This window comes from Marinobacter xiaoshiensis, from assembly GCF_031631795.1.
Classification (GTDB): Bacteria; Pseudomonadota; Gammaproteobacteria; order Pseudomonadales; family Oleiphilaceae; genus Marinobacter; species Marinobacter xiaoshiensis.
In genome coordinates this window covers 115,343-173,013 of sequence record NZ_JAVMBO010000018.1, presented here as the reverse complement: position 1 = coordinate 173,013, position 57,671 = coordinate 115,343, and the positions used below count along the sequence as shown (strand labels likewise).

The window sequence follows — 57,671 nt, the reverse complement described above, 5'->3', positions numbered from 1 at the left end:
TCGACCAGCTTGGCAATCTGGTCACCCGCAACAACCAACTGGTGGCGGCAGGATCGCTGGATACAGGCAATGGTCGTATGACCCTGAAAGTGCCCGGTGTTATCGAGAATATTGAAGATGTTATGTCCATGCCTCTGAAGGTAGATGGCGATACGGTGGTGACCTTTGGAGACGTCGCCATGTTGCAGCGCACCTTCAAAGACCCGACCGGGTTTGCGCGCATCAATGGTGAGCCTGCACTTGTGCTGGAAGTATCCAAGCGCAGTGGCGCTAACATTATTGAAACCGTGGCCCAGGTACGTGAGCTGATTACCCGGGCACAGCCGCTGCTGCCGGAAGCCCTGGAAGTGCGTTACATCATGGATCAGTCTGATGAAGTGCGCGACCTGCTGAGCGATCTGCTCAACAACGTACTGACTGCCATCGTGCTGGTTATTATTGTGATCATTGCCGCTATGGGGCCGCGTTCAGCCTTGCTGGTAGGGTTGACCATTCCCGGCGCCTTCCTGACAGGCATTCTCGTTATCTGGTCCATGGGGCTTACCCTCAATATCGTGGTGCTGTTCAGCCTCATTCTGGTTGCCGGCATGCTGGTAGACGGAGCGATCGTAGTATCTGAACTGGCAGACCGAAACCTGTCTGACGGGCATACCGTAAAAAGTGCTTGGGCGGAGGCTGCAAGCCGCATGGCCTGGCCGATAATTGCCTCAACGGCAACTACCCTGGCGGTGTTTGTTCCGCTTTTGTTCTGGCCAGGTGTTGTGGGCGAATTCATGAAGTTTCTGCCCATTACCGTGATTATTTGCCTGGTTGCTTCTCTTGCCATGGCGTTGGTGTTTTTGCCGGTTCTGGGGGGCGTGAGTGGTGGTCGCCGTGCTCGCACGGTCAGTGAAAGCGGACGAATGATGCATGGCTATCGCAGGTTGCTGTCCACACTCCTGTCCCACCCAGGCCTTACTCTGGTGGGCGTGCTTGGCGTGGTTGTGGTGATCTATATCGCCTATGGCAAGTTCAATTATGGCATTGAATTTTTCCCCAGCGTGGAACCGGATTCTGCTCAGGTGCAGGTGCGAGCCCGGGGCGACCTGTCTGTTCTGGAACGGGATGCCATAGTCCGACAGGTTGAAGGCCGGTTACAGGGCATGCCGGAAGTAAAAGCGGTGTACGCGCGCTCAATGCTGAACGCCAGCACTCAGATGGCTCCGGATGTGGTTGGAGTGCTTCAGTTCCAATTTACTGACTGGTTTACCCGCCGCCCCGCTAGTGCCATTCTGGATGATTTCCTTGCGCGCACCCAGGATATTCCGGGTATCGAGCTGGAATTTCGCAAGCAGGAAAATGGCCCGGCTGGGGGCAAACCGATAGAGCTTCTGATCAGTAGTCGAGATAGCAGCAAGCTCAACGGATACGTGGATCAGATCGAGGATCAAATGCGCGCCCTGGGTGGCTTTGTGGACATTGAAGATGACCGCAGCCTGCCTGGTATTGAATGGCGTCTTGAAGTAGATCGCGAAGCCGCCGCCCGTTTTGGAACCGACGTGCTGAGCATTGGCAGTGCTGTTCGCCTGGTTACCAATGGCCTGGTGCTGGCCACCTACCGGCCCGAAGATGTTCGTGATGAGGTGGATATTGTTGTGCGGGTTCCCGGCAACTGGCGCGAACTCGACCATTTGCAACGCCAGACCATCAATACGGCGCGGGGGCAGGTTCCTCTATCGCAGTTTCTTGATCTGCAACCCGGAAACAAGACAGGCAGCATTTCCCGGGTAGATGGCCAGCGAACGGTTACCATCAAATCGGATATTGGCCCAGGGGAACAAGTAGACAGCTTGCTAAAAGCTTTACAGGCCAAGCTTCCTGAAACGCCCGACGGCGTATCGGTTAAGTTTGCCGGGGAAAATGAAGATCAGCAGCAGGCATCCAACTTCCTGATAAGCGCATTTTTGATTGCAATTGCCATGATGCTGCTCATTCTGGTGACTCAGTTCAACTCGTTGTACCAGAGCTTCCTGATTCTTTCTGCGATTGTACTTTCAACGGCCGGCGTTCTTCTCGGGTTGCTGTTGAACGGCCAGTCGTTTGGCATCGTAATGGTGGGCATGGGTATTATCGCGCTGGCGGGCATTGTGGTGAATAACAACATCATTCTGATCGACACCTATAATCAAATGAAGAAAGATGGCATGGCGGCATACGAGGCGGCATTGGAAACCAGCTGTCTGCGTTTGCGCCCTGTGCTGCTTACCGCAATTACTACCGTGCTGGGCTTGATGCCGATGGTTTTGAGCGTGAATGTCGATCTGCTTACACCGTCGCTTGGGCTGGGGGCGCCATCAACACAGTGGTGGGCGCAGCTGTCTAGCGCCATCGCTGGCGGCCTGGCATTTGCCACCATTCTCACCTTGCTGCTTACACCGGCCATGCTGGTGCTGGGTGATCGGGTGGGGGAAGCTGTGCGGAGGAAAACCGGGCGTATGTGGCCTGCGGATTAAAGTGCCGGGGCGATTTATGAGCAATATTGTACAAAGCTGTACAGATTTGTAGCGTTTCTTGTCGATTTGCGCCTTATGGTAGGAAGTGCAGGCAAATGCATGATCCTGAGGCCATACTGGGTAAGAAGCCGACAGCGGCGCACAAGCCCGTGTGTGATTGGAGCCAGCTTTGAAACGAGACTTCCGGTTACCTTGCCTGCTACTTTTGCTGCTGACGTCCATCTCGGCGTTTTCTGCGGAACAGACAGCTGTATGGAGTGAATATTCCAAGCGAGTAGAACTTTCTCGTTACGTGGATTATTGGCAAGAGCCAGATGAGGCCACCGATATTTCGCACGTTGCAGGGTTAAGCGCGGATGCCTGGACGCGCAACGGCAGTGATAGCGTTAACCTGGGTTATGGCCCACAGGTATTCTGGTTTCGCGTGGCCCTGGAAAACGCCACTGCGAGTGAAGCCAACACCTTTCTTGAGATTGGCTATCCGGTTCTTGATCACATCGAGGTTTACTTCAAACCGGATGACCAGAGCCAAAATGTACTGGTATTGGGCGACAAACAACCGTTTTACGACCGTCCCATTCTGCACCGCAATTTTGTTGTACCTTTAACACTCGCGCCCTTTGAGAAAGCTGAGGTTTACCTGCGTGTAAAAACCACCAGTTCCATGCAGATTCCTTTAACGCTTTGGAATCAGGATGCGTTCTATTCGGTGGAGCAGTCCCGAAGCATGTTTGAGGGGCTATACTACGGCATTGTGTTGGTCATGATTTTATACCACGTATTTGTTTTTCTCGCCGTTGGCGAGAGGAGCTTTCTGCACTATGTGGTATTCATGGCGGCGATGCCGTTGTTCCTGGCTAGCCTTCATGGTGTGGCTTTTCAGTATTTATGGCCGGAAGCAATATGGTGGAATGATCAGGCTATCATCGTTTTTTTGAGTCTGACTGTTCTATTTGGCTCATCCTTTACTCTTGCATTTATCAACGTTACCCGGAAAAACCATCCCCTGCTGAACCGGTGGACGCTCTGCATTGCCGGGGCCGCAGGGTTGATGGCGGTGGCTGGCTTGTTGGTGCCGTACCAGTATCTGATTTTGCCGACAATATTGTTGGCGGTTATCGGTTGCTCAACCCTGTTAATACTCAGCATTGTCCGGTGGGTGAAAAAGGATCCAGCGGCACGGTATTACACTTTTGCATGGGTGTTCATGTTGTTTGGCGGCATTGTTCTGGCCATGAGCAAGTTCACCATGTTGCCCCGTAACCTACTGACAGAAAATGCAACGCAGATTGGCTCCGCCCTTGGCGTAACGTTACTGTCAATTGCACTGGCAGACCGGCTGAATAAAGACAAGAAGCGAATTTTTGAGGCCCAGCAGGGAGCGTTGCGAGAGGAGCGTAAGGCCCGGATTGCACAGGCTAAAACCCTGGAAATACAACGCGAAGCTAATGTGCTGCTTGAAGAAAGAGTACGGGAGCGTACCCGGGATCTTGAGCGCCTGAACGAGCAGTTGCTTGAATTAAGTTCCACGGATGCACTCACAGAGCTAAAAAACCGCGGCCACTTTGATCGGGCATTCCAGGCGGAGGTGGTGCACGCCTACCGATATCAGGAGCCACTGTCGCTTCTGCTTTTGGATATCGACCACTTCAAACAGTTTAACGATAGCCATGGCCACCTGGTGGGTGATGATTGCTTGAAGATGGTGGCCCGGTGTGTACGCCAGTTAGTTACCCGGCCACAGGATATGGCTGCTCGTTATGGTGGTGAGGAGTTTGTTGTTCTGCTTCCAAACACACCGCACAAAGGCGCCCTCGATGTTGCCGAGCGAATTCGTAAGGCAGTTGCAGCTATGGCGTTTGAGCTATCCGGCCAAACACTTCACCTGACCGTCAGTATCGGAGTGTGCACGGAACTGCCAGATAATGCAGGTGCCACGGAGGTACTTTTCAGCAGGGCGGATGAAGCCTTGTATCAGGCGAAGGCCAATGGCCGTAATTGTGTTGTGGCTTGGGCCACGCCCAGTGAGGACGCGACACCGGCCACTACTCAGGCGTGACTGTATTCAGCAGTAGCCCAGGGTGAAAACTCGGACTCCAGCGCGAATGCAAGCTCCAGCAGCGTTCGCTCATCCCCGAACTTGCTCATGAGCTGCACTGAAACAGGCAGGTTCTCTGGTGTCATAGCCATGGGTATTGATATGGCAGGCGTGCCAGTAACGTTTGCCAGTGGGGTGAAATTGGCATACTGCGTGAGGCGCTCAAACAGTGTGTCAAAGGGCACTTTTGAGCTCAGGTGGCCCAGCTTTGGAGTGGTGTGGCCCAGAACCGGTGTCAGTACCGCATCATAGGCCGACATGGCCTCAGCAAACTCGAACCTGGCGCGGCGCAAGCGCCACAGCACTGCTGGCATCTTCAGGAAACCTCGCTTGAACATTCTGTCCAAACCCTGAGTCAAACCGTCTACCTGCCGTTTGTCGAACCCCGGGTGCGTTATTTTGCGGCCGTTGAGTTTCATGCCAAAGGCCAGCAATCCCCAGTACATTGCAAAATCATCGGGGAAGCTCGAGTTTGCAGGTGTGTCTACAGGCTCAAGATGGTGGCCTTGGGCTTCCAGTTTTCGGGCAGTGGCTTCGACAACGCGCCGTGTCGTGTCATCAGTTTTGTGACCGTTAATAGAGTCAATAACCAAGCCAATCCGCATCGGCTTGCCAGATGGGCCTTCCACTTTTCCAATGGATGGTAATTTCGGGTTGCGGTAATACCGCTCTGCTTCATAGATGAAATTGGCTGTATCTCGAACGGTGCGAGTAACTACACCATCACTGAGAATATCAATGGGGAGTGACTTTGAAGCGTCGTTCTCGATCACACGCCCACGGGACGGCTTGAGCCCTATGAGCCCGCAAACAGCCGCCGGAATCCGTATGGAGCCGCCACCGTCGTTGGCATGGGCAATCGGAACGGCGCCGCTTGCCACGAGTGCTGCCGCGCCACCTGATGAGGCTCCGCTGGAGTATGCCAGGTTCCAGGGGTTGCGGGTGGGGGCATCATGCACCGGCTCGGTTGAAGCATTAAATCCGAACTCCGGCATGGTGGTCTTTCCCATGCAAAGATAGCCTTGGGCCAGCATCTGTTCCGCAAAAGGGCTCGTGTGCTTTACGAGGTGTCCGGCAGGCACCGCGGCTGATCCCTGGCGTGTTGGCATTCCCGCTACGTTCGTATTGTCTTTTATAAAGGTAGGGACGCCGGTGAAAAACGGCGCCTCTGCCAGGTCAGATTTACTATCCAGTTTGGCAGCGGTTTCCAGCATCTGTTGATAGCGTTCCGCAACAACACCGTGAACCAGTGGTTCGGCTTTATGCAACCGGGCAATAGCAGCCTGGGTCACTTCGGAAATTGATACGTCCCTACGGCGGATACGCTCTGCCAAAGCGGTCGCGTCGTCGTTCCCAAGAGCGTCATTGGTAAAGGTGTTGGCGGTTTTCGGGGCGTCAGAAGCGGACATTCGAGGCATCTCCATCATAATTTGCAGCAGTTCTCCGGGGAGCTGCTTTCCTGGAGGCATACTCTACTCGAACGCAAAATATGACGACATGTCATTTCAGGTATGAGTGCAAAAGCCCGTTACGTTTAACGGGCTTTTGCGAGGGGGTTGACGGAATCAGGTACTGGCTTTTCGGGATTCCTTGATAACGTCGTAGGCATGGGTGATTTCTTGTGTGCGCTCTTCTGCCATTTCGCGCATGCTCTCCGGCAGGCCGCGTCCGGCAATCTTGTCGGGATGGTTTTCACTCATGAGTTTGCGGTATACCTTTTTAAGTTCCGCGTCGCTGATGGATGGTGAAACACCCAAAACCTTGTAGGCATCGTCGGTTTGCTGAGCCGTAGATCGCTGGCTGCCGGTCTGGCCAGCGTGCGCGCCGCGCAACATGGCTTCCAGTTGATCTACCTGGCTTTCGGGCAGGCCAAGCCCGCGTGCTATGCGGACCAGCATTTCGTGTTCTGCCGGGTGGACTACACCATCCGCAGCGACAGCAGACACTTGTACCTGGAGGAACATCTGCAATATAGCGGGTTGGCGACCGCTGATAGCCAGGAAGTGTCTTAGCTCTGCATCCAGATCAAAATTTTCGGCTTTGCCCCGGCTGAATGCGGCTTTTGCAGCTTCTCTTTGGGCCTCATTAAGGCGGAAGCGCACAAACATGGCTTCGGCCATCTGTATTTCGTCTTTTGAAACAACTCCGTCGGCCTTGCACAGTGCACCCATGACCGCAAACACAGATTCAATGAAACCGGATTGAATGCCTTGAAGTTTGCCAATCAGGCGGCTTTTAGCGCGGTTAAGCAGAAAAGCGCCCAGAGCAGCCCCCACTAAAAATCCGGGGAACTTGCCAAAGCTGTAACCAATCAAACCACCAATGATCATCGCAAACAGCATTAAAACGTCCTTAGGGGATAATGGATCAGACCACAGAATATACGTGTTTTTTTGCGAATCTTCATGAACAGGCTTTCATCCAGCCGCTCTATTTTCTCGGAAAAACGAGTTGGTAGTGGTTTGCTTACTGTAGCCAGGCCACCAAAAGCCCCGCTGCCAGTGACAGCAGCATAGGCCCTGCCACATAAAGCCCTATTTGCCGGTTGCCGATCACCCAGGCCATGCCCGATTTGATCAGGTTGTTGGTGGCCGCCGCAATAACGATGCCGAGTACCGCAGCATCCATTGCCAGGCCATTGTTGGACATGCGAGTGAGGGACAGGGTAATCGCATCCACATCTGCAATGCCCGAAGTGGCGGCCAGCATATAGATGCCGGTATCGCCCAGCCAATCTTTCAGAAAGTCCCCGAGCAGCAGGATGGCTGTCAGCAGCATGCCGAAAACTACAGCCGATTTCAGATCCAGCGGGTTTTGGTTAAGTGTTGGCTGGCTGACCTCGCCCGTTTCGGAATTCCTGTGCCAGATGATGAACGCTGGCACGTAAAGCAGCACTGTCATAACGGCCACGGGCCAGACCAGGCTGGGCAGCAAGTCTCGGTTAATGACGAAGCAGTACACAAGGATACGTGGGAACATGGTGCCACACGCAATCAGAATGCCGGTGGCAAACTGTGCGTTCAGGGCAGGGTGTTTGTCCGCCTGGCGGGCGAAGTGCAGGGTCAGGGCGGTGGATGAGCTCAAACCTGCAAACAGGCTGGTAAACAGAATGCCTTTGCTGGTGCCCGCCACTCGCATGGCGAAATAACCCACGAAGGAGATGGACGCAATCATCACGACCATCCACCAGATTTCCCGAGGGTTGAGAACGCCACCAGGCCCCATGGCCTCATCTGGTAGCAGAGGTAGCATCACCACTGATATGACGAGCAGCTTGAGTGCCGCATCCAGTTCGTGGGCTTTAAGTTTGTGTACCCATCCGTGAATTTCGTCCTTGTTGTCCAGAATAATGGCGGTAATCACTGCAGCAGTCGTCGCTATCACCGGGTCGACGGCCACCGCTATGGCGCCGAAGCAGAAGGTGAGCACCATGCTGACCATGCCGGTAATGCTGAAGTTCCGGATATGATCGAGCCGTTCGCTATAGGCCACAATCGCCATGGCGACCACACTCAGCAGGAGTACAGGAAACGCCCAGACGGTGATTTCCTCTGCCAGGACTGTAGAAATACCGCCCAGAAGACCGACAAGTGAAAAGGTGCGAATGCCGGCTATGCGCTCGCCGGACTTCTGCTCGCGGGAGCCCCAGCCCCGCTCCAGGCCTATGATGGCGCCCAACAGAAGTGCTACCGCAAGGTTCAAAGTGGTCTGATTTGTGGCCAGAAACTGAGAAGCAACATCATCCATGAACGCAGTTAGCTCATTTTTGTGGTGGGTGTTATTGGGATAATAGCAGCCCGTGAGGCCGTGAGAATAGGCGCCCTTACGCCGGAAGCGGTATTTTGGTAGAATTCGCGCCCTTTATTTTGCGCAACCTTCCGGGTAACCAAAGCTATGGTAAATACAATGAAAGCCGAATGGTTTTCCAACATTAAGGGCGATTTACTCGCCGGGATCGTGGTTGCCCTTGCGTTAATTCCGGAAGCGATTGCTTTCTCGATCATCGCAGGAGTAGATCCCAAAGTAGGGCTATACGCTTCATTTTGTATTGCGGTAATCATTGCGTTTGTGGGTGGCCGCCCCGGCATGATCTCGGCAGCAACCGGCGCCATGGCGCTACTGATGATAACTCTGGTGAAAGAGCATGGCCTGGAGTACCTGATGGCCGCCACGCTGCTAACCGGTGTGCTCCAGATACTGGCTGGCTGGCTGAAACTGGGTAGCTTGATGAGGTTTGTGTCCCGCTCAGTCGTAACCGGCTTCGTGAATGCTCTGGCTATCCTGATTTTTATGGCCCAACTTCCGGAACTCACGAACGTAACCTGGCATGTTTATGCCATGACTGCAGCAGGCCTGGGCATTATCTATCTGTTCCCCTATGTGCCGGTACTAGGCAGGCTTTTGCCCTCGCCACTGATATGCATCGTGGCGCTGACCATCGTCGCAGTCCTGTTCAATATTGATATACGCACGGTGGGCGATATGGGCGAATTGCCCGACACCCTGCCAATCTTTCTCTGGCCAGACGTGCCACTGAACCTCGAAACTCTGATGATTATCCTGCCCTATTCGATTCCACTGGCCGTTGTGGGTTTGCTGGAATCCATGATGACCGCCACTATTGTTGACGATCTGACGGATACCGAAAGCGATCGTAACCGCGAGTGCCGGGGGCAGGGCATTGCCAACATCGGGTCTGGTCTGTTTGGTGGTATGGCCGGCTGCGCGATGATTGGGCAATCCGTAATCAACGTCAAATCCGGTGGTCGCGGTCGGCTTTCCACGTTTACCGCAGGCGTATTCCTGATGGTAATGATTGTGGTGCTGGATGACATACTGGTTCAGATCCCGATGGCTGCTCTGGTGGCCGTAATGATTATGGTATCTATCGGCACTTTCTCCTGGGAGTCCATTCGCAACCTGAAAACCCACCCTGTATCGACCAACATAGTGATGCTGGTAACCGTGTGTGTTGTGGTTGTAACCCATAACCTGGCGCTGGGTGTGTTTGCCGGTGTGTTGCTCGCGGCACTGTTTTTTGCCAACAAGATTGGCCACTTTATGGAAGTTAAGTCCACTCTTGATGAAGCCACGGGCACGCGTACCTACAAGGTAACGGGCCAGGTGTTTTTCAGTTCTTCGGAAAAGTTTGTTGCATCGTTTGATTTCCGTGAAGTGGTCGATAAAGTGGTGATAGATGTTAGCCGTGCGCATTTCTGGGACATTACCGCCGTGGGTGCGCTCGACAAAGTGGTTATCAAGTTCCGCCGCGATGGCGCAGAGGTGGAAGTGATTGGCATGAACGAGGCCAGTGCCACCATCGTTGACCGCTTTGGTGTGCACGACAAGCCGGAAGGCATTGATCAGTTGATGGGCCATTAATATGCAAAATACAACAGAAAACATTCAGGACCGCTTGCAGGTAGTGGCCTGCATTGATGGCTCACCCGCAGCGCCAGCGGTATGCGACTATGCAGCCTGGGCTAGCAAACATATGGATTCGCCACTGACCCTCCTGCATGTGCTGGATCAGGAGCGGTATCCTTCAGAGCCGGACCTGGCCGGAAACATTGGGCTGGGTAGTCGGGAGCAACTTCTGGATGAGTTGGCTCAGCTTGACCGTAAGCGAGCCAAACTGGCTCTTGAGCACGGTGATCACATGCTGGACGAGGCAGCCCGCAGGCTTGAGAACGCGGGTGTCGGCGAAATCAAAAAGCGCCAGCGCCATGGTGATTTGACCGAATCCTTGTTGGCGCTGGAAGATGAAACCCGTCTGATAGTGATGGGCTTGCAGGGAGAAAGCAGCTCTGATCGGGGCTCCCGCATAGGAAGCCAGCTGGAAACGATTATCCGCAGTGTGCATCGCCCGATCCTGCTTGTACCTGAAACCTACTCAACGCCCAGTACAGCCATGTTAGCATTTGATGGCAGTGCCACTGCGTTTAAAGGCGTTGAGTTGCTGGCGGGTAGCCCGGTACTGAAAGGCGTGCCATTGCACCTTGTAATGGTTGGGGCAGACACTGCTGAGCACAGAGGCCAGCTGGAGAAAGCAAAGCAGATGCTGGAAGTGCTTGATACTGAAATCACCCTGATCATTTTGTCTGGTGACGTGGAGCAGGCGCTGCACAAGTATCAGGAAGAGCAAAATATAGACATCATGGTTATGGGTGCCTACGGCCACTCCCGCATACGGCAGTTTTTTGTTGGCAGTACCACAACCAACATGCTGAGAACCGCAGAAAAGCCATTGGTCATTCTGCGCTAATCGCCAGTCATTAGCTGTCCTGCTTCACCACCCGTGCCCATTCAGAGAGCTACGGGTAGTGGCTAAGGCTTTTTGCGAGATCTGGGCGGCAGCTCAGAGCCCCAGTTTTTCTGCTACGAAATCCACATCTTTATCGCCACGGCCAGACAGGTTAACCAGAATCGAGTGTTCCTCTGACAGGTCAGGTGCAGTTTTAATTGCCCAAGCTACAGCGTGAGCGCTTTCAAGGGCAGGAATAATGCCCTCTACCCGCGATAGCATCATAAACGCGTCTAGGCATTCAGCATCGTCTGCACAGGCATACTCCACACGGCCCAAATCTTTCAGATAGCTGTGTTGCGGGCCGCTACCCGGGTAATCCAGGCCGGAAGCAATAGAGTGAACCGGCATTGCGTTGCCTTCGTCATCCTCCAGCACATAGCAGGCCATTCCGTGTATCTGGCCAGGCTTGCCCAGCGTCATGGTTGCGGCATGGCGGTCGGTATTCAGGCCTTCACCGGCCGGCTCCACACCGACCAGTTTTACGCTTTCGTCATTGAGAAATGCGGTAAATATGCCCATGGCATTGGAGCCGCCCCCGACGCAAGCAGCTATGTAATCCGGAAGCTTCTTGTAGCGCTCCATGAACTGCTCGCGAGCCTCGCGGCCTACAACCGATTGAAAGTCACGGACCATGCCCGGGAAAGGGTGGGGGCCAACAACCGAGCCAATGGCGTAAATATAGTTTTGCGGGTCTTTCAGGTACTCGTCAAAAGCGCTGTCGACGGCATCTTTAAGAGTGGCGGTGCCGCGGGTTACTGGCACCAGAGTAGCGCCCAGGATTTTCATTTTGGTGACGTTAGGGTGTTCTTTGGCAATATCCACAGTGCCCATGTGGATCTCGCAAGGGATGCCCACAAGAGCGCAGGCGGTCGCAAGAGCTACACCGTGCTGGCCGGCGCCCGTCTCCGCTATCACCTTGGTTTTGCCCATGAATTTGGCTAGCAGGGCTTCACCCAGACAGTGATTGATCTTGTGCGCACCCGTGTGATTAAGATCTTCCCGCTTCAGATAGATACGCGCCCCGCCAAGCTTTTCGGATAAGCGACGAGCGTAGAAAATCGGGCTGGGGCGGCCTACATAGTCTGATAGCAGATAAGCCAGCTCATCCTTAAAATCTTTGCGCTGGCGGATTTCCTGATAGGCAGCACTGATTTCGTCCATTACCTGTTTCAATTCCGGCGGCACAAACTGCCCGCCAAATTCGCCAAAAAAGCCTTGTGCGTCGGGGAGGTTATCGTACGGGGAAGGTGCGCTCATAAACGATGTCTCATATGAAATTATGGATCAATAATAACGCTCAGCCTGAGGGCACTCAATGCTGATGGGATGGAGTGAGCTAACTGTAAACCCCAATCAGGCAGCGCTTCCGGCTGCCACTCCTGAAGCCCACGCCCATTGAAAATTATGCCCGCCCAAATGCCCCGTTACGTCTACAACTTCACCGATAAAATACAGGTTCGGATGCTCAAGCGCCGCCATTGTTTTTGATGAGAGTTGGCGGGTGTCCACACCGCCCAGGGTCACTTCCGCTGTTCGATAGCCTTCTGTTCCCGCCGGCTTCACTGTCCATTGCCCTAGCGTCTCAGACACCTGTTCAAGGTCACTGTTTTTGTAGCCCTGAAGAGGGCCGCTCCAGCCATGAATTTCGTTGAAGGCTTGTGCAAAGCGCTTGGGGAGGTGCAGAGCCAGGTATTGGGCAATGGTGGATTGAGGCCTCTGTTTGCGCAGGGCCAGAAGATCTTCAAGGATATTGCGATCTGGTAGCAGGTTGATGGTCAGAGGGTCGCCAGGTTGCCAGAAGCTGGAAATTTGCAACATGGATGGGCCGCTCAAACCTCGATGCGTGACCAGCATGGGCTCGCGGAAGTTATGGTTATTGCAGGCCGCATCAACAGGGCAGCTTACGCCGGATAGAGGGGCCAACTGCTGTTTCAGTTCCGGGTGCAGGGTGAAAGGCACCAGCCCGGCCCGGGTGGGGAGGACATCCAGGCCGAACTGCCGGGCAACCTCGTAGCCGAATCCTGTGGCGCCCATGGTGGGGATGGATAAGCCTCCGCAGGCGATGATCAGAGATGTGCAGGCCAGGGTGCCTGAACTGGTATTAACCCGGTAGCTGCCATAGCTTTGTGCAATGCTCTTCACGTTGGTTTTCATGCGAATTTCTGCACCGGCCCATTCGCATTCCGTGAGCAACATGGCGACTATGTCTTTCGCGCTGTCTTTGCAGAATAGCTGACCGGCGGCTTTCTCTTCGTGCTCAATGCCATGGCGTTCAACAAGATCCAGAAAGTGCTGGGGGGTGTAGCGCTTCAGGGCAGAAATACAGAACCGTGGATTGTCCGACAGGAAGTTTGCGGCCGTGCTGTTGAGGTTGGTGAAGTTGCAGCGCCCGCCGCCGGACATGAGGATCTTTTTTCCCGGCTTATTGGCGTGATCGATTACCAGCACTTTGCGCCCGCGATAGCCGGCAGTGGCGGCGCACATCAGGCCGGCGGCGCCGGCACCGATAATCACTACATCGTACTGGTTACTGGAACTTGCCGTCATTACTGCCTGCCGATTGGTTTATGTGGCGCGCAGTATACCAGCCTCGGAGCTGCCGTATGGCTCATTCCAGATGAACAGTGCCTTCCATATAAAAGGCCACCTGCCCGGCAATCGCAACGCGATCGCCTTTCAGTTCACAGCGTAATAGACCGCCCCGTGCAGACAGTTGCCGCGCCTCCAGCTTTGTTTTGCCGAGTTTTTCTGCCCAGTAGGGCACCAGAACACTGTGGATAGAGCCGGTAACCGGATCCTCATCAATTCCGGAGCCAGGCGCAAAGTACCGGCTGACAAAGTCGGCGGTGTCACCGGGTGCAGTGATGATCACGCCTTGATTGCCCAGTTGTTTGAGCTTTCGCATATCCGGCTGCGCCGCTTTCACAGCTGCCTCGTTTTCCAGGACAACCATGTAATTGGTGTCGTTCGGCACGTAAAAAGCCGTTGCCGGCGTGCTATCCAGAGCTTGGCTGATGATTGGCGGTGTGTTCTGTTCTTCAGTTTTCAGGTTCGGGAAGTCCAGAACCAGCCAGTTATCCGGGGTTTGGTGAACGCCTAAAATACCGCTGCGAGAGCCAAAGCGTATCTCATCTGACTGCCACCCCAGTTTATTGAAAATAACCCAGGCGCTGGCGAGAGTGGCGTGGCCGCAAAGGGGTACTTCAACACTGGGAGTGAACCAGCGTATATGAAAGTCTGCGCCATTGGTGCCGGATTCCCGTACGAAGAATGCGGTTTCTGCCAAGTTGTTCTCGGCGGCCAGTGCCTGCATGGTGTCGTCCGGAAGCCACGCCTCCAGAGGCATGACCGCGGCAGGGTTCCCTTTGAAGATCTCGCTGGCAAAAGCGTCTACCTGGTAGATGGGGTAATTCATGTTCTGTTCTCTGGAAGCAAGTGTTTAGCGTAGTGGTGGCCTTTGTAGCTGGCAAACTGCGCCAGCTCATTCTCGCTGTAAAAGTGCAGCTCGGGCAATGGATTGGTGTGTGTTACTACCCAGTGCTTATGGCCGGACTGGCGTATAGAAAACCCGAGGTCTTCCAGCCATTGGCGGTTGGTGTTCAGGTCTTCACCGTACAGTGCGGGCGCGCTGGGGTTGAGGCCAAAAAGATTGCTTCGGGTAGCGGTCAGAGCCTGACTGTTTGCGATGCCCATGATGAAACTCCTTCTTCTGATTTTCGATGTTGTTATTGTCTTCCTGAACTGACAGCCATAACAGATTCAGATAATCTATTTTTGAACCGGTACAGAGCTAAATATTGCCGCTCTGTACTGATGTGTTTTCCGGGTATCTGTACCGTTTCGGTTTGGTGCGGATCTGTTGCAATGGGCGTGCTGGCTGTCCGAATGGGCAAATGATTTCTTGATTGGGTGAGGTGGGCAGTATGGGGGCTCTATACAACCAGGTGGCAGACAGGCTTCAGTCGCTGATTCAGGACGGTGTCTACCGGGATGGCGACCGCCTGCCGGGCGTGCGGGTGTTGAGTAAACAGTACGAAGTGAGTATTTCAACTGTGTTGCAGGCGCACCAAACACTTGAAGCTCGCGGCTATCTTCAGGCCCGGGAGCGCAGTGGCTACTTTGTTCGCTTGCCTGCAGTCGATGCCCCGGAGCCAGTCATGGGCAGGCTCAGGATTCGCCCGGCGCCGGTAACGGCCCGCGAGATGACTCTGGAATTGTGCGCTGATGAGCAAAACCGCATGGTGCCGCTCGCTACTGCCATTCCCCATCCGGAGTTCTTGCCGTTGCGACAGATTCAACAAAGTACGATTTGGGCGGCCCGGCGGGGCCTTGAAACACTGGATTACGCTTTTCCCGGAAAAGCGTCATTCCGCAGGCAGATTGCGCAAAGGATGGCGACGATTGGTGTTCCGGTTACGCCGGATGATGTGCTGGTTACCAACGGCGCTCAGGAAGCCATCATTCTGGGTTTGCGCTCCGTCACTCAACCGGGGGATATAGTGGCGGTTGAGTCGCCCTCGTTCCCGGGTATTCTTCAGGCTTTGGAAGTGGTTGGGTTAAGGGCGATGGAAATACCGACCCACCCATCCGACGGGCTCAGTCTTGAAGGCTTGCAGCTGGCCCTGGAGCAGTGGCCTCTGAAAGCCTGCGTAGTGGTGTGCAATCACAGCAACCCCATGGGCGCACGGATGCCGGATGAGCGCAAAAAACAGTTGGTGTCTATGCTTGCTGCCGCTGGAGTGCCGTTGATAGAAGATGACATTTACGGAGATCTTTATCATACCGGCGAACGCCCAAAGCCTGCGAAAGCCTTTGATCGCACGGATAATGTTATCTACTGCAACTCGTTTTCCAAAACCATTTCGCCGGGGTTGAGACTGGGCTGGATGTTGCCCGGGCGATACATGGCAGGGGCCAGGCAGCAGAAGTATTTTTCAAATCTGGCGACCTCTTCGATCCCGCAACTGGCAGTGGCGCACTTTCTGGAACAGGGTGGGTACGATCGTTATCTGCGCTCGGCGCGGCAGAATTATCGGGAAACCACAGAGCGTATGAGAGCGGCAGTTGCGCGGTCATTTCCTGTGGGGACTGCGGTCAGCAGGCCACAAGGCGGCTTTGTACTCTGGGTGCAGCTACCGGCAGGCGTTTCTGGCACTCGGGTTTATCATCGAGCGCGGGCTGAAGACATTAACGTGGCTCCGGGCCTGATGTTTTCCATATCAGACAAGTTTGAGTCTTGCCTGCGGCTAAACGGTGGCAATCCCTGGAACGAGCGTATCGACCAGGCCATCGCCAGGCTGGGCGCGCTGGCCCATGAGGAGCTAGCGCAGGTTTGATGGGTCAAGCAGACCAGCGGTGATGGCTATGCCCGTAACATCGGGCAGCCGCTCCGCACCCAGTCGCTTCATTACACGGGCCCGGTAGAGGTCGATGGTCTTTACACTTACACCCAGTTGATCCGCAATCTCGCGGCTGGTGTAGCCTTGGGCCATAGGCAGGAATACATCCCGCTCCCGGCGTGTAAGCGTCGAAATGAGCGCATCAGCCCGTTCGTCGCCCAGTTGCAGATGACTGGATTGATGATGAGCTTCCAGTGCCTGCTGCACGCTGTCGAGAAGTAGCTGCTCGTTGAATGGCTTCTCGATGAAATCAAAGGCACCGGATTTGAACGCGCGCACCACAATTGGCACATCCGCATGGCCGGATACGAAAATGATTGGCAACTCAATGCCGCGCTTTTGCAGCTCTTCCTGAACGTTCAGCCCGCCGAGTCCCGGCATCCGCACATCCAGCACCACGCAGCCGCCCCGGCTATCGCCCAGGGCATCCAGAAACTTGCGCCCGTCGCTGTATGCTTGCACGTTCAAGCCAACAGACTCCAGTAACCACTGGGTAGATTCCAGCATGCCAGCATCGTCATCAACAACGTAAACGGTGGATGTCTCCTGGGAGGGATCGTTACTCATCGGGTGCAGTCTCCGTGCTGGGTATACGTTTGTGAGCGGGTGCGGTCGGGAAGCGGCAGGTCAGGGTAAGGCCACCGTTTGATGCAGGACGTGCATCCAGAAAGCCACCAAAGCCTTCAATAATGGAGCGGCTCATGGAAAGCCCCAGTCCAAGCCCTTGGGGCTTGTTGGTGTAAAACGGCTGAAACATCTTCCGGATTTCCTGGTCATCAAGGCCTGGCCCTTCATCCGTGACGTCAATCAGCGTTTCACCTTCGCTATTTATGGATGCTGAGAGCATCAGGCGGGAACCCGCGCTGGCTCCTTGGGCGGCGCGCGCTTCCATATTTGCTTCCATGCCATTACGGATCAGATTAATCAGTACCTGCTCCAGCAATACCTGATCTGCAATGATTGTGGGCTTGCTGTCGGCCGGGGTGCAGATTATCTCTACATCGTGTTTATCTGCCTCCCATTGGCAGAGTTGGGCAACTTTTGTGAGGGTTTCGTTTAGCTGAACTTCTGCTGTGCGTTTCCGACCTTTACGAAGGAAGGCTCGGAGGTGCTTGATCACTTCCGAAGCGCGATTGGCATGGTGGATGATCTTCTCCAGGCCATCGTCGACACGCTCAAGATGTTCAGGATGTGTGCGGGCGTTTTTCAGGTAACGCTGGCTGGCGCTGGCAAAGTTAACGATGGTCGCCAAAGGCTGATTCATTTCGTGGGCAATGCTGGAAGCCAGTTCGCCAAGGGCCGCGAGTCTTGCGGTACGCGCAAGTTCATCGGCCAGCCTTCGGTTGTTGTCCTCTGAGGCAACTCTGGCGGTGATGTCTCTGGATACACTGACCACCTCAACAACTGCCCCTGTGTAGGTTTCTCTGATGGCCCGGCTTGCGATTTCGAACCAACGTTTGCTGCCGTCACGGTGGGTCAGGTCCAGAGTCATGGTGGCGTAGCCGTCATCTCGCAAGCGATTGCGGGTCTCGGTTAACTGTCGCATAGAGCTATCGCTCTGAAATATGTCTTCCAGTAGCCGGCCCCGAAGCTCTTCCGGCCAGTAGCCGAGGAGGCGCCATGAAGCCTGTGTTGCATCTATGAAGCGCCCGTCGGGAGCATGCCGCGAAATAAGGTCGGTGGTATTTTCTGTGATCACCCGGTATAGGCGGTTCGATCGAATGGCCTGATCCCGGTTAAGGACATCGTTTGTGGCATCCCGGCCACGGGCCATAACCTCAGAGGTTTCCAGGCAGGGGACAAATGTCCACAGAAGGATCGTGTCGTTGATGCGGGCTTCTACGTCTTCGATGGCTCTGGCTTGTGTCAGCGACGCGGTAACCAGTGCCTGAGTATTGGTTGGGAGGGTGGCTGATGGGCCTGTCAGGCCATTTTCCTGCCACAACCTGTCAGCGGCGAGATTGCTTTGCAAAGTTTTGGCAGAGCTATCCAGTATAAAGCTGGGTTGCGGGTCTGCATCGGACAAGCTAAAACTCATAGTAGCCATCGATTCTATCGTGTTGGGGTGCGGTATAGTAATTACACTATAATACCTTGGTGTAATTTCTAGTATTACCTCTATTAAATAAGATTCTCTCTATAAGAAGTCATAGCTACTCTAGCTGCTTTTCCAAATACGACACAAGAACAATAGGCTCATAAAGAGGAACACCCCATGACCTCGATCTTCGATCAGGGCCTTGCGCCCCTTGATGCCAATTACGCTGTTCAATCCCCGATTGATTTTATCGAACGCACGGCAAGCGTCTACCCTGACTACCCCTCCATTATCCACGGAGCTGTTCGCTATAACTGGGCGCAGACATACGACCGTTCACGGCGCCTTGCATCTGCGCTAACAGGGCGAGGTATCAAGCGGGGAGATACCGTGGCGGCCATGCTGCCTAATATTCCCGCCATGGTGGAGTGTCATTTTGGAGTGCCTATGATGGGCGCGGTTCTGAATACACTGAATGTGCGCCTGGATGCAGAGGCTATTGCCTTCATGCTTGAGCATGGCGAAGCCAAGGTGGTAATTGCCGATCGCGAATTTGGTGAGGTAGTTCGCGATGCGGTGAGCCGTCTGAAAAACAAGCCGCTGATTGTTGATGTGGATGATCCGGAATACGGCGAAGGGGTTCAGGTCAGCGATTTGGACTATGAAGCCTTTCTGCAAGAGGGCGACCCGCAGTTTCAGTGGAGCTTTCCGGACAACGAATGGGACGCGATTTCACTGAATTACACCTCCGGCACCACCGGCAACCCCAAGGGTGTGGTTTATCACCATCGCGGCGCCTACATCAACGCTCTGGGTAACCAGGCGGTTTGGTCCATGGGTATGCACCCTGTATATCTGTGGACACTGCCTATGTTCCATTGTAATGGCTGGTGTTTCCCCTGGACGATTACCGCCATGGCGGGCACTCACGTGTGCTTGCGCCGGGTAGATCCTGAAAAGATTCTGCAGCTGATCAAAGAGCATCAGGTTACGCATATGTGCGGCGCGCCGATTGTTCTTAATGCGCTGTTGAACGTGCCAGCTGAGTCCAAGGCGGGCATTGATCACGAAGTTCGTTCCATGATTGCAGGTGCTGCGCCACCGGCCCAGGTTATTGGTGCCGTTGAAGAAATGGGCATCAAGGTGACCCACGTGTATGGCCTGACAGAAGTGTATGGTCCGGTAACCGTGTGTGCGTGGAAATCTGACTGGGATGAACTGCCGTTGCACGATCGGGCCAAAATCAAAGCTCGTCAGGGTGTGCGCTATCACACCCTCGCCGGCACCATGGTGGGCGATCCGAATACCATGAAAGCGGTGCCCAAAGATGGCAAAACCGTGGGTGAAATCTTCCTGCGCGGCAACACCGTTATGAAAGGCTACCTGAAGAACCCCAAGGCTACCGAGGAAGCATTCCGCGGTGGTTGGTTCCATACCGGGGATCTGGCTGTTTGGCACGAAGACGGCTACATGGAAATCAAGGATCGCCTGAAGGACATCATCATCTCTGGTGGTGAGAATATCTCCACCATTGAAGTTGAGGATACGCTGTACCGACACCCGGCTGTTCTGGAAGCCGCGGTAGTGGCCCGCCCGGATGAAAAGTGGGGCGAGACACCCTGTGCATTTGTGACCCTCAAACCAGAAGCAGGTGATCTGAGCGAGGAAGATATTATCAATTTCTGTCGTGAGCACCTGGCTCGCTTCAAAGTGCCCAAAACAGTCATTTTCTCGGAGTTGCCCAAGACCTCTACAGGCAAGATCCAGAAGTTTCTGCTAAGGGATCAAGCCAAAGAACTGACCTGACCTCCTTGACCGGCAGTGTCAGCCCTGGCACTGCCGGATAAAGCTACAAAAACAACACAAAACAGGCATGCGTAAATAACGTGTGCGGGAGACCCTGCTATGCAAATGTTTCACCGTAAGACCGGGGAAGAGCAGCCGTATTGGCCTGCCGGCCCTTTTAAAGTTCGCCTTCCTTTTGTTCATTACCGCTGGGAATTTGCGGAGATGGTTCAAGCTTTGATCATGTTTGTGGTCAGTCTTGCCATGATTCCTCTGCTGCAAAAATACCTGGGTGTTCCCTACGATGTTGCCTTGGCTTATGCCGTGATCTGCGGCATCGGGTTTATGCTGCCTGCCTTGTTGGGCGTTCCTCTGGTACCAGGCTGGATAACGCCGGGCATCCCGGTGGTGTTGCTTTTCCTGAGTGATTATGAGCCTGGCCCCGACGCCATTCAGGCTATGTTTGCTCTGCAGTTCCTTGTGTTTATCATTTTCCTTTTCCTCGGCGTTACCCGCCTGGGAAGCAAACTGGTGGATCTGATTCCCCGCTCCATGAAAGGCGGCATTATTATCGGTGCGGGTATTGCGGCACTGATGGGAGAGATTGAAGTGGGCGGCCGAGTGGCCAATACGCCTATATCGCTCATTGTTGGCGGTCTGGTTTGTTTGTATCTGATGTTCTCTGTGTCGTTCAAGGGCTTTGTTGAGAGCAACTCTTTTGCTCGCAAAATTGCCAACTACGGCATGGTTCCAGGCATGATCGTGGCTATTCTCGTGGGATTCGCCACGGGTGAATACGATGTGCCGAATGTTGAGTGGGGTATTACCAAACCGGCCTTTGACGAGTTGTGGAACTACCTGCCATTTACGGTTGGCTTCCCCGACCCCAAAATATTCCTTTATGCCATTCCAACGGCGATCATTGCCTACATTATCGCCTTCGGCGATATCGTGGTGGGGCAGTCCCTGATGAACCGTGTGGATCATCTTCGCAAAGATGAAGACATCGATAACAGCATCGACCGTGTGCACCTGGTAACCGCCATTCGTAATGGTGGCCACGCATTCTTCGCGCCATACCCCGGCCTGGCAGGCCCAATATGGACGGCCGTGACTGCAACCATGGCCGAGCGTTACAAGTATGGCCGCAACGCTATGGATTCAATCTACAGTGGTGGCGGTACCTTCTGGATCACTGGCTTTATCGCCCTGTTTATTCTGCCGCTGGTGAGCTTTTTCCAGCCGGTTCTGCCCATTGCACTGTCCCTGACTCTTTTGCTGACCGGTTATATCTGTTTGATGGTTGGTCTGGAACAGCTGGAGAACAACACCGAACGCGGAATTGCGGGCACCATGGGCGTGGTATTGGCGGTCTATGGAGCAGGTTGGGGCCTTGGTACCGGCGTGGTTCTTTATCTTTTGATTGAGCGAACCAAACTGATCGGCTTTACCCCGGATCCGGAAGCTCCGGGAGCCACAAAAACCGATAAATCCTGAGTGCTTGGTCCCTGGTTTTTAGCGGGGACCATCAAAAAAGTGATCTGCAAGACTTTGGGAGGCTAATAGCCTCCCTTTTTTGTGTCGGCTTTTTAACTATTCCTGCTTTCAGCACGCTGACGATGTGTCATTTTGTGACAATGTGTCCTTTTTGCTGCTACCACCCTTCCTTCTACCTCATTCCGGGGATTAGACTGATGCCGCTGGTGTTTTTTTGTCCAGCAAACGCAAATTATAATAAATAGAAGCAGGAGGCAGTCATGTCCATCAGCTCCACTCCAGAGGGTGTGTCCGTTAAGCCACGGCACCTGCACTTTGATGTCAGCGAAGATTTAAAAACACTTTGGCACGGCGATGATGCGTTTCGTACGGCGTTCTTCAATGCACTATCGCTTCAGTTTCCGGATGGTGAACAGCAGTTCATCAATGCGGTTCGGCTGTATCAGGGCAAGATTGAAGATCCGAAACTGAAGGCTGAAATCCGTGGGTTTATTGGCCAGGAAGCTTTACACAGTCGCGAGCACAAGGCTTACAACGAAGGGTTGAAAGCGCGGGGCTATGACATTGACGGGCTGGATAGCCGTTTTCGTAAACACATGGAGTGGGTAGGGAAGCTGTCACCGAGTCGGCAGTTAGCAGGCACCTGCGGCGCCGAACATTATACAGCCGTATTGGCGAATGCTATTTTAAGTCATCCGGAATGGCTGGATGGTGCCACGCCGATTATGGCGCAGCTTTGGCGCTGGCATGCCATAGAAGAAACCGAGCACAAATCAGTCGCCTTTGATGTGTATCGGGAGTGTGTTGGCAACGAAAACCTGAGGCGGTTTATCTTCCTGTTTGTAACCTGGAACTTCTTCAAGTACACCTTCTTGAATACCTGCAGCCTGTTGAAAACCGACGGCAAGCTCTGGAGTCTCCGCACCTGGATGGGTGGGCTCAACTTCCTGTGGGGGAAACCCGGAATTTTGCGCCAGTGTTTGCCGGAATTTCTGGCCTATTTTCGCAAGGATTTTCATCCCTGGCAGCAAGATAACAGGGCGCTTTTGGCGAAAAACCTCGGTGAACTGAAAGCAGGAGGCGTGGTGTGAAAGTTGGATTAATCGTCGATTCGGCGTGTGATTTACCATTCGAATTCAGTCGCAAGCATGACTTGTTCATTCTGCCCGTAACCGCGGTAATTGATGGCGAAACCTATATTGACCGGCATGATCCTGTCAGAACCCAGGAGTTCTATCAGAGTGGGCTCCTGCAAAAAGGTCGACATGCTGAAACACAGGCGTTTAGCGCCGAACAGATCCATGAGTTGTTCATGGAAAAGATCGTGCCCGAGTACGATGTGGCAATTTGTGAAACAGTTACACGCAGCCGAAGTCTGGTTTTTCAGAATGCATCTGAAGCTATGAACAGCGTGATGGCGAATTACGAGCAGGCCCGTGCAGCGTCGGGCCGAGAAGGCAAATTCTCCATGCGGGTGATTGATAGCAAGCAGATCTTTGCGGGGCAAGGTTTGCTGGCGGCTCATACGCTCAGGCTGATTGACCAGAAACTTTCCAAGAACGCGCTACGTAATGAAGTGGAGCGCTTTTCTGACAAGATCTACACCTGCGTTATTCCCCGCGACCTTCACTACATTCGCGAGCGAGCCAGACGCCGCGGCGACAAAAGCATATCGGGTGTTGTTGCATTCCTTGGTAAAGCTTTGAATATCACTCCGGTGTTGTTCGGCCAGGGTGTTGAAGGTCAGCCTGTTGCCAAAACCCGTAGTTTTGAGGCCGCGGTGGAAAAGGTGATGAATTATGCCACCGCGAGAGTCGAGGCCGGCCTGCTCACGCCTCACGTGAGCTTGTCTTGCGGCCTTGCCTGGACAGAAATCGAAGAGTTGCCCGGCTTGAACCGGCTCAGAAATGCCTGTGAAAACAATGGTGTTGAACTGTTGCTGTCGCAGATGGGCATCACCAGCAGCATTTATATTGGGCCGGGCAGTTTGTGCCTGGCGCTAGCGGCAGAACCTCACAGTTTCACCGATTATCAGTAACCTCCTGGCGTCCGATCCGGCAGTTTCTCTACCCATTAGCGCAGTGCCGGGTTGGCACTGGCCCAGCCGCTGTGAATCAACCGTGCCTGGGGCGAATCGGTGTATCCTGCCTTCGTGTTAGCCTTTCGCTATCCAGTGCAATCACTTATGTAATTCTTTATATCAATAGGGCCGCGAATATCATGACCAAGGATAGAATCGATCCAGCCAGTCAACTGCTGGAACTGCATGTGAAACATGAAGTTGCCTCATTGAAAGGTGCAAAACTCCGAAAATTTCTCAATCAGGAAGTCGGAGAGCTTCTTGATCATGCGGGCACCATCACACTGAATCGCATTGCGTCTGAGCAACAGGTAATGGAGACCATTCAGCGAGTGGTTGTGGATATGGAACTGGATGCTGGTATTCCTGAACTGGCGGGTGAGATGGCTACCGAGGTGCTAAATGCATCCGTTCAGGCAAACACAGTATTAAGTGACATTATCACCCGTGATCAAGCCACGGGTTTTGTGGAAGAAATGCTTGAGTTGCGCCAGCAACGTGAACGGATAATCAGCGAAATCATGGCTCATCCTGTCTATCAGGAGCTGGTTTCGAATGTGGTCTATCAGGGAATTGTTAATTACCTCTACGAAGACAATCTGATCACCAAAACCGTGCCTGGCGTTGGCTCTATGATGAAGTTTGGCAAACGTATGGCCAACAAAGCGGTACCGGGGCTTGATGAAACCTTTGAGCGCAGGTTGAAGGCCTGGCTCTCTGATAGCTTGCCGGGGCTGATCAGCCGCAGTGAGCAGTTCCTGCAGCGCGCGCTCTCTGATGATGAGGTGAGGGATACGGTTATGGCTGCCTGGATTGCCGTAGAAGACAGGACTGTCGACGAGCTTCGCGAAGGGCTTGGCGATGTTGAGTTGCAGGCATTCGTGGTGCTGGGTTATGAGTTTTGGCTGCAGTTCCGGAAAACCGACTATTTTGCCGGTTGCACCCGGGCCGTGGTTGCGCATCTTTTTGTGAAGTATGGGGAACGACCACTTACCGACCTGCTCGGTGACCTTGGTGTTACTCGTGAGGTGATTATGGCAGAGGTAGATGCCTGGGCTATTCCGGTAATAGGTTTACTCCAGGAGGAGGGCTATATTGAAGCTCTCGTGCGTAGACGGCTCTCAGCTTTCTATAAATCCGCCGCGGCCCGGAAAATACTCGAGCCGGCATCGTAGGTGGCACGGGGTTGTTAATGCGGTATAGGTAAACAAAAAAGGGAAGCCGAAACGGGCTTCCCTTTTTTGGTTCAGGTCCTGGTGATATTACCAGGCCTGTCGGTAATCACTTTTCCAGATATTGCAGTTTGTTGGGCTTGCCATCCCACTCAGCGGCATCTGGGAGTGGGTCTTTCTTTTCGGTGATATTAGGCCACTTTCCTGCCAGGTCGGCGTTAATTTCAACGAATTCCGCCTGATCGGCTGGCAATTCATCTTCCGAGAAAATAGCTTCAGCTGGGCACTCAGGCTCACACAGTGCGCAGTCGATACACTCGTCTGGGTCGATTACCAGAAAGTTCGGGCCTTCGTAGAAGCAGTCTACCGGGCACACTTCTACACAATCTGTGTATTTGCACTTGATGCAGTTATCGGTAACGATAAACGCCATAATCAGATCCCTGGTCCAGTGGTCAATCTCATCCGGAGCCTGTTGTCAGGTTCCATCATTATATTTTAATGGGCGATATTGTAGGGAGCAGCCCGCACTGCCGCAAGCGTTTGACCGCTATAACCTTATTACCCAGATCAACTTGCCCTCAGTTTTTCAGTAATTTCTTCAGTTCATACAGGCTGTTCATGGCTTCTCGGGGCGATAAATCATCCAGATCAATGCTTTGCAGTGCCTCTTCGACAGCACTGGGTTCAGCGCTGGCAAACATATCACTTTGATAAACAACCTGCGTAGGCATAGCTGGCTGCCTGCTGCGTTGGTCAATAGCAGAGGATGGCAGAGCCGTGGCGGGCACTGCGCTAGTTTCAAGCAGCTTTAACTGGGCCTTCGCGTTGATTATAACGTTCTGAGGTACGCCAGCCAGTTTGGCCACCTGCAGGCCGTAACTCTGGCTGGCGGGGCCTTCGTGCACGTTGTGCAGGAACACAATACTGTCGTCGTGCTCTGTTGCTGTCAGGTGCACGTTTACAGCGAGTTCAAGGTCGTCTGCCAATTGTGTGAGTTCAAAATAGTGGGTGGCAAACAAGGTATAGCAGCAGATCTCTTTTGCCAGATGCTCTGCCGTAGCCCAGGCCAGAGATAAACCATCAAACGTGCTGGTACCCCGGCCTACTTCGTCCATCAGCACAAGGCTGAACTCGGTTGCGTTGTGCAGAATGTTGGCGGTTTCTGTCATTTCCACCATAAAGGTGGAGCGCCCACCGGCAATGTCATCTGAAGAGCCCATGCGAGTGAAAATCCGATCCACTGGCCCCATCACTGCACGGGTGGCAGGCACGAAACTCCCGGTGTAGGCCAGCAGCGCAATCAGAGCGGCCTGGCGCATGTAGGTCGATTTACCCCCCATGTTGGGGCCGGTAATAACCAGCATGCGGCGCTGGGCATCCATCAGCAGGTTGTTAGGCACGAAAGGCTCGTCCAGAAGCTGTTCGACGACCGGGTGGCGACCATCTTCGACATCGAACCCCGGCGCATCGCGAAATTCAGGTGCAACAAAACGTAAGGTGGTGGCGCGCTCCGCAAAGTTGCTGATCACGTCCAGCTCTGCCAAAGCCTGAGCAGCATCCTGCAGAGGCGCGAGTTGTTCGGCGACGGTTTCCAGCACTTCGTCATAAAGCGCTTTTTCCCTGGCCAGTGCGCGGCTCTTTGCGCTCAAGGCTTTGTCTTCGAATTCTTTCAGTTCGGGCGTAATGAAGCGCTCAGCATTTTTAAGGGTTTGGCGGCGAATGTAATCCACTGGTGCCTGTGCGGATTGGGCTCGGCTGATTTCGATGTAATAGCCGTGCACCCGGTTGTAACCCACTTTCAAGGTGCTTATGCCAGTGCGCTGCCGCTCTCGGGTTTCAACGTCCAGCAGGTACTGGCCGGCGTTTTCGCTGATGTTACGCAGTTCGTCCAGCTCTTCGTCAAAGCCTTCACGAATTACGCCCCCTTCCCGAATGACGACAGGCGGGTTGTCGATAACCGCCCGCTCCAGCATGTCGGCAAGCCCCGGGTATTCGCCAATTGTGGTAGCCAGCTTGACGATGTGACGGGAGTTAACCGGTTTCAGGGCTTCCTGTAGTTCGGGCAGTGTCTGAAACGCATCTCTCAGGCGGGCAAGGTCCCTCGGGCGCGCTGAGCGAAGCGCTACGCGGGCCAGAACCCGTTCAATGTCGCCCACGGCTTTTAGCAGGTTGTGTACTGGCTCGTAATGGAAGTTTTCCAGCAGAGCCGACACTGCGTGCTGGCGCTGCTGAACTACATCGATATCCCGCAGGGGGCGGTTCAGCCAGCGCCGTAACTCGCGGCCACCCATGGAGGTGGCAGTTTTATCCATCACCCAGGCCAGGGTGTGTTGGTGTCCGCCCATGAGGTTGATATCAATCTCAAGGTTGCGGCGACTGGTGGCGTCGAGAATCACTGCTTCGTCCCGGCGTTCCCGGGTGAGCTTGCGAATATGGGGAAGGGCGGTACGTTGGGTTTCTTTTGCGTATTGCAGCAGGCAACCGGCGGCACAAATCGCCAGACTCAGGTCCTCACAGCCAAACCCGGTCAAGTCGCGAACTTGCAGTTGCTGGGTGAGTACCCGGAATGCTGTGTCAGATTCAAAGAGCCAGGGGCCCTGGCGCCGAACACCGGTGAGCCCGGCTACAACTTCCTCGTAGGGGAAATCCTCGCTGATAAGAATCTCCGCCGGGCGTAACCGCTGAAGCTCTCCCTGCAGGGCTTCCAGAGTGTTCAGTTCTGAAACCACAAAGCGACCGCTGGAGATATCCAGCGAAGCAAAGCCAAATTGCTCCCTATGGTGATAGATGGCGGCAAGCAGGTTGTCGCGGCGGTCTTCCAGATAGGCGTCATCGCTGAGTGTGCCGGGGGTGACGATTCTGACCACCTGGCGCTCAACCGGCCCCTTGCTGGTTGCCGGGTCGCCAATCTGTTCAACAATGGCAATGGATTGACCAGCACGCACCAGGCGGGCAATGTAACCCTCAGAAGAATGAAAGGGGATGCCTGCCATGGGGATCGGATTGCCACCGGACTGCCCCCTCGATGTGAGAGTGATATCCATCAGCTCTGCAGCTTTTTTTGCATCGTCATAAAAAAGTTCGTAAAAATCACCCATGCGATAGAACACCAGCTCGTCCGGGTGTTGACCCTTGATTTTCAGGTATTGCTGCATCATGGGTGTGTGCTGGGGTTTGGTGTTCTGAGCTGCTGACATGAACAAGTCCGGATAATCTTACTTTGGATGAAGCCACGGATTGTAAGAAAATTATGCCCGTGATGAAACGAGGGAGCACATTATGCCTGCCAGTGACCACGAACTCGAACAAGCTGGAGATCAATTAGCCGCAAAGTTGCTACAGCTGGGTTCCACGGTAGTGACTGCCGAGAGTTGTACCGGTGGCTGGGTTGCCAAGGTGCTGACAGATAAACCGGGATCTTCCGTCTATGTGGTGGGCGGCTTGGTCACCTACAGTAATGAAGCCAAGCAATCGTTGTTAGGCGTTACCGATGCCTCTTTGGGCAATCATGGTGCTGTTAGCGAACCGGTGGTGCGTGAGATGGTTGCAGGCGCACTTGCAGCGACCGGTGCGAATGTAGCGGTTGCCATTAGCGGGGTAGCCGGGCCAGGTGGGGGCAGTGAAGAAAAGCCGGTAGGCACGGTTTGGTTTGCCTGGGGCGCCAGCATTGAGAGCACCGAAGCGGTTGTGCAGCACTTCAAAGGCGATCGCGATCAGGTGCGACGGCAGGCGGTTCTCTTTGCCCTGCAGGGAGTTAGCGGGTTTTTGAAGCAAACCTGAATGCTTTCACAATAACAGGGGTTGGCCTCTCCCTCGGGGTATGTTTTAATACTGTTCAAATATACAGGGAATTCGCTGTTACCACTGTACGGCTTCCCGATTAATCATACCTCCACCGGCTTGACTATCTTGCCGTTGGCCAAGGCAACAGAGGGTTTGCACTGATGGAAGACAACCGCAAAAAAGCATTAAGCGCAGCGCTGGGCCAGATTGAGCGCCAGTTTGGTAAAGGCGCAGTGATGAAAATGGGCGACCAGCCCCGCGAAGCCATTCCTGCGGTCTCCACCGGGTCTCTTGGGCTGGACGTTGCCCTGGGTATAGGCGGACTGCCTTACGGCCGAATTGTTGAAATTTACGGCCCTGAAAGCTCAGGTAAAACAACTCTGACCCTCCAGGTTATTGCCGAAGCTCAGAAAGCCGGTAAAACCTGTGCCTTCATCGATGCTGAGCACGCGCTGGATCCCATCTACGCTGAGAAGTTGGGCGTTAACGTAGACGACCTTCTGGTTTCCCAGCCAGATACCGGTGAGCAGGCTCTTGAAATTGCCGACATGCTGGTACGCTCCAATGCGGTAGACGTCATCATTGTTGACTCTGTAGCGGCGCTGACTCCAAAGGCTGAAATTGAAGGTGAGATGGGCGATAGCCACGTCGGCTTGCAGGCTCGCCTCATGTCTCAGGCTCTGCGCAAGCTGACAGGCAACGTGAAACACGCCAACTGTCTGCTGGTTTTCATTAACCAGATCCGTATGAAGATCGGCGTAATGTTCGGTTCGCCGGAAACTACCACCGGTGGTAACGCGCTTAAATTCTACTCATCTGTACGTTTGGATATTCGCCGCATCGGTGCAGTAAAAGATGGCGACGAGGTTGTTGGCAACGAAACCCGCGTTAAAGTTGTGAAGAACAAGGTTGCTCCTCCATTCCGTCAGGCTGAGTTCCAGATTCTTTATGGCAAGGGTATTTATCACATGGCCGAAGTGCTCGATATGGGCGTTAAGGAAGGCTTTGTGGACAAGTCCGGCGCCTGGTATGCCTATAACGGTGACAAGATCGGCCAGGGTAAAGCCAATGCCTGCAAGTTCCTTGAAGAGAATCTGGAAATAGCAAAGGAAATTGAAGCCAAGGTACGTGAAAGGCTGATGCCCAAGCCGGCATCCAAGAAAGATGCCGCTGCAGAAGCGCCTGTTGAAGCAGCAGGTGAGTTGCTTTAAGTCAGTATGGGAGGTGCTTTGTGGAACCTATAAAGAAATTGCTTATTGTTTCTCATGCGCCTTCTCCGAATACCCTCACCCTGCGCGATGCGGTCGCGCAGGGTGCAGGGCACGAAGATATCGAAAATGTTGAAGTAACCGTGCTGGCGCCCCTGGATGCTGGCCCGGATGATGTTCTTGCCTGTGATGCCATTATCCTCGGCACCACTGAAAATCTTGGCTACATGAGCGGCGCGCTGAAGGATTTCTTCGACCGCAGCTACTACCCCTGCCTGGAGAAAACCCAAGGTCTTCCATTTGCATTTTATATCCGGGCTGGCCATGACGGCACAGGAACGCGGCGCGCGATTGAAAGCATCACCACCGGGTTACGCTGGAAACTAATCCAGGAACCACTGATGTGCCGCGGAGAGTATCAGGATGAGTTCGAAGAGCAATGTCGGGAGTTAGGGATGTACGTTGCAGCCAGCCTGGATGCCGGGTTGGCCTGAGAGGTGTTAGCTGGCGAGGCGGTTGTAGAAGCCTTCGATGCGTGACAAAGCGTTGTCTACCGCTCTGGAATAGCCTTTTTTGTTAAGGTAATAGCTGAATTGAACACTTATCCGATAGCCGGCCTGGAAAGGGCGGCATTCTACAACGCGGGCGCACACCTTTGATTCGCTGATGTACTTCCCTTCAAAGTCCATAAACAGGCGAGTACCAGGATCCAGCGGGCGTGGGCAGAGCAAGGCCATGCCGTAACGGTTCAGGTCGAGACAGGTGGCCTGGAAAGAAGGTTTGCTATTCTTGAAAAAACCGCGCTGACGAACTTGTACCTTAAGGCACGAAGCAGAATAGCGATCCTTGAGCCGGCGATCTTCGGAATCACTCATCGTAAACTGGCACCCATTGCTTATTATTATGTTGTTATAGCCGACTATAAGACTAAAGGCTGAGAGTCGGCTTGTGAAGTGTAGTGTTCGATGAAAGACGAGGGCAATGAGGAGATTGTGAAGCGTGACTTGCATCACAAAATCTTCCGCCTTTAAGCGTTTGTCACAATTCTTGCCCTCGAGCGCGACAGACAGGTTCACAGAACCTACAATGACCGGCCAATGAGTCAACCGTTACAGGACCCAACCTTGAAGTCACTGCCTCTGCATCAGCTTTACAAAGCCTGTGTTCTGAAAGATCTACCGTTCAAGTCGACCAGACAGCTGGAGCCGCTCGCGGAAATTGTGGGCCAGAATCGGGCCCAGGAAGCCGTGCGGTTTGCGCTTGCCATGCCCCATGGTGGCTATAACGTGTATGCCGTAGGGCGTAACGGCCTGGGTAAGCGCACGATGATGCTGCGTTATCTTGAGCACCACCTGGATACTGAGCAGCAAAGTCACGACTGGTGTTATGTCGCAGATTTTGAGGAGCCGCGGATTCCCAAGCTGCTGCAGTTGCCTGCGGGTAAGGGCGTGCTGTTGAAACAGGACATGGAAAAGCTCATGAGCCGGCTGGTGAAGGTCATTCCACAGACCTTCGATAGCGACAGCTTTCTGGAACGTTCAGAACAGCTCAAAGAAGAGTATGGCAAAAAGCAGGAAGATGAGCTCGAGAAGGTCGCTGCCCAGGCCCGCCGCAAGAAGGTCAGCCTGACCATCACCACGCCAGGTGGTTACCGTTTGGTGGCAATGAATGGTGATAAGCCGCATACCGCAGAGACGTTCAAGGCGCTAACGGATGCACAGCGCGACAAGTTCGAAGATTCAATCAACAAACTTGAGAAAAAGCTCCGGCAAGCACTTCGGAAATTGGCGGATTGGGAGCAGGAATATGCCGATGAACAACAGGCCCTGAACAAGGAAACGCTGGAAGGGATATCTGGCCACCAGATTGATGCATTGATTGAGAGCTACAAAAACCTGCCGGATGTAGTGGCTTACTTCGAGGCGGTACGCAAAGACCTGGTTGAGAATCTGGAGATTTTTCTCGACGACAACGAAGAGCAAGCAGCCATTGCCTATGCGTCGCTGGATAAAAAGATGCCTCGGCGCTATCTCGTTAATGTGGTGGTGCACCAGAAGACCAACGAAGTGCCAATGGTGGTGGAAGACAACCCCACTTATCACAACCTTTTTGGATACGTTGAAAACGTTACCTATAAAGGCACGGTATTTACCGATTTCTCCCTGATTCGGGCCGGCAGCCTGCACCGGGCTAATGGTGGTTATCTGTTGATGGATGCCATAAAGGTGCTTGAGCAGCCCTTCGTATGGGACGGCATCAAGCGGGCTTTGCGCTCGAAGTGCATTCAGATCAACTCTCTTGAGCGAGAGTTGACGCTCTCAGGCACCATCTCCATTGAGCCGCAGGCCGTGCCGCTGGATGTGAAGCTTGTGCTGTTCGGAGATCGTGAAACCTGGATGCTGCTGCAGGATTACGATCCCGAGTTTGCAGAGTTGTTCCGGGTGACTGCGGACTTCGAGAACGAAATGTACCGCTCCGAAGAAAGCCAGGTTATGTATGCAAAGTTTATTGCCAGCGTTGTCAAAGAAAAAAACCTGCTGCACTGCACCAATAAAGCTGTGGCAAGGGTCATCGAGCACAGCGCGCGTATGGCAGAACACCAGGACAGGCTTTCATTGCATGCTGCCAATATAGCCAACCTGCTGCGGGAATCGGACTTTTGGGCTCGCCAGGCGAATGCCAAGATGATTCAGGATGTTCATGTGGAAAGAGCGCTTGAGAGTGCGAAATACCGCAGTAGCCGTATCCGTGACCAGCTTTACGATTCAATTCGTGACGGCTCCACGTTTGTATCAACCCAAGGCTCGGTTGTGGGCCAGGTTAATGCGCTGTCTGTGCTCTCCACGGGTGGGTTCGAGTTTGGCTTGTCCAACCGCGTAACGGCCACCTGCTATTATGGGGATGGCGGGATTATGGATATCGAACGGGATGTGAAGTTGGGTGGCAATATTCATTCCAAGGGTGTGATGATTTTGAGTTCGTGGTTAGCCTCACACTTTGCGGTGATGGACCCCATGCACCTGTCTGCGAGCCTGACTTTTGAGCAGAACTACGGCGAGGTAGATGGTGATAGCGCTTCGCTGGCAGAGCTCTGTGCCCTGATATCTTCGCTTTCTGGCGTTCCGGTGCGACAAGACCTGGCCATTACAGGTTCCGTTAACCAGTTTGGCGAGGTGCAGCCGATTGGCGGCGTCAATGAAAAAGTTGAAGGCTTCTTTGCTACCTGTCAGCTCAAGGGTGGGCTTACAGGGACCCAGGGCGCCATTGTTCCGGCCAACAACGTTCAGAACTTAATGCTGGACAGCGAAGTGGTTCAGGCTGTCCGGGAAAACCGGTTTGCGGTTTACTCAGTTTCAAATGTCGAGGAAGCGGTGACCTTGTTGTTGGGTAAGCCGGCGGGCAAGGCCGACAGTAAAGGCAACTATCCGAAACAGAGCGTTTTTGGCATTATCCAGCAACGGCTTGAGAAAATGCGTGAGCACGAACGCCAGGAACACGCCCGGGACGATCAGAAAGATCCGTCAGTTCATTGACCGGTCGCCATAATAAAACAGACAGGAGAGAACACACCCATGACTGATATTCAGCAAACTGTATACGTGGTAGAGGACGACGAAGCCGTTCGTGACTCGCTGGAACTGTTACTGAAAACCGATGGCAAGTCGGTTAAAACCTATGAGAACGCGGCAGTGTTTCTCAAGGATTATTCCGAAAAAATGGCTGGCTGCATCGTACTGGATATCCGTATGCCGGGCATGGATGGTATGGAGTTGCAGAAAAAGTTAAATGAAAAACATTCTATTCTCCCAATCATTTTTGTGACCGGACACGGCGATGTCCCTATGGCTGTTGATGCCATGAAAGAAGGCGCCGTGGACTTTATCCAGAAGCCTTATCGCGAAGAAGCGTTGCTAGAGAAGATCGAAGCGGCGCTGGAACAGGATCTGGAACAGCGTAAAACTCTCGGAGAGAAGCAGGAAATCATCCGCCGGGTTAAAAGCCTGACGCCTCGCGAACATGAGATTATGGATCGCATGATAGAAGGACAGGCGAACAAGGTGATCGCTATCGAACTGGAAATCAGCCAGCGTACGGTTGAGATTCATCGCTCGCGGGTGATGCACAAGATGGGGACTCATTCGCTGGCACACCTGGTTCGAATGGTGCTGTCCGTAAAGAACCTTATCGACGAGAGGTGATCTGGCCGGCATCATGCCGTTATCTTTTTGACCGGCCTTTTTTTATATGACTGAAGTTGTCAGCGAAAATTCAGAAGTGACGGTTCTGCTGGTGGATGACAATCCACAGAACCTGAAAGTTCTCTATGAGACACTGAAAGATAAAGGCTATCGGTTGCTGATCGCCAATGAAGGCGAAAAAGCCTTGGATCTTGCCCACCGCCATCAGCCCGAAGTTGTCCTGCTCGACATCATGATGCCCGAAATGGACGGTTATGAGGTATGCGAACGCCTCAAAGCCGATCCTGAGACGGCTGACTGTGCCGTTGTATTCCTCTCAGCCCTGGATGACCTGCAAGCGAAAGTCAAAGGCTTCGCGTTGGGCGGGGCTGATTATATCTCCAAGCCTTTCCAGTCCCAGGAAGTGATTGCCAGGGTTAAAACCCATGCCCGCGTTATTCGGCTTGAGCGTGAACTTCAGGCGCGAAACAGGGAGCTTCAGAGCGATCAGGCCCGTATCCTCAATTCCATCAGTGAAGGTATCTACGGGCTTGATGAGAAGGGCACGATCGAGTTTGCCAATCCTGCAGCAGGCATCATTATGCGATGCCCTGTTGAAGATCTGATTGGCCGGAATTTTTTCGATACCCACTTCAGTACAGCAGCCCAATGCCCTAGCGGACTCCCGGTTCATGCGACCTGTAGCCAGGGTGTGGCGGAAAATCAGCGCGATATAAGAATGCTGCGTGCCGATGGCACCGGATTTCCGGCTGAATACCGTTCCACGCCAAAGCTTGAAGGAGAAGAGTTGCACGGTGCAGTGGTTGTATTCCGCGATATAACGGTCGAGCTTGATGGCGAACAGGCGCTGGAAGAGGCGCGAGAGCTGGTACAGGAGCAGCGTGACCAATTGGCGCACATATCCCGGTTGACCACCATGGGAGAGATGGCTGCAGGTGTTGCTCACGAGGTGAATCAGCCACTGACTGCAATTGCCAATTATGCTCGAGTCTCCAAGCGGATGATGTCCGTTGAAAACCCGAATTTGAGTCTGCTGCAGGAAACCCTTGATAAAATTGAGGCGCAATCGCACCGTGCCAGCGAGATAATTCGCAGGATCAGGCGATTTGTTAAAAAACCTGCGACTGGCAAAGAAGTGCTTTCTGTTCCTGCTCTGCTGGAAGACACCCGCGAGTTTGCGGAAGTGGACGCGCGCAACAACGACGGGGCCATTGAGCTACTTGTATCCGAGGATCTGCCGGAGGTGCTGGCTGACCCGATTCAGGTTCAACAAGTTGCGCTGAATTTGATCCGGAACGCGCTCGAAGCGACTCGCAGCCAAGAAGTTGCGTTGCCCGTTGAAGTAAGCGCGCGGCTCACGGACAAGGGCTGTGTTCGGATTGAGGTAAGGGACTATGGTGAGGGGCTTGCAGAAGATGCTGAGGAAAAGCTGTTTCTGCCGTTCTATTCCACCAAAGAAGAAGGCATGGGTATCGGCTTGCCTACTTGCCGCTCCCTGATACAGGCTCAGGGAGGGGAAATAGGGTTCGAGCGACCCGAAGATGGCGGCGCACGATTCTTCTTTACGCTTCCTGTCGCAGCATTACCCTCTTCGGGTGACGATGAGAGTTCCTCTGGCCCAATTTAGAGCCATTCAATGCGCCCACTGAGATGGGGAGCATCACCGCGAGCATTCAGCAGTTGATAGTCCCATGCGGTTTTCCCTTCCCGCCAGTTCAGTTGGGCAGTTCCTGGTAAAAATACCGGTTTTTTGAACTGGCAACTTACCTTTACTGGCCCCGAATGCCACCCATCCTGTTGCCCCATAATCGCCAAAGCCTGTGCTTTACTCCACATGCCGTGGGCGATAGCGCGGGGAAAGCCGAACGCCTTGGCGCTCAGGGCATGCATGTGAATGGGGTTGCTGTCGCCGGAGACTTTGGCGTACTGGCGTCCGATGGATTCGGCCACCTTGATGTCGACCATTTTCGGATAAAGCTCAAGCGCCGGGGGAGCGGCCTTTGCTGAAGACCTGGAATTTGGGTCGGGTTGGCGGAAGAGCATAGTGCTATCGCCTTCCCAGACAACCGTGCCTGCAGAACGAGCGGTGGTGTTTACATCAAATTCTATTCCCCGGCTGGTACGTTCCTGCCCACCCAGTTTAACCTCCAGCTCCAGAACCTCTCCTTTTCCAATCGCCCTGTGCTGGGTAATGCTGTTACGCAGGTGCACCAGCCCAAGCAGTGGCAATGGAAACGCTTTTTCGGTCAGCAGCTTCAAGTGCAGTGGAAACGCAAGAATGTGGGGCCAGGTAATGGGTATATGGTTGCCGGAGCTGAATCCGCATACTCGCTCATATTGATTCAGATCATCGCTGGAGGTTTTTGCGTAGAGGAGCTTGGCAGAGAGTTCCGGGAGCCTGATGTCGCCTTCAGAGCTGACTTTTTTTGGTAAAACAGCTTTGCCGAACAGTGGAAGCAGTGTTGGTGGTGTGTCTCGATATATAAGTGTGTCTGACATAAGTGTTTTTCTCTAAAGGCAATGCAATGATAGCTTTGGCACAAAAGATTGATGAAAGTTGCTAAATGCAGGTACCTGATGTGCAAGGATTCTGGTACAACTGTGCGTCTGTGGCCTGATATGCTCTAATGCAAGACGATAGTCCAGGTAGACTTCTGGTCAAGTCGGGCAGTTTCAGGGTCGACGCAGGTTTTGCTTTCAGGCCTGCCGTCAGTCTGGCAAACCCGTGCTGACGACGCATTGACCTGGGGTGTTCCGGCGGGTGTCTGCCGGGCCAAAGTAGTATCCAATAGATACATAGCGGGATTTTATGCAGGAACTACGTGACGCGGGCGTGATGCTGCGCCTTATCTACGAGGCAATGAAAAAGAAGGGTCTTGATACCGATCTTGTTTTCAGCCGGCTTGGCGTGAATGCGGAGTATGTGTACACCGAACAGCTACGCACGCCCCACAGTGCCCAGATGTTTTTCTGGCAGGCGGTAGAAGATGTATCCGGTGATCCTGATATCGGGCTCCACCTTGGGCAGCTGTTACCGGTTTATAAAGGACAGGTTCTCGAGTACCTGTTTTTGAGTAGCCCTACGTTTGGTGAGGGGCTGCGCCGCGCGCAAAACTATCAGCGCTTGTTAAGCGATGCTGCCAATACGGATTTTTTCATCGAAGGTGAGGAGGCCTGCATGGTGCTGGATACTGCCTCTGATGAAGTTCGCCGCCTGCGACATTTTAACGAGTGCTTTGTGCAGGGCCTGCTTACTTTTTTCCGGTCCATCACGGATAACGAATTCCGTCCGTCGCGGGTCGAGTTTGAGCATGACCGTGAAGAAGGGCGCGAGTACGTTGCTGAATTGCTGGGTTGCGATGTGGTGTTTGGTGCAGATGAAAACCGCTTGTACTTCCCCGTGAGTTTGCTTTCTCATCCGTCCCCCCACGCAGAACCGGAACTCCTGGATTTGCATGAGCGCTTTGCCAGTGAGCAGGTTGCCCGGCTGGAGAAGAAGGATATTGTCGGGCAGGTGGAGCGCATCATTGCTGAATTACTGGATAGCGGTGAGGTAACACTGGATTCAGTAGCTACCCGGTTGGACATCAAGCCTCGCACGCTGCGCACTCGGCTTACTGAAGCAGAAACCAGCTTTAACCAGGTGCTGGCTGATTTCCGATACCGCTTGGCCCGGCAACTATTGGCGACAACAGACGAGTCGATTGATGAGATTGTCTATCTCACCGGGTTTTCCGAGCCGAGTACCTTCTATCGTGCGTTCAAACGCTGGTCAGGCATGACTCCCATTGAGTATCGGAAAACAGCTCAGGGCAAGGATGCGATGGTCGATGCGATGTAATATGCGGGGATTTATAGATTATTTTCGTAAAAGGCGTTGACTTAATCGGGCACCTCTTTATAATGCGCTCTCGTTGTCACCGAGCAATCTCTTGAAGGTTGCAATGCTTTGAAAGTAATTGGAAAGTAATCGGTTATAACACGTGGAGCGGTAGTTCAGTTGGTTAGAATACCGGCCTGTCACGCCGGGGGTCGCGGGTTCGAGTCCCGTCCGCTCCGCCACTATTTTAAAAAGCCGTTAGCTGCATAGCAGTTAACGGCTTTTTTCGTTTAAGTCTTCCTCATTGCATTGCATCTGCCGCTGGAAAGGCAGTCACTTCGCCTGCAGTGCTTCGCTCAAATAGTCCAACAGCATTCGAACCTTTGGTGATAAATGACGATTGTGTGGATAAATGGCCCAGATGCCATCGTCAGCTTCCTGGTAGGGTTCTAGCAGGCTAGTCAGCTTGCCGGAAGCCAGAGAAGGTTGAACGTAGTAATCCGGCAGTTGCACAATGCCGATGCCTTTCAAGGCAGCATCCAGCAGGGCCCAGCCGCTGTCACACATGATGTTGCCTTTGATTCGGACATTTTGTGGTTTTCCCATCACCTGAAATCGCCAGTAATCCAGGTTTCCCTGAAGGCAGTTATGCTTGTCCAGTTCCGAAAGAGAATGTGGGGTTCCGTGGGCAGACAGATAGGCGGGTGAGGCACATACATGCAGGGTTCTCGATGACAGTCGTTTTGCCATCATGCTGGAATCTTCGAGTTTACCCAGTCGTATTGCCAGGTCGTAACCACCCGCAACCAAATCCAGTTTCTGATTGGTCAGATTCAGCTGTACTTGAAGCTCCGGGTATCGCAGCACGAAGTTGTTAACCAGTGGAGCGATGTTTTTTTCGCCAAATGTCACAGGGGCTGTCAGCCTTAACTGACCTTTAGGCACCATCTGCAAATTGGTCATGGTGCGCTCCGCCTCTTCGAGGCCATCGAGCACTTGCCGGCATTGCTGATAGTAGATCTGTCCGGCTTCGGTCACCGAAACCCTGCGGGTGGTGCGGTAAAACAGCTTGGTTGATAGACGGGCTTCCAGGGCACTGACCTGCCGGCTAACTTGAGCGGTTGAGATGCCCAGCGCCTTCGCTGCTGCAGTAAAGCTCTCTTCCTCCGCCACTGCCACAAACTCACTTACCCCTTCCCAAATATGCATGGTCTGCTTCCCGTGCTGTCGTTTGAGCTCCTCTGGAAAGAGCTGGTTTTTCGGATTTGCTCTTCCCAATTGTTACTCACTGGTAAAGGTGAGTTTATATAATATGGGATTATCAACCAGGGCGATAGACTATAGTATGTTCTTCATGGTGGCAGAAACCTCTGCCAGAGCTGGAACATAGATCGGAGAGCCACATGACTAAAACAATCAAATCCAAAGCCGCTATCGCCTGGGGCCCGAAACAGCCACTGTCTATCGAAGAAGTGGATGTTATGCCGCCGCAGGCCGGTGAAGTGCGAATTCGCGTTATCGCCAGTGGTGTGTGCCATACCGATGCATTTACCTTGTCTGGCGAAGATCCCGAAGGCATCTTCCCGGCTATTCTGGGTCATGAGGGTGGCGGTATTGTCGAATCTATCGGCGAAGGCGTAACCAGCGTTCAGGTGGGTGATCACGTAATCCCGCTTTATACCCCTGAGTGTGGCGAGTGCAAGTTCTGCACTTCTGGTAAAACCAACCTGTGCCAGAAAATACGTGAAACTCAGGGCAAGGGTTTGATGCCAGATGGCACCACCCGTTTTTCCCTCAATGGTGAGCCGATCTACCACTACATGGGTTGCTCAACCTTTTCTGAATACACTGTACTGCCTGAGATTGCGTTGGCGAAGGTCAACAAAGAAGCACCGCTTGAAGAAGTCTGCTTGCTCGGTTGCGGTGTGACCACCGGCATGGGTGCGGTGATGAATACCGCTAAAGTAGAAGAGGGTGCCACCGTGGCTATCTTCGGTATGGGTGGCATTGGTCTGTCGGCTGTTATCGGTGCCACCATGGCGAAAGCCAGCCGCATCATTGCCATCGATATTAACGAGAGCAAGTTTGAACTGGCCCGTCAGCTCGGCGCGACCGACTGTATTAACCCTAAGGATTACGACAAGCCGATTCAGGAAGTCATTGTTGAGCTGACCGATGGCGGGGTCGACTATTCCTTCGAGTGTATTGGTAATGTGGATGTGATGCGCTCGGCTCTTGAGTGCTGTCACAAAGGATGGGGCGAATCAGTGGTCATCGGTGTTGCCGGGGCCGGTCAGGAAATCTCCACTCGTCCATTCCAGCTGGTTACCGGTCGGGTTTGGAGAGGGTCTGCATTCGGTGGCGTAAAAGGGCGTTCTGAGTTGCCCGGTATTGTTGAACGGTATATGAAGGGTGAGTTCAAGCTTAGCGATTTCATCACTCACACCATGGGTCTGGAAAAGATCAATGAAGCCTTCGATTTGATGCATGAAGGTAAGAGTATTCGTACCGTTATTCACTTTGACAAATAACGAGGAGGGTCGCCTGAGCATGGCACGGGCGACCATTTATCAGGGAGATTGCAATGAATATTGAAAATCTTAGTCGAAACAAAAGTTTCGGTGGCTGGCACAAGCAGTACAGTCACCATTCAGAAACGCTGAATTGCGATATGCGTTTCGCTATTTATTTACCGCCACAGGCTGCCAACGGCAACAAGGTTCCAGCTCTGTACTGGTTGTCTGGCTTAACCTGCACCGATGAAAACTTCATGCAGAAAGCAGCGGCTCACCAAATGGCCGCTGAATTGGGCGTTGCTATTATCGCGCCTGACACCAGTCCTCGCGGCGATGATGTGGCAGATGACGAAGCCTACGATTTGGGTAAAGGGGCAGGGTTCTATGTAAACGCCACTCAGGCACCCTGGAACCGGCACTACCGCATGTACGATTATGTGCTGAACGAATTGCCGAATCTCATCGAGTCTGTTTTCCCGGTGAGTGATAAGCGGTCAATTTTTGGTCACTCTATGGGTGGTCACGGTGCACTGGTGCTGGCGATGCGCAATCCTGGGCGTTACCAGTCCGTATCGGCCTTTAGCCCGATCAGTAATCCGATAGATTGCCCGTGGGGGAAAAAGGCATTCACAGCCTACCTGGGCGAAGATACTGCCAGCTGGGCCGAATATGATTCCAGCCTGCTGATGAAAAAGGCCTCGCAGTTCGTGCCTGCACTGGTAGATCAGGGTGAGGCAGATAACTTCCTGGTCGAGCAGCTGAAGCCGGAAGCGCTGGAAGCTGCGGCAAAGGAAAGTGGCTATCCGCTGACTCTGAATCGCCACGAAGGCTATGATCACAGCTATTACTTCATTGCCAGCTTTATTGGAGAGCACTTGCACTTCCACGCTAAGCATCTGAACAAGTAATACTAATCCCCGCGGAACTGTTTCCGGTGTTCCCCCGGGCTTATTTCAAACCAGCGGCGGTAGGCTTTGTGCAATGCCGCTGGGTTGGAAAAGCCCAGTAACCAGGCAATTTCTGACAGTGATGTTTCAGTTTCCCGAATATAGTCTCGCGCCAAATGCTTTCTGGTTTCGTCCATAAGTTCTCTGAACCCTGTGTTTTCAGAGGCAAGTTGTCGTTGTAGTGTCCATGGTGTAACTCCCAACTTCGAGGCAATGGTCTCAAGGCTTGGTGTTTCTCCTCGAAACAGAGGTGTTAGTAAACTCTTTACCCTGTCTCCCGTTGTCCATCCTCGCTGAATGTCCCGCAGTTCCGCTTCACACATTAGTAGCAGCTTCTCGTGCATTGCCGGATGCGCCTGCAGGGTTGTCTGGCTCCATATATCTTGCCGCACCGTTATGCCGTTTGAGTCTGCCCCAAACTGAACCGGGCAACGAAACCAGGATTCATAGAGTTCATCCAGGCCGGTGGATGGGTATTCTATGCAGACTTTCTCCAGCACATCCCATTGCCCGCTCACAGTTCGCAGAAACTGAGTCCAGGCGCTTAGTACTGAGTCAACAACGAAATAATTAAATGCGTTGTAGGGCTGAATGGAATAAAACTGAATGAGCCGTTTTTCGGGATCTGCGGTGGGTGTTCCACGGCTATTCCGGCTGGTCAGCAGGGAATAGCGGATAAGTGTGTGTATAGCTTTGCCGGCAGTATTGGTGCATTCAGCTGTAAGGCCCGGCAATCCCATATCTACAGGCCTGGTCAATGCGCCCATGCGCAATCCCAGTGCGGGGTTGCCGCAGGCTTGAATTGCTGCATGCCCAAGCCTCATAAAGCGGGGAATGCTGATTCGAGCCTCAGGAGACGTGAGAGTTTGTGCGTTCAGTTGAAAGTGGCGAGCAAGTTCCTGCGAGTTTACGCCTTCGGCTTCAGCAGCCCGGAGCAATACCGAAATGTGGAGCACGCTGATATCGCCGAGCGGGTTGCGGTCCGGGAAGTGCTGAGGAGTGGTCGGATTCATGTGGATTCGCCACGAGCTGTTACCTGGGGATAGTATAATGTTATTCAGGGATATTGTTGAACGCAAGCCGCATGGGTACTTTAGAGTTCATCAAGAAAGAGCAGGGCGATTAAGACCCTGCCGTGATCAATTTGAGGAGACCAGTTATGACGACCAACACAGCACCCGGCCTTGCCAAGTATCCGAACCTGCTTGCACCGCTGGATTTGGGTTTTACTACGCTGCGCAACCGCACGTTGATGGGATCCATGCACACTGGCCTGGAAGAGGCTAAAAACGGTTTCGAGCGTTTGGCTGAGTTCTATGCTGAGCGGGCTCGCGGTGGCGTTGGCCTTATTGTAACTGGCGGCATAGCTCCCAACCCGGAAGGCGCTGTCTTCCAGGGCGCCGCCAAAATGACCAATGACGATGAAGTGGAAAAGCACAAGGTTATCACCAGTGCCGTACACAAAGCGGACGGTAAAATCTGCATGCAGATTCTTCATGCCGGTCGTTACGCTTATTCCCCTGCGTTGGTTGCCCCTTCTGCTATTCAGGCTCCGATCAACCCGTTCAAGCCCAAAGAGCTTGATGAAGCCGGTATCGAGAAGCAGATTGAGGATTACGCGGTATGTGCCGAGCTTGCGCAAAAAGCGGGCTACGACGGTGTTGAGGTTATGGGTTCTGAAGGCTACTTCATCAACCAGTTTATTGTTGCTCACACCAACCACCGCACCGACCAGTGGGGTGGCAGCTATGAGAACCGCATTCGCCTGCCCATCGAAATTGTGCGCCGTGTGCGTGAGCGTGTTGGAGAAAACTTCATTCTGGTTTACCGCCTTTCCATGCTCGATCTGATTGAAGATGGCAGCACATGGGAAGAAGTGGTGCAGTTGGCCAAGGCAATCGAAAAAGCCGGCGCTACGATCATTAATACCGGTATTGGCTGGCATGAGGCCCGAGTTCCTACCATCGCCACCTCTGTCCCCCGGGGAGCGTTTACCAAGGTTACTGCGCGGCTTAAGGGCGAAGTCAGTATTCCTTTGGTTACCACAAACCGCATCAACATGCCGGATGTTGCCGAAAATATTCTGGCAGAAGGCGATGCAGACATGGTGTCTATGGCACGCCCCTTCCTGGCGGATGCCGACCTTGTACTGAAAGCTGCTGAAGACCGTGCCGAAGAAATCAACACGTGTATTGGCTGTAACCAGGCATGTCTGGATCATACCTTCAGCGGCAAGTTGACTTCGTGCCTGGTGAACCCTCGCGCCTGTCACGAAACGGAACTGACATACGTAAAGACAGCCTCGCCGAAGTCGATTGGCGTAGTCGGCGCTGGGCCGGCCGGCATGGCATTTGCATCGGTAGCAGCTGAGCGCGGACATAAGGTGACCCTGTTTGACGCTGGCAAAGAGATTGGTGGCCAGTTCAACGTGGCGAAGCTGATTCCAGGTAAAGAAGAGTTCTATGAAACCCTGCGCTACTTCCGTGTGATGTTGGAAAAGCACGGTGTTGATGTGCGGCTGGAAACCCGCGTGAGTGTTGACGACCTGAAAGCCGGTAATTTTGATGAGGTTGTGTTGGCAACGGGCGTTGAGCCGCGTACCCCGGATATTGAAGGTGTTGATCATCCGAAAGTCATTGGCTATCTGGATGCTCTGCTTGAGCGTAAGCCGGTGGGTCAGAAAGTTGCAGTTATTGGTGCTGGCGGTATCGGCTTTGACGTATCTGAATTTATCGTGCACAAGGGCACCTCAGCCGCACTGGATACTGACCACTTCATGCGCGAGTGGGGGGTGGATCTGACAGTGGAACATCGTGGGGGTGTTCAGGGTATGAAGGCTGAAGTTCCCGAGCCTGCCCGCGAAGTTTTCCTGCTGCAGCGTAAGGCGTCCAAAGTGGGTAAGAACCTGGGTAAAACCACCGGATGGATTCACAGAACGTCCCTCAAAAACCGTAAGGTTCAGATGGTGCCGGGTGTGGCTTACCGCAAGATTGATGACGAAGGCCTGCACATCACAGTCACCGCGAAGGGTGCAGAGCAGGGTGAAGACCGGGTGTTGCCGGTAGATACCATTATTTTGTGTGCCGGCCAGGAGCCGTTGCGTGAACTGCAAGGTGGACTTGAAGCGGCAGGGCTGCCAGTGCACCTGATCGGCGGATCAGATGTTGCGGCAGAACTGGATGCCAAACGAGCGATTGATCAAGGTAGCCGACTGGCCTCTCAGATCTGATCACAAAACATTGCAGTTTTTACCTTTGCATCGGAAACTCTCTGAGTAGACTTTTAGTCTGTCAGAGAGTTTTTCGATTTTGGGGAGTCTGTAATGGTATCTGCCCGCCAGGCAACGGATGATTATTCGGCGGTTTTCTTTATAGAGGGCAACGAGGTGGCTCGGCAGATGCGGGCCAGCGAGTTTGGCGCTTTTCTGGACGGCTATGTAGGGCTATCAGACCTTGCTGAAACGGATGTGAAAGCCGTTCTTGTGGAGGTTGGCGGCGACCTTCTCGTGCGTTCGCTTGTGTTTTTCCGCATCTGGTTTGATGAGGAAGGCAGAGCTGACAGCAGCTGGAATGTGCCTATTGAAGAGCTTGCGCGCAAAGGTGCAAAAGGTCCGAATATGGGAGGCGGCGCGATTCGCCTGGTCTGTCGCAGCCTTTGCCCGGACCCCCAATATGCCTCTGAGTTATGGGACCCGGATATGACGCCGGGTAACAACCATTTCCAACTAATTCGAAAAGCGGTCAAAGCCAACGCGCTTAAATTCCGCCTTGTTGAGCCCGAAGAAGAAAATATCCCTGTCCTGCGTGCCGGGGAGCAGGATTCTGCTTTGGACGATGAATCCCGCACCGGTGCTGATCGCGCGCGCCTTGCCCAACTGATCCGTGAACAACGCTTGCGTATTAAAACACTGCAAAGCGTACACCGCGACATGCTGACTGAGGTGCAGCGAGAGCATCGGCTGGAAATCAGAGCGCTAAGTAATGAGATTGGTGATCTGGAGCAGAAGTGCGAGCGCCAAAGCCTGAACAACGAACAACTGAAACAACGCCTGGCGGAACGGAATCAGCAATACCTCACCATGCAGGAGCAAATGGCTTCTGGTGGAGCCGTCAAAGAACGCGGTGATGCCAATGTGACGGCAGAACTGGTTTTGCTCCGGGAGCAGTTGGATCGTAAACAGCGGGAGCTGGAACATCGGGATGAAAAGCTGGTTGCCCTGGAGCAGGAAGTGCACGAGCTCCGGCACCGGGAGCCCATGGAAAACACCGTATTGAGGCACCTCAAGACCGAGTTGGTTTTTCTGGTGGCTTACCACCCCGGTGTCGGCCACCTGACCCTGCCTTATGATCAAATTGAAACCTACTTTAGTAATCCCACTGCCTATGCTGCGGAACGTTGTGGCATGAATGAGCCTGCATACCTGCAATGGCTTGCGCACTACGAGAACCCGGTTTGTCAGCAGGCAAGTGAGAGTGAAGCACCCTGTGGTGAGCCGCTGTTACGGGTCAGCCAGCCCGGGGAGTTCCGGCCCGGGGTTGACGACCGCTGCGAGCAGCACCAGCCCTGAAAGTAAACGGCAACCGGAAGGGTGCCGCAGAACTATTTTCAGTATCGGGGTGACTTTCGTTAGACTGTAGGTCAGATTGATATGGGCATCAGCGGGCTTGTCTGCTTTCGCCATATTTTGACATCACAGGAAGCTTCATGGATCAATTCAGAAACATAGGCGTTATCGGCCGGATGGGCAGCGTTAAGGTGGTTGAGTCACTGCGCCAGCTTAAACAGTATCTGGTTGCCAATCATTACCACGTAATCCTTGAGGAAGACACTGCCAGCATGTTGCCTGGCCACGGCTTGCAGGTCGCCAGCAAAAAGCTTCTTGGCGAGATTTGTGATCTGGTTATTGTCGTAGGTGGCGATGGAAGCCTGTTGGGCGCAGCCCGGGAACTGGCTAAATCCAAGATTCCTCTGCTTGGTGTGAATCGCGGGCGCTTGGGCTTCTTGACGGATATTTCGCCCGTTGACCTGGAAGAGCGTCTGGGTAAGGTGCTTGAAGGCGAGTACATTGAGGAAACCCGGTTTCTTCTTGATGGCAATGTAGAGCGCAATGGTCAGCCGCTGGGTTTTGGGACGGCACTAAACGATGTTGTGCTACACCCGGGCAAATCCACCCGTATGATCGGCTTTGATTTGTATATTGATGGGCATTTTGTTTACAGCCAGCGGTCGGACGGCCTGATTGTGTCTACCCCCACAGGGTCTACGGCTTATTCACTCTCAGCCGGTGGGCCGATAATGCATCCGAAGCTGGATGCCATTGTACTGGTGCCCATGTTCCCTCATACCCTTAGCAGTCGCCCGATTGTGGTAGATGGTAAGAGTGAGATCAAACTGGTTGTTGGGGAAACCAACGAAACCTATCCGCAGATCAGTTTTGATGGTCAGATGAACATTGCCTGCGCGCCAGGGGATATCATCCGCATCGCCAAAAAGCCTTTCAAAATTCGACTGATTCACCCTACAGACCATAATTTCTATGCCACCTGCCGCGATAAGCTTGGCTGGGCAAGTGAAATAGCAGCGAGTTGATCATGGCTGGAATTAAGCATACTGCAAGTCGCGGGTACGACATTATTGGCGATATTCACGGCTGCGCGAATACGCTTGCGATGTTGCTTGAGCAGATGGGATACAGCAAGGTGAATGGTGTATATCAGCATCGCCGCCGGCAAGCAGTGTTCATTGGTGACATTATTGATCGTGGCCCGAGAATTCGTGAAGCCCTGCACCTGGTAAGGAACATGGTTGAGCGTGGCTCTGCGCGCATTGTGATGGGAAACCATGAGTACAACGCTCTGGGCTACTGTACACGGGCGCGGGCTGGCAGTGGTAAAACATGGTTGCGGGAACATAACCCGCGGCACGACCGCCTGATTCGGGAAACCCTGGAGCAGTTTGAAGCCTACCCTCATGAGTGGAATGACTTTCTCGAGTGGTTTTACACCATTCCCTTGTTTATCGAGGAGGAGGATTTCCGTGCGGTTCACGCCTGCTGGGATGATGAGCTCATTCAGAAGTTCAAACAGGTTCAAGGTGGCGCCTGCATCGATGAGGATTTTCTGCACGCTTCTGCAGCAATTGAATCGTTTGCAGGGCAGGTTATGGATACCTTGTTGCGGGGTACAGATTTACGCCTGCCGCAAGGCATGAAAATAACCGGGCGGGATGGTTACGTTCGAGAGTTTTTCCGCACCAAATTCTGGGCCGATAATCCCCACACATATGCCGATGTGGTTTTCCAGCCAGACCCCTTGCCGCCGGAGGTGGCGGGCCGGGTTCTGAGTGAAGACGAGCGCAAGCAACTGATCAGCTACCCATTGGATGCACCGCCGGTGTTCGTCGGTCACTATTGGATGGACAGTGAGCCGGCGCCGCTCAAATCCAATGTCGCCTGCATTGATTTCAGTGCTGTGAAATACGGCAGGCTGGTGGCTTACCGGATGGACGGCGAGCGAGAACTCTCCCCCGACAAGTTTGTCTGGGTGAATGTGGCTCGGGATCATAAGGATTCCCCGGACTACCCCACCAGCGAAGACAGCGTTGCCCGCTAATGCGGCGGTGCGAGCTGTTGGCCTGATTACCCCGCGAGGAAAGGTAGATTGTGTACCGAGTAAAGCAGTTAGATGCCAGTTTAGACCTTGGCGGGTTCAGCCAGTGGCTAAGGAGCCAGGGAGTTCCCCACAGAATCAGTGAAGAAGGTGGTTTCCAGGTGTTGTGGCTGGAGCATCCAGAGCACGCCGAGCCGGTTCTCGAAGCTCTGGAACGATTCCTCGCCGAGCCGGATATCCGTCAGGCTGTTGAGCGCCAGAATCATTCGCCTGTGTTTGTGGCAGGGCGGTGGCAGCCGTCCCCCCGCCATGCGCCTTTGGTGCTTGGTATCATTGTGCTGGGTGTGTTGATGGCCTGGCTTACCAGCCTGGGCAGTAATCAGCTCACTGCCAGCTTGTTAATTGTAGACCCGCGGGCCTACGACTGGGGCACCATGGCTGAGCGTCTCGATGCCTTGTCGGCAACCCTTGCCAGTGGTCAGGTCTGGAGGCTATTCACTCCTGACTTCCTGCATTTCAGCTGGACTCACATTATTTTCAATTCCGTAATGCTGTGGTTTCTGGGAAGCCAGGTGGAGTGGTTTGATGGCCGTGGCCGGCTGGTTTTGATTTTTATTGTCACCAGTTTGTTGTCCAACGGGTTGCAGTACGTGGTGTCCGGGCCGTTCTTTGGCGGCCTTTCCGGGGTCGTGTATGGCATTCTGGGATACTGCTGGTTGAGTCAGAGAGCGCTGCCCAGATTCCAGTTCCCGTCTGCACTGGTAACCTTTGCCGTGGTGTGGATGGTGATCGGGTTTACCCCTTTACCGGAAATGCTGGGCTTGGGGCGCATGGCAAACGAAGCGCATTTGGGAGGGTTCGTCGCTGGCTTGGCCCTGGCTGCCATTCTGCCTGCTCGCAACAATCGGAAAGCATAAAAAAACCCCACCAGAGGTGGGGTATAAAAGAAGCAGAATATGCCTCTGATGAGAGAGACCAAATGATACGACCGTCGTCATTTGGTGGGGCAATGATAATCATTATCGTTTGCATCTGTCAAACGATTACTCGACTTTTTCATGAAGGTTTTTTCAGGAGAACCGGATGACTTACGAAGAACTTATTGAGCGGCTCGATCCCAACGTTTATCAAAACCTGAAGCAGTCTATTGAGCTGGGAAAGTGGCCGGATGGTCGCAAGCTAACCCCGAAACAGCGAGAGATAAGCTTGGAAGCCGTCATCTACTACGAAAATCTGCATAACATCCCTGAGCAGGAGCGTGTGGGATATCTTGATCGTGGAGCCAAAGCCGGCACTGCATGTGACCCTTCAGTGCGTCGCAATCAGCCAGGCGGGAACAACGTCGATCCCAATCAGTTTGTTGAGATCAAGTCTTGAGTGATCTTACGGATGTAACCGGGCGACTCAGAAAAATGCCCGCAGAAGCTGGCGACCCTGTGTCCTATATTCTCGCGATCGGCGATGCCCGGGTGGCAATGAATGAACTTATAGGCAAACCCTTGCGCTTCGACTATGACGGTCTCATACGTTGCATTAACTGCGACCGAACCACCAAAAAGAGCTTTAATCAGGGGTTTTGCTACCCCTGTTTCCGAAAGTTGGCGGCGTGCGACAGTTGCATTATGAGTCCTGAGAAGTGCCATTATCATCTGGGCACCTGTCGTGAGCCAGAATGGGGTGAAACCCATTGCATGATTGAGCATGTGGTGTACCTGGCCAACTCATCAGGCCTTAAAGTCGGCATAACCCGTGGCTCCCAGGTGCCAACACGCTGGATTGATCAGGGGGCGGTGGATGCAATTCCCATGCTGAGGGTGGCTACCCGGTATCTTTCGGGCCTTGTTGAAGTGGCTTGCAAGGAGCATGTGGCCGATCGCACGAACTGGCGTGCCATGCTCAGGGGGGATGTTACGGAGCTGGACCTTGTGCAAGAACGAGAGCGGATACTGGCATTGATTGCCGGCGATCTTGCCGCGCTGCGTGAAGAGCACGGACAGGACTCCATTCGCGAGGTGGGCGAGCAGGGGCTCGAGCTCAGTTACCCCGTGCAGACCTGGCCCGAAAAAATCAAGACTCATAACCTGGATAAAACACCGGAAGTGGAGGGGGTTCTTGAAGGCATCAAAGGCCAATACCTGATTCTCGACACCGGGGTGATCAATATTCGCAAGTTCACCGGTTATGAAGTCCGTTTCCGGGTAATGGGTTCTTAAGATACCTGCTGCCCGCCCTATCTGATATTGCCTGATCGGCCCCGTATGGGCCGCTCAGGCTGGAAATCTGGAGACTATCAATGCGCACCAATCAGCCAACAACCATCCGCCTGAGCGAATACAAGGTGCCTGCGCACCTGGTAGATGCCGTCGACCTTCGCTTTGAGCTCTTTGACAATGGTGCAAGGGTGCACAGCACTTTAACGGTGCGCCGGAATCCGGAGTCCGCTGAGGAGTTTGCGCCCCTGGAGTTGGATGGCGATAGCCTCAAACTGGAACAGGTTATTTTGGATGGCCGGGAGTTGATGGCAGGTAATGACTATGATGAAACCGGTGCACAACTTGTTATAGCCAGGGTGCCCGCCCAGTTTGAATTAACAGTCGTAACCTGGATTGAGCCGCAGAACAACACCCGTCTTGAAGGGTTGTACAAATCTTCAGGAATGTTTTGCACCCAATGTGAAGCCGAGGGTTTCCGCTGCATTACCTATTTCCCGGATCGTCCCGATGTGATGGCGCGATACCGCACCCGTATTGAGGCAGACAAGGCGAGTTGCCCGGTGTTGCTGTCCAACGGCAATGACGTGGACAGAGGTGATCTCGAAGGTGGTCGCCATTTCGTAACCTGGGAAGATCCATTTCCCAAGCCGAGCTACCTGTTTGCTCTGGTGGCCGGCGATCTGGTGGAAAAACAGGATACCTTTACAACCTGTTCCGGCCGGGAAATCGATTTGCGCATATTTGTCGAGCCACGTAATGCTGCCAAGTGCCAGCATGCCATGGACTCACTCAAGCGATCCATGCGATGGGATGAAGAGGTGTATGGTCGCGAGTACGACCTGGATATCTTCATGATTGTTGCCGTCGATGACTTCAATATGGGAGCCATGGAGAACAAGGGTCTGAATATTTTTAACTCGTCCTGCGTCTTGGCAAGCCAGGAAACCGCAACCGACCTTGCGTTTCAGCGCATTGAATCCATTGTTGCCCATGAGTACTTCCATAACTGGTCTGGTAACAGGGTAACCTGCCGTGACTGGTTTCAGTTGAGCCTGAAGGAGGGGTTCACAGTATTCCGGGATTCTACCTTCTCTGCCGACATGGGCTCGCCAACGGTAAAGCGCATTGAAGACGTAACCCTGCTGCGCACGGCTCAGTTTGCCGAAGATGCTGGCCCGATGGCACATCCAGTGCGGCCGGCTTCGTACATGGAAATAAGTAACTTCTATACCCTGACCATTTATGAAAAGGGTGCGGAGGTGGTACGCATGATTCATACCCTGCTGGGGCCAGAGCTTTTCCGCAAGGGCAGTGATCTGTATTTCGAGCGCCATGATGGGCAGGCGGTCACCACCGATGATTTTGTGAAGGCGATGGAAGACGCATCCGGTCGGGATCTTACCCAGTTCCGCTTGTGGTACGACCAGGCGGGGACACCAGTGCTAACGGTGTCAGACGTCTATGATTCCGAGCGCGGTGTGTACAGTCTCAAGATACAGCAGGCAATTCCTGATACGCCAGGGCAGACGAACAAGAAACCACAGCATATTCCTTTCGCTTTGGGCCTGCTGGGCGCGGAGGGGGAGGCTTTGCCTCTAAGGCTGGTGAGTACAGAAGATGCGGCGAGTGCGCCAACCGAACGGGTTCTTGAGCTAACAAAGGCAAGCCACACGTTTGAGTTTCATGGTCTGACGCAGAAGCCCGTGCCTTCGTTGCTTCGCCATTTTTCCGCGCCTGTGCGGCTGGTCTACCCATGGAGCCGAGAGCAGCTTGTATTTTTGATGAGCCATGATCCGGATGGCTTCAATCGTTGGGATGCCGGTCAGCGGCTTGCTGTTGATGTAATCCAGTCACTGGTGGATTCCTCCGGGACTGTTGATATTGATTCTCGTCTGGTGGAGGCATACCGAACCTTGCTGGCAGACAGGACGCTGGATCAGGCGCTGGTGGCAAAAATGCTCCATCTGCCTTCTGAGGCCTATCTGATTGAGCTGGCGGATAGCCCGGATGTGGCGGCAATTCACCGGACGCGCGAACAGGTGCTGAGCCATCTTGCAACCTCTCTCAGGGATGAGTTGGTCGCCTGCTATCACCGTAATATGGATGACGGAGAGTACGAGGTAACACCTGAATCCGTCGCTCGTCGAAGCCTGAAGAATACGGCGCTCGCCTGGTTGCTGATGATCAACGACAATACCGGGCGCGATCTGGCTCTTCAGCAACTCCGCGAGGCCGATAACATGACCGATCGTATGGGTGCACTGAGAGCGTTGGTTAACTCGGATTATGCAGAGGAAAGAAGCCAGGCCCTGGCAGATTTCTACGAGCACTTCCAGAGCGATCCCCAGGTTGTGGAGCAGTGGTTCTCCGTGCAGGCATCCAGCGACAGGGCTGGTCAGTTACCGCAGATCCAGGCACTTCTGAAACATCCAGCCTTTGACTGGAAAAACCCCAACAAGATACGTTCCGTTATTGGGGTGTTTGCAGGTCAGAATCTTGCGGCCTTCCATAATCCCGACGGGTCAGGCTATTCATTCCTTGCTGATCAGGTGTGTCGACTTGACGACAGCAATCCCCAGATTGCGGCACGGCTGGTTGCACCGTTGACGCGCTGGAAGAAGTTTGCACCTGCCTACAGCGCACTTATGCGTACTGCACTTGAACGGATTCGCAACAAGGCAGAGCTTTCGGCAGATCTTTATGAGGTTGTGCACAAAAGCCTTGAAGCCTGAGGTTTGGCTGGGGAAGGGGGCTGGCTGTGATTGATCGCACTTGATTACAGCCAGATACAAAATCGCACTTTCGATCGATAGACAACCTTGACGAATCGGCTAATCTGGTGGAAAGCCTGCCTTTCCATCAGGCAATAATAAAAAAGCCTTCCCATGGGCTTCCAGTTGAATTCAGGGCAATATATGAATCATAAAAAGAGTGCGATACTCGGGGGCTTGCTCGCCCTCACGATAGCATCATCCCCCTCTTGGGCTGCAGTTTCCTCCAGCGAAGCTTCCCGTCTCGGCAAGGACCTTACACCGTTTGGCTCCATCAAGGCTGGCAATGAATCCGGCACTATTCCGGAATGGACCGGCGGACTGACAGTGCCTCCGGCTGGCTATAAGGGGTCGGGGCAGCACCATATTGACCCCTTCCCGAACGACGAAGTGCTATTCACCATCAACGCGTCCAATAAAGATCAGTATGCAGAGCATCTGACGGACGGTGTTATGGCAATGTTTGAAACTTACCCGACAAGCTTCCGCATACCGGTCTACAAATCCCGTCGTACCCATGCAGTACCTGAGTGGGTGGCAGAGAACACCCGCGAGAATGCGGTGCAGGCGGAGATTGTTGGTAAGGGTGAAGGCCTGAAAGGTGCCTATGGCGGCTATCCGTTCCCCATTTTGAGTGGCAATGACGAGCAAAAAGCCTGGCAGGTTATCTGGAATCACCTGACCCGCTGGCGCGGAATTTCAGGCACGCGTCGCTCCAGTGAAGTTGCGGTCCAGAGCAATGGTGATTATTCGCTCGTGACCTCTCAGCAGGAAGCATTTTTCAACTTCTATAACCCTGAGGCGGATGAAAGTGAACTGGATAATATCATTTTCTACTACATCTCTTTCACTCAGTCTCCGCCCCGCCTCGCGGGCAGCGCCATCCTTATTCATGAAACCCTGAACCAGATCATCAGCCCGCGGAATGGTTGGGGTTATAACGCTGGGCAGCGCCGTGTAAGACGAGCTCCGAACCTGGGTTATGACTCTCCGATTGCATCGGCGGACAACCTTCGCACGGCGGATGACTCGGATATTTTTAACGGTGCTCTTGATCGTTATGACTGGACCTATGAAGGTTTGAAAGAAGTCTATGTTCCTTATAACAACTACCGTATTGGTGAAAAGGGTACCCGTTATTCGGAAATACTGGGTATGTCGCACATAAACCCGGACCTTACGCGCTGGGAGTTGCATCGTGTGCACGTGGTTGAGGCGACCCTGAAAAAAGGAGCGCGCCATATTTACGGAAAGCGTCGCTTTTACGTAGATGAGGACAGCTGGAACACCATACTACTGGACCAGTACGACGGTCGCGGCGAGTTGTGGCGCGTAACTATGGGTATCGCAAAAAATTATTATGAACTTCCAGGTGTGTGGACGGTTCTGGACGTCTATCATGATTTACAGGCCCGTCGTTATCATGTGCTTGGTCTGGATACGGAAGAACCCAATACTCGGGTCTTGACCGATGATATTCCGAACAAGCGTTACTATTCTCCGGCCTCCCTGCGCCGTCGGAGTGTTCGCTAAGGCGCGTGCTCAATTTATCAGTAGCGGGCTAAAACCGTAGTCTCCATGTTTGAGTCTGCGGGACAACATGCCGGTAACCCCAGGTGCCGGCATGTTTGCCGTTAATTGCCGGAGCTACCGGCCAGAGACTTACAGTTAAAAACAACACAATAGGCAATTTGAATGGCTAAAAGGTTGATGTGCAAGACGCTGGGGGCAGCCTGCCTCGGGCTTTCCATGGTTTGGACCGCGCCAGCCGCATTTGCGATTGCGGATCTCATTGAAACTCCGGCCCGCCAAACTGATCTGGCACCCACGAAACTCCTCAATGACGCCGCGCGCGCAGGCGATCGCATAGTTGCAGTGGGGGAGCGGGGACACATCATATACTCGGATGATGACGGGCAAACCTGGGTGCAGGGCAGTGTGCCCGTGTCCGTTACCTTGACCGCTGTGGATTTCGGTACCGAGACACACGGCTGGGCCGTTGGTCATAGCGGCGTAGTGCTTCATACCGAAGATGCCGGAGAGAACTGGAGCCTTCAGCTAACCGGAACCGATGCCTCCAAACTGGCTATTGAAAGTAAGGAAGAGCAGGTCGCGGCCATGGAAGAGCGCATTGAAGAGGCGCCTGAATCCGAAAAGGCCGATCTTGAGTGGGCAATGGATGACCTGGTGTTTGTTATAGAAAACATGCAGTCAGACCTGGATATCGGCCCGGTAAACCCATTGCTCGGCGTATGGTTTGAGGATGACCAGCACGGCTTTGTCATAGGCGCCTATGGCATGATCCTGCGCACAGAAGATGGCGGTCGTACCTGGAGCGACTGGGCATCGCAGATCCAGAATGCCCAGAACTTCCACCTCAATGGCATGGCTCGTATTACCGGCGGAGCGCTTGTTATTGTTGGAGAGGCTGGGCAAATCCACGTTTCTGTCGATGGTGGAGACACCTGGGAGCGGCGCGAGAGTCCGTATGAGGGCTCGCTGTTTGGAGTGATAGGAACCGGTCAGGTTAACGAGCTTCTGGCCTTTGGCCTGCGTGGCAACATGCTCTTTTCAGCCGATCTGGGAAAAACTTGGCGCATGGTGCCTAACAGTGCAGGTGCTACGCTTAATGATGGTTCAGTGGCTGATGACGGCCGGATAACTCTGGTTGGAAATGGTGGCACGGTGCTTATGAGCACCAATGGCGCAGAGTCATTTCGTGAGCACTTCCGGAATGATCGCGCAGGCATTATGAGTGTTGTTCCGGTATCTGGAACCAATCTTCTTGTTGTGGGTGAAAGCGGCGTGAAAATTACTGACGCGCGCGGAAAGAACCTTCAATAACGCCCTGATGTGGCAACAACTGAAAAAATAATAGAGGGGCTTTTGAATGTCCAACCCGAACCATGACAGGGGTGAACACTACCTGACAACGCCTAAGGCAGAACCGTTTCTGGAGCGCCTGATTTTCAATAATCGGGCCGTAATCCTTATTGGCTTCCTGCTGTTGACGGTGTTTTTGGGCTATAACGCTGTAAAAATACAGCCGGATGCGAGTTTTGAGCGAATGATCCCGCTTGAGCACCCGTATATCATCAATATGCTGGATCACCGGAACGACCTGGAAAACCTTGGCAACTTTGTACGTATTGCTGTGGAAACCAAAACCGGTGATATCTTTTCTGCGGAGTACATGGAAACTCTGAAGCAGATCACCGATGAGGTTTTTTATCTTAACGGTGTGGACCGCTCGGGCCTGAAAACCCTGTGGACGTCAAACGTTCGATGGGTAGAGGTCACGGAGCAGGGCTTCCAGGGCGGCAACGTTATTCCCGATGACTACGATGGCTCGCCGGCAAGTCTGGAAAATCTTCGCCAGAACATACTTCGTTCTAATGAAGTGGGGCGGCTGGTATCAGATAATTTCCGATCCACGATCGTGTACGCACCTCTGTATGAAAAGAATCCTGAAACCGGGGAGCCTCTGGATTACGCAACGTTTTCCCGGGATCTGGAAGAGAAAATACGGACCAAGTACGAAGCGCAAAACCCGAACATAAAAATTCATATTGTCGGTTTTGCTAAAAAAGTTGGCGACCTGATTGAGGGTATTGGGTCGATAGCCTGGTTTGCTGGCATTACCATTCTACTGACAACCCTGCTGTTGTTCTGGTACTCCCGCTGCATCACCGGCACGTTGGTGCCTGTGTTCACCTCGATTGTTGCGGTGTTCCTGCAGTTAGGAGCCTTGAGGCTTTTGGGATACGGGCTCGACCCTTATTCGGTACTCGTGCCGTTCCTTGTATTTGCCATTGGTATCAGTCACGGCGTACAAATCGTAAATGCCATGGCGGTTGAAGCGGCGAAAGGCTTTGATGCTGTAACTGCTGCTCGCCTGGCATTCCGGGCGCTTTATATTCCGGGCATGTTGGCGCTGGTTTCCGATGCGTTTGGCTTCCTCACACTGTTCTTCATCGAAATTGATGTTATTCGGGATCTGGCCATTGCGGCCGGCTTGGGTGTGGCTTTTGTTATCATCACCAACCTGGTGCTCCACGTACTGATCATGTCTTACCTTGGTATTTCCAAGGGTGGCGTGCGCCACGTGCAGAATCACGGCGAAAAGCAGGATCGCAAGTGGCGCCTGATGTCCTACTTTGCGCACCCCGGTGTCGCTCCAATTTCACTGCTTATTGCTGTGGTTGGTCTGGGTCTTGGCCTCTACTACAAGCAGGACCTTAAAGTTGGGGATCTGGATCAGGGCGCTCCTGAGCTTCGTGCCGACTCGCGCTACAACCTGGATAATGCCTATATCATCGACAACTACTCTACGAGTGCCGATGTATTGGTTGTGATGGTGAAAACTCCAGAAGAGCAGTGCACCCAGTACAATGTGTTACGTGCTATGGATTCACTGCAGTGGGAGCTTCAAAACACTCCTGGCGTTCAATCCTCTGCTTCGCTTGCTGACGTGTCCAAAATCGTTACCAAGGCTTTGAACGAGGGTAACTGGAAGTGGTATGAAATTTCCCGCAACCAGACCATCATCAACGCATCCATCCGTGAGGCGCCGTCCGGCCTTATCAACACCACGTGTAGCCTGACGCCTGTGCTGGTTTTTCTTGAAGACCACAAGGCAGAGACCCTGGAGACAGTGGTTGAGCGGGTGGAAGAATTTGCCAACAATAACAGTAACGATGAACACACGTTCCTGCTTGGCGCCGGTAACGCTGGT

At 53.5% G+C, this 57,671-nt stretch carries 45 protein-coding genes and 1 tRNA gene (2 of these 46 running past the window's edge); 31 read left to right on the top strand and 15 right to left on the bottom strand.

Annotated elements, in window-relative coordinates:
- Window positions 1-2,492: the 3' portion of an efflux RND transporter permease subunit gene (locus RKA07_RS16210; RefSeq protein ID WP_310966816.1), read on the top strand. Its footprint begins 595 nt before the window's first position; only the last 2,492 of its 3,087 coding nucleotides appear in the window; the start codon falls outside the window, past its left edge; its stop codon occupies window positions 2,490-2,492.
- A 169-nt stretch (window positions 2,493-2,661) separates the two neighbouring features.
- Window positions 2,662-4,551, top strand: a complete 1,890-nt coding sequence (locus tag RKA07_RS16205; RefSeq protein WP_310966815.1) for a sensor domain-containing diguanylate cyclase — start codon at window positions 2,662-2,664, stop codon at window positions 4,549-4,551.
- On the opposite strand, the gene RKA07_RS16200 is transcribed toward RKA07_RS16205, so the two are convergent.
- The 3 genes from RKA07_RS16200 to RKA07_RS16190 all read right to left on the bottom strand — a co-directional run bounded on the left by RKA07_RS16200 (window position 4,542) and on the right by RKA07_RS16190 (window position 8,337).
- Window positions 4,542-5,999 carry an amidase gene (locus tag RKA07_RS16200; RefSeq protein ID WP_200201772.1) on the bottom strand — a complete coding sequence of 486 codons (1,458 nt, stop codon included), beginning with the start codon at window positions 5,997-5,999 and terminating at the stop codon, window positions 4,542-4,544. The two genes, RKA07_RS16205 and RKA07_RS16200, sit on opposite strands and share 10 nt — an antisense overlap.
- 156 nt (window positions 6,000-6,155) lie before the next feature.
- Window positions 6,156-6,932, bottom strand: a complete 777-nt coding sequence (djlA, locus tag RKA07_RS16195) for a co-chaperone DjlA (RefSeq protein WP_200370035.1) — start codon at window positions 6,930-6,932, stop codon at window positions 6,156-6,158.
- Between the two features lie 124 nt (window positions 6,933-7,056).
- Window positions 7,057-8,337 (bottom strand): MgtC/SapB family protein, encoded by a 1,281-nt coding sequence (locus RKA07_RS16190; RefSeq protein WP_310966814.1) that lies wholly within the window; start codon window positions 8,335-8,337, stop codon window positions 7,057-7,059.
- Between the two features lie 147 nt (window positions 8,338-8,484).
- Between RKA07_RS16190 and RKA07_RS16185 the strand changes: the two genes are divergently transcribed.
- Both RKA07_RS16185 and RKA07_RS16180 read left to right on the top strand, forming a co-directional pair.
- The gene (locus tag RKA07_RS16185; protein WP_310966813.1) at window positions 8,485-9,972 is read left to right on the top strand and encodes a SulP family inorganic anion transporter; all 1,488 of its coding nucleotides are present in this window, start codon (window positions 8,485-8,487) and stop codon (window positions 9,970-9,972) included.
- A 1-nt stretch (window position 9,973) separates the two neighbouring features.
- Window positions 9,974-10,855, top strand: coding sequence for a universal stress protein (locus RKA07_RS16180; RefSeq protein WP_310966812.1), 882 nt, complete (start codon window positions 9,974-9,976; stop codon window positions 10,853-10,855).
- A 93-nt stretch (window positions 10,856-10,948) separates the two neighbouring features.
- Here RKA07_RS16180 and trpB read toward each other — a convergent pair whose 3' ends face one another.
- The 4 genes from trpB to RKA07_RS16160 all read right to left on the bottom strand — a co-directional run bounded on the left by trpB (window position 10,949) and on the right by RKA07_RS16160 (window position 14,590).
- Window positions 10,949-12,154 carry a tryptophan synthase subunit beta gene (gene trpB / locus RKA07_RS16175; RefSeq protein ID WP_310966811.1) on the bottom strand — a complete coding sequence of 402 codons (1,206 nt, stop codon included), beginning with the start codon at window positions 12,152-12,154 and terminating at the stop codon, window positions 10,949-10,951.
- Between the two features lie 96 nt (window positions 12,155-12,250).
- On the bottom strand, window positions 12,251-13,444 hold the full coding sequence (locus RKA07_RS16170; RefSeq protein ID WP_200201766.1) for a BaiN/RdsA family NAD(P)/FAD-dependent oxidoreductase: 1,194 nt from the start codon (window positions 13,442-13,444) through the stop codon (window positions 12,251-12,253).
- A gap of 61 nt (window positions 13,445-13,505) precedes the next feature.
- Complete coding sequence (locus tag RKA07_RS16165; protein ID WP_200201765.1) at window positions 13,506-14,312, bottom strand: PhzF family phenazine biosynthesis protein; 807 nt, start codon at window positions 14,310-14,312, stop codon at window positions 13,506-13,508.
- Window positions 14,309-14,590 carry a hypothetical protein gene (locus RKA07_RS16160; RefSeq protein WP_310966810.1) on the bottom strand — a complete coding sequence of 94 codons (282 nt, stop codon included), beginning with the start codon at window positions 14,588-14,590 and terminating at the stop codon, window positions 14,309-14,311. The genes RKA07_RS16165 and RKA07_RS16160 overlap by 4 nt, the downstream gene beginning before the upstream one ends.
- A 230-nt stretch (window positions 14,591-14,820) precedes the next feature.
- Between RKA07_RS16160 and RKA07_RS16155 the strand changes: the two genes are divergently transcribed.
- On the top strand, window positions 14,821-16,233 hold the full coding sequence (locus tag RKA07_RS16155) for an aminotransferase-like domain-containing protein (RefSeq protein WP_310966809.1): 1,413 nt from the start codon (window positions 14,821-14,823) through the stop codon (window positions 16,231-16,233).
- Here RKA07_RS16155 and RKA07_RS16150 read toward each other — a convergent pair.
- Together RKA07_RS16150 and RKA07_RS16145 are read right to left on the bottom strand one after the other, a co-directional pair.
- Window positions 16,219-16,863, bottom strand: coding sequence for a response regulator transcription factor (locus RKA07_RS16150; RefSeq protein ID WP_200201762.1), 645 nt, complete (start codon window positions 16,861-16,863; stop codon window positions 16,219-16,221). The two genes, RKA07_RS16155 and RKA07_RS16150, sit on opposite strands and share 15 nt — an antisense overlap.
- A complete protein-coding gene (locus tag RKA07_RS16145) occupies window positions 16,856-18,334 on the bottom strand; it encodes a sensor histidine kinase (RefSeq protein WP_310966808.1) in 1,479 nt (492 codons plus the stop codon). The genes RKA07_RS16150 and RKA07_RS16145 overlap by 8 nt, the downstream gene beginning before the upstream one ends.
- Window positions 18,335-18,511: 177 nt before the next feature.
- Between RKA07_RS16145 and RKA07_RS16140 the strand changes: the two genes are divergently transcribed.
- The 5 genes from RKA07_RS16140 to RKA07_RS16120 all read left to right on the top strand — a co-directional run bounded on the left by RKA07_RS16140 (window position 18,512) and on the right by RKA07_RS16120 (window position 24,871).
- Window positions 18,512-20,140 carry an acyl-CoA synthetase gene (locus RKA07_RS16140; RefSeq protein ID WP_200201760.1) on the top strand — a complete coding sequence of 543 codons (1,629 nt, stop codon included), beginning with the start codon at window positions 18,512-18,514 and terminating at the stop codon, window positions 20,138-20,140.
- A gap of 99 nt (window positions 20,141-20,239) precedes the next feature.
- Window positions 20,240-21,616, top strand: coding sequence for a solute carrier family 23 protein (locus RKA07_RS16135; protein WP_200201759.1), 1,377 nt, complete (start codon window positions 20,240-20,242; stop codon window positions 21,614-21,616).
- A gap of 260 nt (window positions 21,617-21,876) precedes the next feature.
- Window positions 21,877-22,707 carry a metal-dependent hydrolase gene (locus RKA07_RS16130; RefSeq protein WP_200201758.1) on the top strand — a complete coding sequence of 277 codons (831 nt, stop codon included), beginning with the start codon at window positions 21,877-21,879 and terminating at the stop codon, window positions 22,705-22,707.
- A complete protein-coding gene (locus RKA07_RS16125; RefSeq protein WP_310966807.1) occupies window positions 22,704-23,654 on the top strand; it encodes a DegV family protein in 951 nt (316 codons plus the stop codon). Before RKA07_RS16130 ends, RKA07_RS16125 begins: the two co-directional genes overlap by 4 nt.
- A 182-nt stretch (window positions 23,655-23,836) precedes the next feature.
- A complete protein-coding gene (locus RKA07_RS16120) occupies window positions 23,837-24,871 on the top strand; it encodes a hypothetical protein (protein ID WP_310966806.1) in 1,035 nt (344 codons plus the stop codon).
- A 106-nt stretch (window positions 24,872-24,977) separates the two neighbouring features.
- On the opposite strand, the gene fdxA is transcribed toward RKA07_RS16120, so the two are convergent.
- Together fdxA and mutS are read right to left on the bottom strand one after the other, a co-directional pair.
- The gene (gene fdxA, locus RKA07_RS16115; RefSeq protein WP_200201755.1) at window positions 24,978-25,301 is read right to left on the bottom strand and encodes a ferredoxin FdxA; all 324 of its coding nucleotides are present in this window, start codon (window positions 25,299-25,301) and stop codon (window positions 24,978-24,980) included.
- A gap of 148 nt (window positions 25,302-25,449) precedes the next feature.
- Window positions 25,450-28,068, bottom strand: a complete 2,619-nt coding sequence (gene mutS / locus RKA07_RS16110; RefSeq protein ID WP_310966805.1) for a DNA mismatch repair protein MutS — start codon at window positions 28,066-28,068, stop codon at window positions 25,450-25,452.
- A gap of 82 nt (window positions 28,069-28,150) precedes the next feature.
- Between mutS and RKA07_RS16105 the strand changes: the two genes are divergently transcribed.
- From RKA07_RS16105 to RKA07_RS16095, 3 genes are all read left to right on the top strand, one after another.
- Window positions 28,151-28,651 carry a nicotinamide-nucleotide amidohydrolase family protein gene (locus RKA07_RS16105; protein WP_310966804.1) on the top strand — a complete coding sequence of 167 codons (501 nt, stop codon included), beginning with the start codon at window positions 28,151-28,153 and terminating at the stop codon, window positions 28,649-28,651.
- Between the two features lie 164 nt (window positions 28,652-28,815).
- The gene (gene recA, locus RKA07_RS16100; RefSeq protein ID WP_200203705.1) at window positions 28,816-29,865 is read left to right on the top strand and encodes a recombinase RecA; all 1,050 of its coding nucleotides are present in this window, start codon (window positions 28,816-28,818) and stop codon (window positions 29,863-29,865) included.
- Between the two features lie 20 nt (window positions 29,866-29,885).
- On the top strand, window positions 29,886-30,356 hold the full coding sequence (locus RKA07_RS16095; protein ID WP_200203707.1) for a flavodoxin family protein: 471 nt from the start codon (window positions 29,886-29,888) through the stop codon (window positions 30,354-30,356).
- A 6-nt stretch (window positions 30,357-30,362) separates the two neighbouring features.
- On the opposite strand, the gene RKA07_RS16090 is transcribed toward RKA07_RS16095, so the two are convergent.
- Window positions 30,363-30,737, bottom strand: a complete 375-nt coding sequence (locus RKA07_RS16090) for a PilZ domain-containing protein (RefSeq protein WP_310966803.1) — start codon at window positions 30,735-30,737, stop codon at window positions 30,363-30,365.
- Between the two features lie 249 nt (window positions 30,738-30,986).
- Here RKA07_RS16090 and RKA07_RS16085 point away from each other — a divergent pair, with 249 nt between their 5' ends.
- From RKA07_RS16085 to RKA07_RS16075, 3 genes are read left to right on the top strand one after another with little or no spacing between them, the layout of a single operon-like run.
- Window positions 30,987-33,395 carry a Lon protease family protein gene (locus RKA07_RS16085; protein WP_310966988.1) on the top strand — a complete coding sequence of 803 codons (2,409 nt, stop codon included), beginning with the start codon at window positions 30,987-30,989 and terminating at the stop codon, window positions 33,393-33,395.
- A 39-nt stretch (window positions 33,396-33,434) separates the two neighbouring features.
- Entirely contained in the window at window positions 33,435-34,061 is a 627-nt protein-coding gene (fixJ, locus tag RKA07_RS16080) for a response regulator FixJ (RefSeq protein WP_200203712.1), read from the top strand.
- Window positions 34,062-34,107: 46 nt separating this feature from the next.
- The gene (locus RKA07_RS16075) at window positions 34,108-35,688 is read left to right on the top strand and encodes a response regulator (protein ID WP_200203714.1); all 1,581 of its coding nucleotides are present in this window, start codon (window positions 34,108-34,110) and stop codon (window positions 35,686-35,688) included.
- Here the strand turns inward: RKA07_RS16075 and RKA07_RS16070 are convergent.
- Window positions 35,685-36,560, bottom strand: coding sequence for a MaoC family dehydratase (locus RKA07_RS16070; RefSeq protein WP_310966802.1), 876 nt, complete (start codon window positions 36,558-36,560; stop codon window positions 35,685-35,687). The two genes, RKA07_RS16075 and RKA07_RS16070, sit on opposite strands and share 4 nt — an antisense overlap.
- Window positions 36,561-36,870: 310 nt before the next feature.
- Here RKA07_RS16070 and RKA07_RS16065 point away from each other — a divergent pair, with 310 nt between their 5' ends.
- Both RKA07_RS16065 and RKA07_RS16060 read left to right on the top strand, forming a co-directional pair.
- Window positions 36,871-37,902, top strand: a complete 1,032-nt coding sequence (locus tag RKA07_RS16065; RefSeq protein ID WP_200203718.1) for an AraC family transcriptional regulator — start codon at window positions 36,871-36,873, stop codon at window positions 37,900-37,902.
- A 144-nt stretch (window positions 37,903-38,046) separates the two neighbouring features.
- Window positions 38,047-38,123 (top strand) — tRNA-Asp (locus RKA07_RS16060).
- A 91-nt stretch (window positions 38,124-38,214) separates the two neighbouring features.
- On the opposite strand, the gene RKA07_RS16055 is transcribed toward RKA07_RS16060, so the two are convergent.
- Window positions 38,215-39,090 (bottom strand): LysR family transcriptional regulator, encoded by an 876-nt coding sequence (locus tag RKA07_RS16055; protein WP_200203720.1) that lies wholly within the window; start codon window positions 39,088-39,090, stop codon window positions 38,215-38,217.
- Between the two features lie 194 nt (window positions 39,091-39,284).
- On the opposite strand from RKA07_RS16055, the gene RKA07_RS16050 reads away from it, so the two are divergent.
- Window positions 39,285-40,412: an S-(hydroxymethyl)glutathione dehydrogenase/class III alcohol dehydrogenase gene (locus RKA07_RS16050; protein ID WP_227714795.1), complete on the top strand. Its 1,128-nt coding sequence runs from the start codon at window positions 39,285-39,287 to the stop codon at window positions 40,410-40,412.
- A 53-nt stretch (window positions 40,413-40,465) separates the two neighbouring features.
- Window positions 40,466-41,305 (top strand): S-formylglutathione hydrolase, encoded by an 840-nt coding sequence (fghA, locus tag RKA07_RS16045; protein ID WP_310966801.1) that lies wholly within the window; start codon window positions 40,466-40,468, stop codon window positions 41,303-41,305.
- Between the two features lie 2 nt (window positions 41,306-41,307).
- Here fghA and RKA07_RS16040 read toward each other — a convergent pair whose 3' ends face one another.
- Window positions 41,308-42,357, bottom strand: a complete 1,050-nt coding sequence (locus RKA07_RS16040; protein WP_200370021.1) for an AraC family transcriptional regulator — start codon at window positions 42,355-42,357, stop codon at window positions 41,308-41,310.
- Between the two features lie 146 nt (window positions 42,358-42,503).
- Between RKA07_RS16040 and RKA07_RS16035 the strand changes: the two genes are divergently transcribed.
- From RKA07_RS16035 to RKA07_RS15985, 11 genes are all read left to right on the top strand, one after another.
- Window positions 42,504-44,573 (top strand): NADPH-dependent 2,4-dienoyl-CoA reductase, encoded by a 2,070-nt coding sequence (locus RKA07_RS16035; protein WP_310966800.1) that lies wholly within the window; start codon window positions 42,504-42,506, stop codon window positions 44,571-44,573.
- Window positions 44,574-44,666: 93 nt separating this feature from the next.
- Window positions 44,667-45,911, top strand: coding sequence for a DNA repair protein (locus RKA07_RS16030; RefSeq protein WP_200370019.1), 1,245 nt, complete (start codon window positions 44,667-44,669; stop codon window positions 45,909-45,911).
- A 137-nt stretch (window positions 45,912-46,048) separates the two neighbouring features.
- Window positions 46,049-46,933 carry an NAD(+) kinase gene (locus RKA07_RS16025; RefSeq protein WP_200370018.1) on the top strand — a complete coding sequence of 295 codons (885 nt, stop codon included), beginning with the start codon at window positions 46,049-46,051 and terminating at the stop codon, window positions 46,931-46,933.
- Between the two features lie 2 nt (window positions 46,934-46,935).
- Window positions 46,936-47,955, top strand: coding sequence for a metallophosphoesterase (locus tag RKA07_RS16020; protein WP_310966799.1), 1,020 nt, complete (start codon window positions 46,936-46,938; stop codon window positions 47,953-47,955).
- A 50-nt stretch (window positions 47,956-48,005) separates the two neighbouring features.
- The gene (locus RKA07_RS16015; RefSeq protein WP_310966798.1) at window positions 48,006-48,869 is read left to right on the top strand and encodes a rhomboid family intramembrane serine protease; all 864 of its coding nucleotides are present in this window, start codon (window positions 48,006-48,008) and stop codon (window positions 48,867-48,869) included.
- Between the two features lie 166 nt (window positions 48,870-49,035).
- Window positions 49,036-49,329: a YeaC family protein gene (locus RKA07_RS16010; RefSeq protein ID WP_310966797.1), complete on the top strand. Its 294-nt coding sequence runs from the start codon at window positions 49,036-49,038 to the stop codon at window positions 49,327-49,329.
- 35 nt (window positions 49,330-49,364) lie between these two features.
- Complete coding sequence (locus RKA07_RS16005; RefSeq protein ID WP_227714830.1) at window positions 49,365-50,165, top strand: DUF2797 domain-containing protein; 801 nt, start codon at window positions 49,365-49,367, stop codon at window positions 50,163-50,165.
- 80 nt (window positions 50,166-50,245) lie between these two features.
- Window positions 50,246-52,897: an aminopeptidase N gene (gene pepN, locus RKA07_RS16000; protein WP_310966796.1), complete on the top strand. Its 2,652-nt coding sequence runs from the start codon at window positions 50,246-50,248 to the stop codon at window positions 52,895-52,897.
- 183 nt (window positions 52,898-53,080) lie between these two features.
- A complete protein-coding gene (locus tag RKA07_RS15995) occupies window positions 53,081-54,469 on the top strand; it encodes a DUF1329 domain-containing protein (protein ID WP_200203752.1) in 1,389 nt (462 codons plus the stop codon).
- Between the two features lie 162 nt (window positions 54,470-54,631).
- Window positions 54,632-55,780: a WD40/YVTN/BNR-like repeat-containing protein gene (locus RKA07_RS15990; protein WP_227714794.1), complete on the top strand. Its 1,149-nt coding sequence runs from the start codon at window positions 54,632-54,634 to the stop codon at window positions 55,778-55,780.
- Between the two features lie 46 nt (window positions 55,781-55,826).
- A protein-coding gene (locus RKA07_RS15985) for an efflux RND transporter permease subunit (RefSeq protein WP_200203754.1) crosses the window boundary here: on the top strand, window positions 55,827-57,671 show its 5' portion. The gene runs 540 nt beyond the window's last position; 1,845 of the gene's 2,385 nt are visible here — the first part of the coding sequence; the start codon lies at window positions 55,827-55,829; its stop codon lies off the right edge, out of view.

Coding starts and splice junctions, on each gene's coding strand:
- RKA07_RS16200 (WP_200201772.1), bottom strand. CDS start 5,999: ATGTCCGCTTCTGACGCCCCGAAAACCGCCAACACCTTTACCAATGAC.
- djlA (WP_200370035.1), bottom strand. CDS start 6,932: ATGCTGTTTGCGATGATCATTGGTGGTTTGATTGGTTACAGCTTTGGC.
- RKA07_RS16190 (WP_310966814.1), bottom strand. CDS start 8,337: ATGGATGATGTTGCTTCTCAGTTTCTGGCCACAAATCAGACCACTTTG.
- RKA07_RS16185 (WP_310966813.1), top strand. CDS start 8,485: ATGGTAAATACAATGAAAGCCGAATGGTTTTCCAACATTAAGGGCGAT.
- RKA07_RS16180 (WP_310966812.1), top strand. CDS start 9,974: ATGCAAAATACAACAGAAAACATTCAGGACCGCTTGCAGGTAGTGGCC.
- trpB (WP_310966811.1), bottom strand. CDS start 12,154: ATGAGCGCACCTTCCCCGTACGATAACCTCCCCGACGCACAAGGCTTT.
- RKA07_RS16170 (WP_200201766.1), bottom strand. CDS start 13,444: ATGACGGCAAGTTCCAGTAACCAGTACGATGTAGTGATTATCGGTGCC.
- RKA07_RS16165 (WP_200201765.1), bottom strand. CDS start 14,312: ATGAATTACCCCATCTACCAGGTAGACGCTTTTGCCAGCGAGATCTTC.
- RKA07_RS16160 (WP_310966810.1), bottom strand. CDS start 14,590: ATGGGCATCGCAAACAGTCAGGCTCTGACCGCTACCCGAAGCAATCTT.
- RKA07_RS16155 (WP_310966809.1), top strand. CDS start 14,821: ATGGGGGCTCTATACAACCAGGTGGCAGACAGGCTTCAGTCGCTGATT.
- RKA07_RS16150 (WP_200201762.1), bottom strand. CDS start 16,863: ATGAGTAACGATCCCTCCCAGGAGACATCCACCGTTTACGTTGTTGAT.
- RKA07_RS16145 (WP_310966808.1), bottom strand. CDS start 18,334: ATGAGTTTTAGCTTGTCCGATGCAGACCCGCAACCCAGCTTTATACTG.
- RKA07_RS16140 (WP_200201760.1), top strand. CDS start 18,512: ATGACCTCGATCTTCGATCAGGGCCTTGCGCCCCTTGATGCCAATTAC.
- RKA07_RS16135 (WP_200201759.1), top strand. CDS start 20,240: ATGCAAATGTTTCACCGTAAGACCGGGGAAGAGCAGCCGTATTGGCCT.
- RKA07_RS16130 (WP_200201758.1), top strand. CDS start 21,877: ATGTCCATCAGCTCCACTCCAGAGGGTGTGTCCGTTAAGCCACGGCAC.
- RKA07_RS16120 (WP_310966806.1), top strand. CDS start 23,837: ATGACCAAGGATAGAATCGATCCAGCCAGTCAACTGCTGGAACTGCAT.
- fdxA (WP_200201755.1), bottom strand. CDS start 25,301: ATGGCGTTTATCGTTACCGATAACTGCATCAAGTGCAAATACACAGAT.
- mutS (WP_310966805.1), bottom strand. CDS start 28,068: ATGTCAGCAGCTCAGAACACCAAACCCCAGCACACACCCATGATGCAG.
- RKA07_RS16105 (WP_310966804.1), top strand. CDS start 28,151: ATGCCTGCCAGTGACCACGAACTCGAACAAGCTGGAGATCAATTAGCC.
- recA (WP_200203705.1), top strand. CDS start 28,816: ATGGAAGACAACCGCAAAAAAGCATTAAGCGCAGCGCTGGGCCAGATT.
- RKA07_RS16090 (WP_310966803.1), bottom strand. CDS start 30,737: ATGAGTGATTCCGAAGATCGCCGGCTCAAGGATCGCTATTCTGCTTCG.
- fixJ (WP_200203712.1), top strand. CDS start 33,435: ATGACTGATATTCAGCAAACTGTATACGTGGTAGAGGACGACGAAGCC.
- RKA07_RS16075 (WP_200203714.1), top strand. CDS start 34,108: ATGACTGAAGTTGTCAGCGAAAATTCAGAAGTGACGGTTCTGCTGGTG.
- RKA07_RS16070 (WP_310966802.1), bottom strand. CDS start 36,560: ATGTCAGACACACTTATATATCGAGACACACCACCAACACTGCTTCCA.
- RKA07_RS16065 (WP_200203718.1), top strand. CDS start 36,871: ATGCAGGAACTACGTGACGCGGGCGTGATGCTGCGCCTTATCTACGAG.
- RKA07_RS16055 (WP_200203720.1), bottom strand. CDS start 39,090: ATGCATATTTGGGAAGGGGTAAGTGAGTTTGTGGCAGTGGCGGAGGAA.
- RKA07_RS16050 (WP_227714795.1), top strand. CDS start 39,285: ATGACTAAAACAATCAAATCCAAAGCCGCTATCGCCTGGGGCCCGAAA.
- fghA (WP_310966801.1), top strand. CDS start 40,466: ATGAATATTGAAAATCTTAGTCGAAACAAAAGTTTCGGTGGCTGGCAC.
- RKA07_RS16040 (WP_200370021.1), bottom strand. CDS start 42,357: ATGAATCCGACCACTCCTCAGCACTTCCCGGACCGCAACCCGCTCGGC.
- RKA07_RS16035 (WP_310966800.1), top strand. CDS start 42,504: ATGACGACCAACACAGCACCCGGCCTTGCCAAGTATCCGAACCTGCTT.
- RKA07_RS16030 (WP_200370019.1), top strand. CDS start 44,667: ATGGTATCTGCCCGCCAGGCAACGGATGATTATTCGGCGGTTTTCTTT.
- RKA07_RS16025 (WP_200370018.1), top strand. CDS start 46,049: ATGGATCAATTCAGAAACATAGGCGTTATCGGCCGGATGGGCAGCGTT.
- RKA07_RS16020 (WP_310966799.1), top strand. CDS start 46,936: ATGGCTGGAATTAAGCATACTGCAAGTCGCGGGTACGACATTATTGGC.
- RKA07_RS16010 (WP_310966797.1), top strand. CDS start 49,036: ATGACTTACGAAGAACTTATTGAGCGGCTCGATCCCAACGTTTATCAA.
- RKA07_RS16005 (WP_227714830.1), top strand. CDS start 49,365: ATGCCCGCAGAAGCTGGCGACCCTGTGTCCTATATTCTCGCGATCGGC.
- pepN (WP_310966796.1), top strand. CDS start 50,246: ATGCGCACCAATCAGCCAACAACCATCCGCCTGAGCGAATACAAGGTG.
- RKA07_RS15995 (WP_200203752.1), top strand. CDS start 53,081: ATGAATCATAAAAAGAGTGCGATACTCGGGGGCTTGCTCGCCCTCACG.
- RKA07_RS15990 (WP_227714794.1), top strand. CDS start 54,632: ATGGCTAAAAGGTTGATGTGCAAGACGCTGGGGGCAGCCTGCCTCGGG.